The 57,671-nt window shown below is 63.3% G+C and carries 45 protein-coding genes and 6 pseudogenes (1 of these 51 running past the window's edge); 41 read left to right on the top strand and 10 right to left on the bottom strand.

The window, feature by feature from the left end:
- Positions 1-26: 26 nt before the first annotated feature.
- The gene (locus ACVDG8_RS17245; protein WP_447255742.1) at positions 27-866 is read right to left on the bottom strand and encodes an amidohydrolase family protein; all 840 of its coding nucleotides are present in this window, start codon (positions 864-866) and stop codon (positions 27-29) included.
- Between the two features lie 64 nt (positions 867-930).
- Entirely contained in the window at positions 931-1,719 is a 789-nt protein-coding gene (locus tag ACVDG8_RS17240; protein WP_447255741.1) for an IclR family transcriptional regulator, read from the bottom strand.
- Positions 1,720-1,888: 169 nt separating this feature from the next.
- Between ACVDG8_RS17240 and ACVDG8_RS17235 the strand changes: the two genes are divergently transcribed.
- The 10 genes from ACVDG8_RS17235 to ACVDG8_RS17190 all read left to right on the top strand — a co-directional run bounded on the left by ACVDG8_RS17235 (position 1,889) and on the right by ACVDG8_RS17190 (position 11,279).
- Complete coding sequence (locus ACVDG8_RS17235; protein WP_447255740.1) at positions 1,889-3,205, top strand: ABC transporter substrate-binding protein; 1,317 nt, start codon at positions 1,889-1,891, stop codon at positions 3,203-3,205.
- 153 nt (positions 3,206-3,358) lie between these two features.
- Entirely contained in the window at positions 3,359-4,255 is an 897-nt protein-coding gene (locus ACVDG8_RS17230; protein WP_447255739.1) for a carbohydrate ABC transporter permease, read from the top strand.
- Between the two features lie 2 nt (positions 4,256-4,257).
- Complete coding sequence (locus ACVDG8_RS17225) at positions 4,258-5,124, top strand: carbohydrate ABC transporter permease (protein WP_447255738.1); 867 nt, start codon at positions 4,258-4,260, stop codon at positions 5,122-5,124.
- A 4-nt stretch (positions 5,125-5,128) separates the two neighbouring features.
- On the top strand, positions 5,129-6,226 hold the full coding sequence (locus ACVDG8_RS17220; protein WP_447255737.1) for an ABC transporter ATP-binding protein: 1,098 nt from the start codon (positions 5,129-5,131) through the stop codon (positions 6,224-6,226).
- A 1-nt stretch (position 6,227) separates the two neighbouring features.
- Positions 6,228-7,349, top strand: a complete 1,122-nt coding sequence (locus ACVDG8_RS17215) for a mandelate racemase/muconate lactonizing enzyme family protein (RefSeq protein ID WP_447255736.1) — start codon at positions 6,228-6,230, stop codon at positions 7,347-7,349.
- Position 7,350: 1 nt separating this feature from the next.
- Positions 7,351-7,680: an L-rhamnose mutarotase gene (locus ACVDG8_RS17210; RefSeq protein ID WP_447255735.1), complete on the top strand. Its 330-nt coding sequence runs from the start codon at positions 7,351-7,353 to the stop codon at positions 7,678-7,680.
- The gene (locus ACVDG8_RS17205) at positions 7,673-8,746 is read left to right on the top strand and encodes a Gfo/Idh/MocA family protein (RefSeq protein ID WP_447255734.1); all 1,074 of its coding nucleotides are present in this window, start codon (positions 7,673-7,675) and stop codon (positions 8,744-8,746) included. The genes ACVDG8_RS17210 and ACVDG8_RS17205 overlap by 8 nt, the downstream gene beginning before the upstream one ends.
- Positions 8,747-8,755: 9 nt before the next feature.
- The gene (locus ACVDG8_RS17200) at positions 8,756-9,202 is read left to right on the top strand and encodes a MaoC/PaaZ C-terminal domain-containing protein (protein ID WP_447255733.1); all 447 of its coding nucleotides are present in this window, start codon (positions 8,756-8,758) and stop codon (positions 9,200-9,202) included.
- An 18-nt stretch (positions 9,203-9,220) separates the two neighbouring features.
- On the top strand, positions 9,221-9,952 hold the full coding sequence (locus tag ACVDG8_RS17195; protein ID WP_447255732.1) for an SDR family oxidoreductase: 732 nt from the start codon (positions 9,221-9,223) through the stop codon (positions 9,950-9,952).
- A 49-nt stretch (positions 9,953-10,001) separates the two neighbouring features.
- Entirely contained in the window at positions 10,002-11,279 is a 1,278-nt protein-coding gene (locus ACVDG8_RS17190) for an L-fuconate dehydratase (protein WP_447255731.1), read from the top strand.
- A gap of 21 nt (positions 11,280-11,300) precedes the next feature.
- On the opposite strand, the gene ACVDG8_RS17185 is transcribed toward ACVDG8_RS17190, so the two are convergent.
- Entirely contained in the window at positions 11,301-11,783 is a 483-nt protein-coding gene (locus ACVDG8_RS17185) for an invasion associated locus B family protein (RefSeq protein ID WP_447255730.1), read from the bottom strand.
- 365 nt (positions 11,784-12,148) lie between these two features.
- Here ACVDG8_RS17185 and ACVDG8_RS17180 point away from each other — a divergent pair, with 365 nt between their 5' ends.
- The 7 genes and pseudogenes from ACVDG8_RS17180 (at position 12,149) to ACVDG8_RS17150 (ending at position 24,770) form a co-directional block, all read left to right on the top strand.
- Entirely contained in the window at positions 12,149-19,180 is a 7,032-nt protein-coding gene (locus ACVDG8_RS17180; RefSeq protein ID WP_455707799.1) for an inverse autotransporter beta domain-containing protein, read from the top strand.
- Positions 19,105-20,073: a hypothetical protein gene (locus ACVDG8_RS17175; RefSeq protein ID WP_455707798.1), complete on the top strand. Its 969-nt coding sequence runs from the start codon at positions 19,105-19,107 to the stop codon at positions 20,071-20,073. The genes ACVDG8_RS17180 and ACVDG8_RS17175 overlap by 76 nt, the downstream gene beginning before the upstream one ends.
- A gap of 29 nt (positions 20,074-20,102) precedes the next feature.
- Positions 20,103-22,535, top strand: coding sequence for a beta strand repeat-containing protein (locus ACVDG8_RS17170; RefSeq protein WP_455707797.1), 2,433 nt, complete (start codon positions 20,103-20,105; stop codon positions 22,533-22,535).
- Between the two features lie 163 nt (positions 22,536-22,698).
- Positions 22,699-23,203, top strand: a pseudogene (locus ACVDG8_RS17165) (phage tail protein).
- A gap of 12 nt (positions 23,204-23,215) precedes the next feature.
- Positions 23,216-23,719, top strand: coding sequence for a phage tail protein (locus ACVDG8_RS17160; RefSeq protein ID WP_447255727.1), 504 nt, complete (start codon positions 23,216-23,218; stop codon positions 23,717-23,719).
- Between the two features lie 9 nt (positions 23,720-23,728).
- The gene (locus tag ACVDG8_RS17155; protein WP_447255726.1) at positions 23,729-24,250 is read left to right on the top strand and encodes a phage tail protein; all 522 of its coding nucleotides are present in this window, start codon (positions 23,729-23,731) and stop codon (positions 24,248-24,250) included.
- A 7-nt stretch (positions 24,251-24,257) separates the two neighbouring features.
- Complete coding sequence (locus tag ACVDG8_RS17150) at positions 24,258-24,770, top strand: GNAT family N-acetyltransferase (protein ID WP_447255725.1); 513 nt, start codon at positions 24,258-24,260, stop codon at positions 24,768-24,770.
- Positions 24,771-24,782: 12 nt separating this feature from the next.
- Here the strand turns inward: ACVDG8_RS17150 and ACVDG8_RS17145 are convergent, their stop codons facing one another.
- The gene (locus ACVDG8_RS17145; protein ID WP_447255724.1) at positions 24,783-25,361 is read right to left on the bottom strand and encodes a 2OG-Fe(II) oxygenase; all 579 of its coding nucleotides are present in this window, start codon (positions 25,359-25,361) and stop codon (positions 24,783-24,785) included.
- 10 nt (positions 25,362-25,371) lie between these two features.
- The gene (locus ACVDG8_RS17140) at positions 25,372-25,710 is read right to left on the bottom strand and encodes a DUF6916 family protein (protein ID WP_447255723.1); all 339 of its coding nucleotides are present in this window, start codon (positions 25,708-25,710) and stop codon (positions 25,372-25,374) included.
- A gap of 104 nt (positions 25,711-25,814) precedes the next feature.
- Between ACVDG8_RS17140 and ACVDG8_RS17135 the strand changes: the two genes are divergently transcribed.
- Positions 25,815-26,615 (top strand): SapC family protein, encoded by an 801-nt coding sequence (locus tag ACVDG8_RS17135; protein WP_447255722.1) that lies wholly within the window; start codon positions 25,815-25,817, stop codon positions 26,613-26,615.
- 63 nt (positions 26,616-26,678) lie between these two features.
- Positions 26,679-27,338: a DUF2161 domain-containing phosphodiesterase gene (locus ACVDG8_RS17130; RefSeq protein ID WP_447255721.1), complete on the top strand. Its 660-nt coding sequence runs from the start codon at positions 26,679-26,681 to the stop codon at positions 27,336-27,338.
- 22 nt (positions 27,339-27,360) lie between these two features.
- On the opposite strand, the gene dgoD is transcribed toward ACVDG8_RS17130, so the two are convergent.
- Both dgoD and ACVDG8_RS17120 read right to left on the bottom strand, forming a co-directional pair.
- Positions 27,361-28,509: a galactonate dehydratase gene (dgoD, locus tag ACVDG8_RS17125; protein WP_447255720.1), complete on the bottom strand. Its 1,149-nt coding sequence runs from the start codon at positions 28,507-28,509 to the stop codon at positions 27,361-27,363.
- A 7-nt stretch (positions 28,510-28,516) separates the two neighbouring features.
- Positions 28,517-29,206: a FadR/GntR family transcriptional regulator gene (locus tag ACVDG8_RS17120; protein WP_447257368.1), complete on the bottom strand. Its 690-nt coding sequence runs from the start codon at positions 29,204-29,206 to the stop codon at positions 28,517-28,519.
- 256 nt (positions 29,207-29,462) lie between these two features.
- On the opposite strand from ACVDG8_RS17120, the gene ACVDG8_RS17115 reads away from it, so the two are divergent.
- From ACVDG8_RS17115 to ACVDG8_RS17080, 8 genes and pseudogenes are all read left to right on the top strand, one after another.
- Positions 29,463-30,452, top strand: a complete 990-nt coding sequence (locus ACVDG8_RS17115; protein ID WP_447255719.1) for an arabinose ABC transporter substrate-binding protein — start codon at positions 29,463-29,465, stop codon at positions 30,450-30,452.
- A gap of 70 nt (positions 30,453-30,522) precedes the next feature.
- Complete coding sequence (araG, locus tag ACVDG8_RS17110; protein ID WP_447255718.1) at positions 30,523-32,034, top strand: L-arabinose ABC transporter ATP-binding protein AraG; 1,512 nt, start codon at positions 30,523-30,525, stop codon at positions 32,032-32,034.
- Positions 32,035-32,044: 10 nt separating this feature from the next.
- Positions 32,045-32,995: an L-arabinose ABC transporter permease AraH gene (araH, locus tag ACVDG8_RS17105; RefSeq protein ID WP_447255717.1), complete on the top strand. Its 951-nt coding sequence runs from the start codon at positions 32,045-32,047 to the stop codon at positions 32,993-32,995.
- Positions 32,996-33,009: 14 nt separating this feature from the next.
- Positions 33,010-33,891: an aldose 1-epimerase gene (locus ACVDG8_RS17100; RefSeq protein WP_447255716.1), complete on the top strand. Its 882-nt coding sequence runs from the start codon at positions 33,010-33,012 to the stop codon at positions 33,889-33,891.
- A 1-nt stretch (position 33,892) separates the two neighbouring features.
- Positions 33,893-34,672, top strand: a complete 780-nt coding sequence (locus ACVDG8_RS17095) for an SDR family oxidoreductase (RefSeq protein WP_447255715.1) — start codon at positions 33,893-33,895, stop codon at positions 34,670-34,672.
- Between the two features lie 16 nt (positions 34,673-34,688).
- The gene (gene araD / locus ACVDG8_RS17090) at positions 34,689-36,401 is read left to right on the top strand and encodes an L-arabinonate dehydratase (protein WP_447255714.1); all 1,713 of its coding nucleotides are present in this window, start codon (positions 34,689-34,691) and stop codon (positions 36,399-36,401) included.
- A gap of 11 nt (positions 36,402-36,412) precedes the next feature.
- Entirely contained in the window at positions 36,413-37,318 is a 906-nt protein-coding gene (locus ACVDG8_RS17085; RefSeq protein ID WP_447255713.1) for a dihydrodipicolinate synthase family protein, read from the top strand.
- 939 nt (positions 37,319-38,257) lie between these two features.
- A pseudogene (locus tag ACVDG8_RS17080) lies at positions 38,258-38,419 on the top strand (helix-turn-helix domain-containing protein); the annotation flags it as partial.
- A 66-nt stretch (positions 38,420-38,485) separates the two neighbouring features.
- On the opposite strand, the pseudogene ACVDG8_RS17075 reads toward ACVDG8_RS17080, so the two are convergent.
- Positions 38,486-39,432: pseudogene (locus ACVDG8_RS17075) on the bottom strand (GlxA family transcriptional regulator).
- A 102-nt stretch (positions 39,433-39,534) separates the two neighbouring features.
- Between ACVDG8_RS17075 and ACVDG8_RS17070 the strand changes: the two are divergent.
- The 11 genes and pseudogenes from ACVDG8_RS17070 to ACVDG8_RS17020 all read left to right on the top strand — a co-directional run bounded on the left by ACVDG8_RS17070 (position 39,535) and on the right by ACVDG8_RS17020 (position 50,869).
- Positions 39,535-40,229 (top strand): annotated as a pseudogene (locus ACVDG8_RS17070) (DJ-1/PfpI family protein).
- 145 nt (positions 40,230-40,374) lie between these two features.
- Positions 40,375-41,106 carry a FadR/GntR family transcriptional regulator gene (locus ACVDG8_RS17065; protein WP_447255710.1) on the top strand — a complete coding sequence of 244 codons (732 nt, stop codon included), beginning with the start codon at positions 40,375-40,377 and terminating at the stop codon, positions 41,104-41,106.
- A pseudogene (locus ACVDG8_RS17060) lies at positions 41,103-42,304 on the top strand (PLP-dependent transferase). Before ACVDG8_RS17065 ends, ACVDG8_RS17060 begins: the two are co-directional and overlap by 4 nt.
- A gap of 25 nt (positions 42,305-42,329) precedes the next feature.
- On the top strand, positions 42,330-43,607 hold the full coding sequence (locus ACVDG8_RS17055; RefSeq protein WP_447255708.1) for an ABC transporter substrate-binding protein: 1,278 nt from the start codon (positions 42,330-42,332) through the stop codon (positions 43,605-43,607).
- Between the two features lie 450 nt (positions 43,608-44,057).
- A complete protein-coding gene (locus ACVDG8_RS17050; RefSeq protein WP_447255707.1) occupies positions 44,058-44,981 on the top strand; it encodes a carbohydrate ABC transporter permease in 924 nt (307 codons plus the stop codon).
- Complete coding sequence (locus ACVDG8_RS17045; RefSeq protein ID WP_447255706.1) at positions 44,981-45,829, top strand: carbohydrate ABC transporter permease; 849 nt, start codon at positions 44,981-44,983, stop codon at positions 45,827-45,829. Before ACVDG8_RS17050 ends, ACVDG8_RS17045 begins: the two co-directional genes overlap by 1 nt.
- 3 nt (positions 45,830-45,832) lie before the next feature.
- A complete protein-coding gene (locus ACVDG8_RS17040; protein WP_447255705.1) occupies positions 45,833-46,900 on the top strand; it encodes an ABC transporter ATP-binding protein in 1,068 nt (355 codons plus the stop codon).
- Positions 46,901-46,969: 69 nt separating this feature from the next.
- Entirely contained in the window at positions 46,970-47,455 is a 486-nt protein-coding gene (locus ACVDG8_RS17035) for a hypothetical protein (protein ID WP_447255704.1), read from the top strand.
- Between the two features lie 158 nt (positions 47,456-47,613).
- Entirely contained in the window at positions 47,614-49,053 is a 1,440-nt protein-coding gene (locus ACVDG8_RS17030; protein WP_447255703.1) for an aldehyde dehydrogenase family protein, read from the top strand.
- Between the two features lie 140 nt (positions 49,054-49,193).
- The gene (locus tag ACVDG8_RS17025; RefSeq protein WP_447255702.1) at positions 49,194-49,775 is read left to right on the top strand and encodes a DUF1349 domain-containing protein; all 582 of its coding nucleotides are present in this window, start codon (positions 49,194-49,196) and stop codon (positions 49,773-49,775) included.
- Between the two features lie 83 nt (positions 49,776-49,858).
- Positions 49,859-50,869 carry a glycosyltransferase family 10 domain-containing protein gene (locus ACVDG8_RS17020; protein ID WP_447255701.1) on the top strand — a complete coding sequence of 337 codons (1,011 nt, stop codon included), beginning with the start codon at positions 49,859-49,861 and terminating at the stop codon, positions 50,867-50,869.
- Positions 50,870-50,873: 4 nt separating this feature from the next.
- Here the strand turns inward: ACVDG8_RS17020 and ACVDG8_RS17015 are convergent, their stop codons facing one another.
- Complete coding sequence (locus tag ACVDG8_RS17015) at positions 50,874-51,932, bottom strand: glycosyltransferase (RefSeq protein WP_455707796.1); 1,059 nt, start codon at positions 51,930-51,932, stop codon at positions 50,874-50,876.
- Between the two features lie 308 nt (positions 51,933-52,240).
- Complete coding sequence (locus tag ACVDG8_RS17010; RefSeq protein WP_447255699.1) at positions 52,241-53,014, bottom strand: helix-turn-helix transcriptional regulator; 774 nt, start codon at positions 53,012-53,014, stop codon at positions 52,241-52,243.
- A 164-nt stretch (positions 53,015-53,178) separates the two neighbouring features.
- Between ACVDG8_RS17010 and ACVDG8_RS17005 the strand changes: the two genes are divergently transcribed.
- From ACVDG8_RS17005 to ACVDG8_RS16995, 3 genes and pseudogenes are all read left to right on the top strand, one after another.
- A complete protein-coding gene (locus ACVDG8_RS17005) occupies positions 53,179-55,266 on the top strand; it encodes a hydantoinase/oxoprolinase family protein (RefSeq protein WP_455707845.1) in 2,088 nt (695 codons plus the stop codon).
- A gap of 14 nt (positions 55,267-55,280) precedes the next feature.
- Positions 55,281-57,484, top strand: a pseudogene (locus ACVDG8_RS17000) (hydantoinase B/oxoprolinase family protein).
- On the top strand, positions 57,481-57,671 hold the start of the coding sequence (locus tag ACVDG8_RS16995; RefSeq protein WP_447255696.1) for an acetone carboxylase subunit gamma. It continues 295 nt past the right edge of the window; only the first 191 of its 486 coding nucleotides appear in the window; the start codon lies at positions 57,481-57,483; its stop codon lies off the right edge, out of view. The pseudogene ACVDG8_RS17000 and the gene ACVDG8_RS16995 overlap by 4 nt, the downstream one beginning before the upstream one ends.

Genomic DNA, 57,671 nt, shown 5'->3' with positions numbered 1-57,671 from the left:
GTGGATCCGTTTCCACGCGACGCGCTTTAGCCAAGACGCCACAGCCGCCGCGCGTTGCCGGAAAGCAGGCGCGTCCGCTCCGAGTCGCTGGCCCCGGCCAGCAAGGCGTGCGTGGCGGCAACCCAGGTCGTCAGCCCGCCGCCCAGCGTGCAGACCGGCCAGTCGCTGCCCCAGATCACCCGATCCCAGCCGAAGGAGCGGATCGTGTGCTCGACATATGGCTTCAGCGTATCGACCGTCCACGTCGCCGGGTCGGCATAGGCGACGACGCCAGAGATCTTGGCGGTGACGTTCGGTCGCTTGGCGATGGCTTCCATATGCTCGCGCCACGGATGCTCGGCACTGGCCTTGATGTCGGGCACGCCGCAGTGGTCGAGGACGAACTGCACGTCGGGCGCGAGGTCGGCAAGCGCGATGGCCTTCGGGATCTGGTTCGGCAGCACGACCAGGTCGAAGGTCAGGCCGGTGCCGGCGAGCCGCTTGATGTTCCGGCGAAACTGCGCCCCTTCCGACAGATCGTCGGGAACGACATGCAGCACGCGCCGGAAGCCCTTGACGAACGGCTCGGCCTTGACCGTCTCCAGATAGGCTTCGAAGCCGGCTTCTTCCGGCTGGCAGGATGCGATCGCGCCCTTCAGCAGGCTGCCGGCCTGGCCGGCCAGCGACTTCACGTAAGCGGTCTCCGCGTCAATGTCGGCGGGGTCGACATCGACCTCCATATGCAGCACGGCCTCGATGCCGCAGCGCCGGGCATCGGTGGCGTATTCGGCATAGGAGAAATCGCGGTTCAATGCCGGCACGCCGGCCAGCCACGGATAGCGCAAGGCGGCCTGGTCGATGAGGTGAAGATGCGTGTCGATGATCATGGCGGCGTCTCCTCCGTGGCCGCAGCACTATCCCGCCGAAAAATCCATTATTCAAATAAGAAATTTAGGACGATTGCGGCACGTCGGACCCGGCCAACTGCGACAACCTGGCCGCCGCGCCCTGCAGATGCCGAATGGTCAATGTGATGTCCGGTGCTTTGGGCGCGTTGACCAGGGTGATGTAGGGAATGGTGAGCGCCGCGATGGCCCTCCCGTCGGGCCCCAGCACCGGCGTCGAGAGATTGTAGACACCGGCGGTCTGCAGTGATGCCATCATCTCGTAGCCGCGGTCGCGCACCTGGTCGAGGCGGGCGAAGAACTCCGGGGTCAGATTGAGCTGTTCCGTGCTCTGCAGGTGCTCGGCAATCATCATTTCGCGCTCTTCCGGCGAGCGGAAGGCGAGCAGCACATGGCCCGAACCGGTGTCGAACAGGCTGATATGCGATCCCACGCGAATCGAGATGCCCCAATAACGCGGCGCCTCCTGTTGCGCGATAACCACGGCGGCGCCGCGGTCGAACACGACCAACTGGTTCGCCTGCCACGACGTCTCGGACAGATCGCGCATGATCGGCGTCGCATAGGAAACCAGCCTGCGCACCGGCGCGTGCAGTTGCGCCAGCCCGAAAAGCTTGAGCGTCAGCGAGTAGCGGTCGCCGTCGATCTTGGTGACGTAGCCGCGCCGCACCAGGCGGTCGAGCATGCGGTAGAACTCGTTCGGGCTGCGGTCGAGCCGCTTGGCGATCTCGGCTTGCGTCAGTCCGCCATCGACGCTCGACAAGAGCTCGAGAATGTCCAGGCCCTTGTCCAGCGCCGGCGCGCGGTAGCGATCCCCGTCTTCGTCCTCAGCCACCAGCAACCCCTCCAGTGAATTTCGATCTGCATATATGCATGGACTAAGGCCCGCAGGAAGCACAATCGTCTTGACCCGGGAATGAAAATGCTATTTGCATATGAATGAAGCTTAAGCGATCGGCTGCGCATTCGGCCGGCCGTCGCCGTGAGCCTTGGGAGGAGAGAACATGACGAGACTGCTTCTAGGCATTTCCACTGGACTGGCTGGCCTGTTGCTGAGCGGCGCGGCGTTTTCCGCCGATCTGCCCGGCAAATTTCCGGGCGTGGCCGTCGACGTGAAGCTGATCGGCGGCCAGCAATATGAAAAGCTCTACGAGCGCATTCCCGAATGGGAGAAGGCGACCGGAGCCAAGGTCAACATCCTGACCAAGAAGAACGGCTTCGACATCGACAAGGAGCTCAAGTCCGACATCGCCTCGGGCAGCACCAACTGGTGCGTCGGCTGGAACCATTCGTCCTTCGCGCCGCAATATACCGGCCTCTACACCGACCTCAGCAAGCTGCTGCCCAAGGAAGAGATCGACGCCTTCGTGCCGTCGACGATCAAGTCGGCGACCATCGACGGCAAGTTGGAAATGCTGCCGCGCGCGCAGTTCGACGTCTCGGCGCTCTACTACCAGAAGAGCCTCTACGAGAACGCCGACAACAAGACCAAGTTCAAGGCGAAGTACGGCTACGATCTGGTGCCGCCGGACACCTGGAAGGAAGTCACCGACCAGGCCGAGTTCTTCGCCAACCCGCCCAATTTCTACGGCACGCAATTCGCCGGCAAGGAAGAGGCGATCAACGGCCGCTTCTACGAGATGGTGGTCGCCGAGGGCGGCGAGTATCTCGACAAGGACGGCAAGCCGGTCTTTAACTCCGAGGCCGGCATCCGGGCGCTCAACTGGTTCGTCAATCTCTACAAGGCCAAGGCCGTTCCGGCCGGAACCACCAATTACCTCTGGGACGACCTCGGCCAGGGCTTTGCCTCCGGCACCGTGGCGATCAACCTCGACTGGCCGGGCTGGGCTGGCTTCTTCAACGATCCGAAGTCCTCCAAGGTTGCCGGCAATGTCGGTGTGAAAGTCGCGCCGAAGGGCTCTTCGGGCAAGCGCACCGGCTGGTCCGGCTTCCATGGCTTCTCGGTGACCGAGAACTGCCCGAACAAGGAGGCCGCCGCCTCGCTCGTCTGGTGGCTGACCAACGAGGATAGCCAGAAGCTCGAGGCCGCCGCCGGCCCGCTGCCGACCCGCACCGCGGTCTGGGACTGGGATCTGAAGCAGGCCGAGAAGGATCCTTACAAGAAGGAAGTTCTCTCAGCCTTCCAGGAGGAGGCCAAGAATGCCTTCGCCGTGCCGCAGACGCCTGAGTGGATCGAAATCTCGAACGCCGTCTATCCTGAACTGCAGGCGGCGATCCTGGGCGACAAGACCTCCAAGCAGGCATTGGATGACGCCGCCGCCAAGGCGACGCAGATCCTTCAGGACGCCGGCAAGCTCTAGAGCCGTCTGCCAAGGCTGCCTCCCCCTGTTCGGTATGGGGGAGGCGGTTCGCGTCCCGCGAGGCGGGCGCTGGCCGATCCACGATAATGTTTCCGCTCTGCCCGGGCCTCGACGCTCAAGAGCGCCAATCGAACAACGCTTCACAGGATACCGATGAAGGGCTTCAAGCCATCCGCGCCATTCCTGCTGCTGCTTCCCGCCTTCATCGTGCTGGCGGCGGTTGTCGTCGTGCCGTTGCTGCTGTCGCTCTATTCGAGCTTCACGCCGTTCCGCCTGACACGGCCTGAGACATTTTATGTCTTCATCGGCCTCAGGAACTATGTCTCGATCCTGTCCAACACCGATTTCTGGTGGGCCTTCGGCCGCACCGTGCTGCTGCTGACCATCGCGCTCAATCTCGAAATGCTGCTTGGCCTCGGTCTCGCCATGCTGGTCGAGAAGGCGACGCGCGGCCAGCGCATCCTGCGCACGCTGATGATGTTCCCGATGATGTTCTCGCCGATCCTGGTCGGCTTCCAGTTCAAGTTCATGTTCAACGACAATATCGGCCTGGTGAACAACGCCCTGCAGTCGCTGGGCATCACGCAGGACGCCATACCGTGGCTGATCGAGGGTCACCTCGCCTTCATCGCCATCTCGATCGCCGAAATCTGGTCGTCGACGGCGATCTTCGCCATCCTGATCCTCGCCGGCCTGCTCGCCATGCCCAAGGAGCCGATCGAGGCGGCCCGCGTCGACGGCTGCACGCCGTGGCAGACATTCCGCTATGTGACGTGGCCGTTCGTCATGCCTTTCGCCTACATCGCCATGACCATCCGCTCGCTCGACGTGGCGCGCGCCTATGACATCGTCAAGATCATGACCGATGGCGGGCCGGCGGGTCGCACCGAACTGTTGTGGACGCTGGTGGCGCGCACCGCCTACAGCGACGGGCGCATGGGCGTGGCCAACGCCATGGCCTATGTCTCGATCCTGCTGTCGATCGCCTTCACCGTCTATTTCTTCAACAAGCTCGCCGCGGCGCGCACGCAGATCGGTGCGGAGTGGTGAAGATGGACGAGAATTCTTCCGCCCGCCTGAAGCGCCGGCTCACCGGCATCGTCTATCGCATCGGCCTGTTCCTGGCGATGCTGACGATATGCCTTCCGGGTTTGTGGATCGTCATCTCGTCGCTGCGGCCAACCGTCGAGATCATGGCCAAGCCGCCGGTATGGATACCGCAGGAGATTTCGTTCGACGCCTATGTCGCCATGTTCAGTGGCATCGGCAAGGGCGGCATCCCGGTCATCGAATATTTCCGCAACTCGCTCATCATCTCGGTGACCTCGACGGCGATTGCGGTCGTGATCGGCATGGCCGGCGGCTATGCCTTCGCCCGCTACCGCTTTCGCGGCAAATCCAGCGTCTTCCTCGGCCTGATGCTGACGCGCACGGTGCCCGGCATCGCGCTGTCGCTGCCGCTGTTCTTCCTCTATGTGCGGCTCGGCATCATCGACACGCATTTCGGGCTGATCCTTGCCTATGTCGCGCTCAACGTACCGTTCACGATCTGGCTGATCGATGGCTTCTTCCGCCAGGTGCCCAAGGATCTCGCCGAGGCCGCCCAGATCGATGGCTGCACGCGCTGGCAGGCTTTCTGGCAGGTCGAGTTCCCGCTCGCCGGACCCGGCATCGCGTCGGCGGCGATCTTCGCCTTCCTGACCTGCTGGAACGAGTTCGCGCTGGCCTCGCAACTGACCCGTTCGGTCAGCGCCAAGACGCTGCCGGTCGGCCTGCTCGACTACACCGCCGAATTCACCATCGACTGGCGTGGCATGTGCGCGCTTGCCGTGGTGATGATCATCCCGGCGCTCACCCTCACCTACATCGTCCAGAAACACCTTGTCGGCGGCCTGACCTCCGGCGCGGTGAAAGGCTGATCCCATGGCAACGGTTTCCCTCAAAAAGCTGACCAAGCGCTACGGCAATATCGGGATCGTGCACGGCATCGATCTCGACATCGCCGACCGCGAGTTCATCGCGCTGGTCGGCCCGTCGGGCTGCGGCAAGTCGACGACTTTGCGCATGATCGCCGGCCTGGAAGACATCAGCGGCGGCACGATCGATATCGGCGGGCGCCTGGTCAACGATTTGCCGCCGCGCTCGCGCAACATCTCGATGGTGTTCCAGTCCTACGCGCTCTACCCGCATATGACGGTGCGCGAAAATCTCGGCTTCTCGCTGAAAATCGCCGGAGTGGCCAAGGACGACATGGACCGGCGCGTCGCCGAAGCCTCCGCCATCCTTGGTCTCGATGAGCTGCTGGAACGCCGGCCCTCGCAGCTTTCCGGCGGCCAGCGCCAGCGCGTCGCCATGGGCCGCGCCATCGTGCGCGACCCCGATGTCTTCCTCTTCGACGAGCCGCTGTCGAACCTCGACGCCAAGCTCAGAACGCAGATGCGCACCGAGATCAAGAAGCTGCACGCCAAGGTCAAGTCGACGGTGATCTATGTCACGCACGACCAGGTCGAGGCGATGACGCTTGCCGACCGCATCGTCATCATGCGTTCAGGCTATATCGAACAGGTCGGCACGCCTGACGAGGTGTTCAGCCGCCCCGCGACCCGCTTCGTCGCCGGCTTCATCGGCTCGCCACCGATGAATTTGCACGAGGCGACCGTCAGCGACGGCAAGCTGGTCTTCAGCGGCGGCGACAGCCTGCCGCTGCCGCGTCAGTTCAAGTCGAATGCAGCGACCGGCGACAAGGTGGTGTTCGGCATCCGCCCCGACGACTTCTACCCCACCGGTCATGGCCTGAGCTCCGGCGGCGAATCCGAGGTCCACCGCGTCGAGCTGCCGGTCAGCATCACCGAGCCGCTGGGCAACGAAACGCTGGTCTTCGCCGAGTTCAACGGTGCCGACTGGGTGTCGCGCATGCTCAACCCGAAGCCGCTGAAAACCGGCGACAGGATCGGAATGAGCTTCGATCTGAGCCGCGCGCATCTGTTTTCCGCCGAAACCGGCAAGACGTTGAGGAACTGACATGGCAAAGATCGAAAAAATCGAGCTGCGCATGGTCGACCTCGTGCCGAAGGTGAAGCGCACCGACGCTATCCAGAGCTTCGTCAGCCAGGAAACGCCGATCGTCACCATCACCGATGCCGATGGCACGACCGGGACCGGCTACAGCTACACGATCGGCACCGGCGGCTCCTCGGTCATGCGGCTTCTGGCCGACCATCTCGCGCCGCGCCTGATCGGCCGCGACGCCGACCAGATCGAGGCGATCTGGCATGAGCTTGAATTCGCCACCCACGCCACCACTATCGGCGCCATCACCGCGATCGCGCTGGCCGCCATCGATACCGCTCTGTGGGATCTGCGCGCCAGGAAGCAGAATCTGCCGCTGTGGAAGCTCGCCGGCGGCGCCAAGGACCGCTGCCCGCTCTACACCACCGAGGGCGGCTGGCTGCATATCGAGACGCAGGCGCTGGTCGACGACGCGGTTGCCGCGAAAGCCAAGGGTTTTACCGGCTCGAAGGTCAAGATCGGCAAGCCGCACGGCTCCGAGGATTTTTCGCGACTGTCGGCGGTGCGCAAGGCGGTCGGCGACGGCTACGAGATCATGACCGACTGCAACCAGGGCTTTTCCATCGACGAGGCGATCCGCCGCGCCGAGCGGCTGCGCGAGCTTGACCTTGCCTGGATCGAGGAGCCGCTGCCGGCCGACGACATCGACGGCCATGTACGCCTGTCGAATTCGACGACGACGCCGATCGCCGTCGGCGAGTCGCTCTATTCGATCCGGCATTTCCGCGAGTATATGCAGAAGGGCGGCTGCAACATCATCCAGGTCGATGTCGGCCGCATCGGCGGCATCACACCCTGGCTGAAAGTGGCCCATGCGGCGGAGGCTTTCGACATGCCGGTCTGCCCGCATTTCCTCATGGAACTGCATGTCAGCCTGGCCTGCGCCATCCAGAACGGCAAATATGTCGAATATATTCCCCAACTCGACGAATTGACGGGTAAGAAGATGCGCATCGAGGACGGCCATGCCCTGGCGCCCAGCGATCCTGGCATCGGCATCGACTGGGACTGGGACGCCGTGAAGGCCAGAAGCATCGCCGAGTTCACCACGGTGATCGCGAAACAGGGAGGCTAGGATGCAGCGCATGGGTATGGTGCTGGGCTTGAAGCCCGAGAAGGTCGAGGACTATGTCCGCCTCCATGCCGACGTCTGGCCGGACGTTCTCACCATGATCTCGGCCTGCAACATCAAGAATTATTCGATCTACCTGAAGCGGCCGGAAAACCTCTTGTTCTCCTATTTCGAATATCACGGCAGCGACTACGCCGCCGACATGGCCAAGATGGCTGCCGACCCCAGGACGCAGGAATGGTGGGCGGTGTGCATGCCTTGCCAGGAGCCCCTGGCGACGCGCAAGGAAGGCGAATGGTGGGCGTCGATGGACGAAGTCTTCCACCATGACTGAGGCTTTCGATCCCGCATCGCTGGCGCAGTCCTGGCCGAAGCCGGCGAAGCCGCGCCCGATCGTCACCTTCGGCGCCGGTTCGATCGTCGGCGACGCGCATTTTCCAGCCTACCGCAAGGCCGGTTTCCCGATTTCGGGCCTCTATGATCCCGATCAAGCCAAGGCACAGGCCTTGGCCGACAAATGGGGCGTGACGGCGTTCCGTTCGGTGGACGAAGCCGCTTCCGTCAAGGACGCGATTTTCGACCTGGCGACGCCGCCCGGACGTCATGCCGATGTGCTGAAGGCGCTGCCGGATGGCGCCGTGGCATTGATCCAGAAGCCGATGGGCAACTATCTCGGCGAGGCAACGGAAATCCTCGAAATCTGCCGCGCCAAGCAACTCAGGGCCGCGGTCAATTTCCAGCTCCGCTTCGCGCCGATGATGCTGGCGCTGAAGGATGCGATCGCCTGCGGATGGCTGGGCGAGGTCGTCGACTTCGACGCGTTGCTTGCGCTCGACACGCCGTGGCAGCTCTGGGAGTTCCTGCTCAAGGCCCCGCGCGTCGAGATCGCCATGCATTCGATCCATTATCTCGACCTGATCCGGCAGCTTCTCGGCAACCCGCTTGGCGTCCACGCCAAGACGCTCGGCCATCCCAATCATAAGGTCGCGCAGACCCGCACCAGCGCCATCCTCGACTATGGCGATACGGTGCGCTGCGGGCTTTCCATCAACCACGACCACAAATTCGGCCGCCGCTACCAGGCTTGCGAGTTCCGCATCTGCGGCACCGAGGGCGCCGCTTACGTCAAGCTCGGCCTCAACCTCGACTATCCGCGCGGCGAGGCCGACGTGCTGGAGATCTATCCCAAGGGCGGCTCCGACTGGGTTGGCGTGCCGCTCGTCGGCGAGTGGTTCCCCGACGCCTTTGTCGGCCGCATGGCCAATGTCCAGCGCTTTGCCGCCGGCGAAGACGCCGAGTTGGTCAGCTCCGTCGAGGACGCCTGGAACACCATGGCGCTGGTCGAGGCCGCCTATAAATCCAGCGCCACGCCGGCGACGCCGCTGGCCGCAAAGCCGTAGAAGCGCGCCATGGAACAGATCACCTATTTCGAGGATTATGAGATCGGCTCGTCGCGGCTGACCAGCGGCCGCACCATCACCGAGACCGATTTCGTCGTCCATGCCGGCCACACCGGCGATTTCTTCCCGCACCATATGGACGTCGAGTTCATGAAGACGACGCCGTTCGGCCAGCGCATCGCGCATGGCACGCTGGTGTTTTCGGTCGGCGTCGGCCTGACGGCGAGTGTCGTCAACCCGGTCGCCTTCTCCTACGGCTATGACCGGCTGCGCTTCATCAAGCCGGTTTTCATCGGCGATACGATCCGCACGCGCACCACGATTGCCGCGAAGGAGGATGACCCGAAGCGCCCTGCTTCAGGCCGCGTCATCGAACGGCTCGAGGTCATCAACCAGCGCGACGAGGTGGTGCTGGCGGCGGATCACATCTACATCGTCGAGCGACGGCCCAACTGAAAGACGGAGACCAAGAACATGGTGGATATCACAGGCAAGGTCGTGGTCGTCACGGCGGCCGCGCAAGGCATCGGTCGGGCAAGCGCGCTGGCCTTCGCCAAGGCCGGCGCCATCGTCCACGCCACCGACATCAACGCGGCGGCCCTGGCCGAACTGGCCAAGACGCCTGGCATTACGGCGCGAAAACTCGATGTGCTGAACGACGATGCGGTGAAGGCCGCTTTCGCCGAGATCGGCCGCGTCGACGCGCTCTTCAACTGCGCCGGCTTCGTCCATGCCGGCTCGATCCTGGAGATGAAGGACGAAGATCTCGACTTCGCCATCAATCTCAACGTGCGTGCCATGATCCGCACCATCCGCGCCGTGCTGCCCGGCATGCTGGAGCGTGGCGACGGTTCGATCATCAATATGTCTTCGGTCGCCGGCGCGCCCAAGGGCGTGCCGAACCGTTTTGCTTATGGCGTCACCAAGGCCGCCGTCATCGGCCTGACCAAGTCGATCGCCGCCGACTACGTCGCTAGAGGCATCCGCTGCAACGCCATCTGCCCGGGCACGGTGGAAAGCCCGTCGCTGGAAGGCCGCATGCGTGCGCAAGGCGATTATGAGACCGCTCGCGCGGCCTTCATCGCCCGCCAGCCTATGGGCAGGCTGGGCACGGCCGAGGAGATCGCCGATCTCGCGGTTTATTTAGCCGGCGCAACATATACGACCGGTCAGGCCTACAACATCGACGGCGGCTGGTCGATCTGACGGCTTTCGGCGGGTAGCGTAGACCCGCAAATTCAAGACGAGGCAGAGAATGACCAGGATCACCGACCTCAGGACCTTCGACTTGCGCTTTCCGACGTCGCAAAGCCTCGACGGCTCGGATGCGATGAATCCGGATCCGGATTATTCGGCCGCCTATGTCATCCTCGACACCGATGTCCCGTCGCTCAAGGGCCACGGCCTCACCTTCACCATCGGTCGCGGCAACGAGATCTGCTGCGCGGCGATCGAGGCGCTGCGCCATCTGGTCGTCGGGCTCGACCTCGACTGGGTCAAGCAGGATCCCGGTCGCTTCTGGCATCACGTCACCGGCGACAGCCAGTTGCGCTGGATCGGGCCGGACAAGGGCGCCATGCACCTTGCCGTCGGGGCGGTCGTCAACGCGGTCTGGGACCTGTGGGCAAAGGAAGCCGGCAAACCAGTCTGGCGGCTGGTCGCCAAAATGAGCCCTGAGGAGATCGTGCGTATCGTCGACTTCCGCTATCTCACCGACGCGATCACGCCGGCCGAGGCGCTGGAAATCCTGAAGCAGGCCGAGGCCGGCAAGGCCGAGCGCATCGCCACGCTCGAGCGCGAAGGCTATGCCTGCTACACCACCTCGGCTGGCTGGCTCGGTTATCCCGACGACAAGCTCAGGCGCCTCTGCCAGGAAGCGGTCGACCAAGGGTTTGACCATATCAAGCTGAAAGTCGGCCGCGACCGCGCCGACGACATCCGCCGTCTGAGGATCGCCCGCGAAGTGATCGGCCCGGATCGCTATCTGATGATCGACGCCAACCAGGTCTGGGAAGTCGACCAGGCGATCGACTGGCTGGGCGATCTGGCTTTCGCCAAGCCGTTCTTCATCGAGGAGCCGACCAGCCCCGACGATGTCGCCGGTCATGCCAAGATCCGCAAGGCCGTGGCGCCGATCAAGGTCGCGACCGGCGAAATGTGCCAGAACCGCATCATGTTCAAGCAGTTCATCGCCGGCGGCGCCATCGATGTCGTGCAGATCGATTCCTGCCGCATGGGCGGGCTGAACGAGGTGCTGGCGGTGCTTCTGATCGCCGCGAAATTCGGCCTGCCGGTCTGGCCGCATGCCGGCGGCGTCGGCCTGTGCGAATACGTCCAGCATCTCTCAATGATCGACTATGTCGCGATCTCAGGCAGCAAGGACGGCCGCGTGATCGAATATGTCGACCATTTGCACGAGCATTTCCTCGAGCCCTGCGTAATAAGCGATGCCGCCTACATGCCGCCGGCCGCGCCGGGTTTCTCGATCGAGATGAAGCCGCGGTCGATCGAGGATTACCGGCACCAAAGCTGAAGCTTTGCCTGGACCTCGTCGCTATTTGGTCGCTTCGAGCTTATCGATCGCGGCGCCGAAGCCTTTCAGCGAAACGGGGATCGTCACCGGTTTGCGGGTGACCGATTCCATGCCGACGTTCAGCGTCGCCCCGATCCGCATCGCCTTGACCAGCTCAGGCGCCAGCGGCACCGCGGCATAGGCGCCGTTCTGGTCGCTGGTCTGGATGGCGACGATGGCTTTCTTGCCGCTGTCGACCTGGTAAGAGGCGCCTGAAGGCAAGAACAGGCCATGCGGCAGCGCAAGCAGCATGGCAAAGCCCGTGGCGCCCTGCTGGCGACGCACCGTGACGGTCAGCACCCGCTGGCCGGTCTTGGCTTCGGTGAGATTCTGTGAAACCTGGCATTGCAGGTCGGTGCCGGACGATCCCGAGGAACAATTTACAACCCAGGGGTTGGCGTCGGCGGGCTTTGTCTCGGCGGGCTTGGAGTCTTCGGCCACAGCCGCGCTGATCACAAATAGCATCGTTGCGCCAATTATCGACGCCAAAAAGGCCAATTTTGTCGATATATTATAATTCACTAATGTACTCTCCCGATATTCTTGCTGAACTTCCGACATCTATAGCCGGCTGAATGGAGTCCCAATAAGGCCAAGACAAATTGGTGTTGCATTGTCGCAACAGCTATTCGATTTCTGTTAGAATACGCTATCGCAACCATGAATTGTCTTGCAACGCAATAATATTGGCCTAGCCAATCAAGTACCACAGCTCCAGCCGGGATGGGGAGATGCGTTCGCGCACAGGGCTGACTGACACTCGAAGGAAGATCGCGGGACGGGCGGTCGGGCGAAGCGGAAAGTCTTCCGCTGCTTGGCGCGCTGGCGCGTTGCTCGGAACGTCCGCATTGTCGAGCGTGGCGCTTGCGTTGTCGGGCCTTGCCGCGCACGCCGACGATACCGGCCTGTGGCAGCCGCAGGTCCGCGCCATCATCGGCGCCAACAGCAACAGCGGGTTCTCGGCGCTCGAAGGCTTCCTGCCGATCAAGCAGAATCTGGAATCGGTCCTCTTCCTGGACGTTCGCTCGAAATATGATTTCGATGACGGGTTCGGCCAGGATGTCGGTCTGGGCATCCGCCGCATCGTCAATCCGGATCTGATGATCGGCGGCTACGCCTATCTCAACATCCAGAACCGCGACAGCCATCAGTTCGTCTCCACCACGCTCGGCCTCGAGGCGATCACCTCGAAATACGATGCGCATGTCAATGTCTATCTGCCGATCAGCGGCGACCGCGGTTCGGCTGGGCAGGAGTCAAGCCTGTCGCTGGCCGGCAACCAGCTGCTCGAAGAGATCTCGGCAATCGACCATCGCACCTATGCCGCCTGGGGCATCGAGGGCGAGGTCGGCATCCAGGCGCCGATCGACCTGCCGGAAAACCAGTCGCTGCGCTTTGATGTCGGCGCCTATCATTTCGCCGATCCCGACAATGACGATCACAGCGTCACCGGCGCCAAGGCAGGCATCGAATACACATTCGGCGATGTCGTCGGCAAAGGCACGTCGCTGACCTTTACCGGCGAGGTGCGCAACGACAATCGCGACGACACCCAGTTCGCCGGCAGCGTCCGGCTGACGGTGCCGTTCAACGTGCCCGGCAGCAGCTCCGCCGACAATGAGGCGGACCCCGTCTCGACTGTCAGCCCGGGCCTGCGCAAAAGGCTCAACGAGCGCGTGCGCGGCGATATCGGCGTCAGGCTGCAGGACCAGGACAAGGTCACCGGCACGACGACGCGCGTCGCCATCAACGCCGCCACCAACGCCGCCTTCGGCAAGTTCTTCTTTGCCGATGGCCACAACGACGCCGGCGCCGGCACGCTCGCCGACCCGACGACGCTGGACCTTGCCGTCGCCGGCGCCGGCGCGAACGGCGTCGTCGTCGCGCTTGGCGGCAGCGGCAACATCACCACCGCCGGCGTCACCCTTGCCAACGGCCAGACCGTCATCGGCGGTGGCGGCAGTGTGCAGGCCAGGCTCGTCGACGGCAGCGTCGGCACCTACAATTTCGGCGGCAGCAACGGCACCATCCAGGGCACGAATTCCGCCAACAACGTCATCTCGCTCGCCAACAACAACACGCTGAACGGCATCACCATAAGCGGCGGCGCCGACGGTATCTTCGGCAACAACGTCACCGGCGCAAAGCTCACCGATGTCACCATCACCGGTGCCGGCGGCAATGGCGCGGAGTTCAAGGGCAACTCGACAAACGTCAGCGCCTCCAATTTCACCGCGACGGGCAGCGGTCTCGACGGCCTGCATATCGAGGACAACGGCACCTACAATTTCACCGGCACGACGACGCTCAACGGCAATGCCGATGACGGCCTCGATATCACCGGGCAGGGCACCTACACCTTCGCCACCGTCAATGCCCAGAACAACACCGATCGCGGCATAACGGTGCAGGGCACCTCGAGCGGCGGCAGCTTCACCACCACCGGCGGCACGATTTCGGGCAATGGCGGCACCGCCGTGTTCATCGACCCGATCACCGCCCATGTCGTGCTCGATTCCATCACGCAAGATGGCGGCGTGTCGGGCGTCGTCCTCGACCACGTATCGGGCAGCTTCACCGTCACCGGCGCGACCAATATCTCGAACACGACCGGCCCGGCCATCGAGATCACCAGCTCGCCGGCAACGATCCGCTTCGGCGACATCAACATCACGAGTCCCGGCGGCGACGGCATGTCGTTCACCGGCGTCAACGCCGCCGTGATCGCCGGCAACATCGTGATTTCCGGCCTTGGCATCGGTCAGGCGGGTCTCGATTTCTCGGGCAGCCAGACCAATTTCACCGCGCAGTCGCTCAACATCACCGGCCCCAGCATCGGTGCAGCAGGATCGATCGGCATCGACCTTGCCGACACGACCGGCGATGCCTCGATCATCATCACCAATGGCGGCAACATCTCCGGTGTGGACACTGGCGTCCGCCTCGGCATTTCCGGTTCGCTGGCGGATTCGGCCAATGCCGAATTCACCTTCGGCGGCGGTTCGATCGCCGGCACCACCGCTTCGCTCGACGCGCGCGGGCTCAACCAGACGCTCGGCCACTATGCGTTCGGCTTGACCACGTTCAGCGGCCCGCAACTGTTCGACCAGCAGAATGTGATCTTCGTCGGCGCTGTCGGGTCGTCGGGTGACGGCTCTTCCACATCGAGCCTGCTTGCGATCAATCAGGCCGATCTTGACACCGACAGCGACGCGATCTTCGTGCTGGTCAACCAAGGCTCGCCGATCGACGCCGTGGGCGGTTTCTCGCTGAGCGCCGGCCAGACGCTGGCCTCCTTCGGCAATGGCCGTACTTTCTCGCTCGGCGGCGTGCCGGTCAACGTCACCGGCGACAACATCCAGCACGACCAGGTCATTTCGGATCCGGGCGGCGGCGCGGCGACGCTGACCAATTCCGGCGCCGGCGATGTCGTGACGCTGGGCAATGGCAACTCGCTGCTCGATTTCAATATTTCCGGCGGCTCCGGCTCGGCGATCTACGGCCTGGGCATCAACGGGCTGACCGTCCAGGGCGTGACGGCCAGCAATGTCGGGTCCGGCCTCTACCTCAATGGCGCGACCGGCACGGTCTCGGTCGACGACCTGACCGTCCAAACAGCATCTCAAACCGGCATCGCGCTGGTCGATTCGAGCGCTACCGTCAATTTCACCGGAAACACGACGATCACCGGCGCCGCCAGTGTCGGGCTGTTCGCGAACAATTTCGACGGCATCGCCAGCTTCGACGATCTCGACATCACCGGCGGCGGCTACGGTGTCTCCATCCGGGGTGGTTCGACTGGAACGCTGACCTTCGGCGCCGGCAGCTCCATTACCAACACCGGCAACGCGGCGTTCGATGTCGTCAACAATTCGCCCCACGTCACCTACAACGGCACCATCAATCAGGCCACTGCTGCAAGTGCGGTGAATATTTCCAACATGACCGGCGGCACCGCTACCTTCGGCGGCAAGATCACCGCCAGCACGGGTGCGGCCAATGCGATCAACCTGACCGGCAATGCCGGCGGCGCGATCAATTTCACCGGCGGTCTCGACCTCACCACAAGTTCCGGCACCGGCTTCAACGCCACGGGTGGCGGCACGATCAATGTCGCGGCCGCGGGCACCGAGTCGATTGCCACCGGCACCGGCCGGGCGATCAATCTCGACGGCGTCACCATTGGCACCGGCGGCGTGGCGTTCGACAGCATCACCACCGGCGTCACGACGGCCACGGCGCTGAACTTCAACGCCGTCTCGGGCGGTCCGTTCTCGGGTGGCAATGTCAGTGTCGGCGGTAGCGCCATCGGCGGTCTCGCGATCGCCAATTCGTCGGCGACCTTCACTGTCAGCAGTCTGGCGACGTCCAATGTCGCGGGCGCCGACGTTAGCCTGACCAACAACACCGGCTCGATCTCGATCCTCGGCGGCACCATCACCAATTCCGGTACAGGCGATGGCGTCGTCGTCTCCGGCGGCAGCGCGACGATCGGTGTGGCGGCCAACATCTCCAGCTCGGCAACGCTGCCAGGCACGGCGGTCAAGGTCGACGGCACCACCGGTGGCTCGGTGACCTTCAGCGGCAGCGTCACCTCCACGGGTACAGGCAATCTCTTCGTGGTCGGCTCGGTGCTGCCCCCGACCGGTGGCACGATCAGCTTCACCGGCCCGTCGCTGTCGGCGACAGGCGGCGGCGGTGTGTTTGCTGTCGGCCTTGCCGGCACGGCGACGTTGAACGTTGCCGCCCCGCTGTCGATCACCGGCGCCACGAGCACCGGCCTGGCCATCGCCAATGTCGCCAGCACCGCATCGGTGACCTTCGGGGCGGTTACGGTGACGGGCGCCGGCGCCGACGGCATCGGCATCGCCAACGATGCCGGTTCCGTCACCTTTGGCACGACCAACATCACGCTGGGCGCCACGGCCGGAGCGGCCGGCATCAACTTCGCGCTCGCCAATGCCGATGTCAGCTTCGGCACGACGACCGTCAGCAATGTCGGCGCCAACCAGACCGGCATCGACTTCAGCGGTTCCGCCACCGCGGCCGATTTCGGCGTCACGACGATCACCGGCACCGGCGACCTGACCTCGCGCGGCATCGACCTGTCGTCGACCACTGGCAACAAGACCATCACCTTCCTGCGCGGCTCCAGCATTTCCAATGTCGGTGTCGGCGTCGAGCTGGCGTCCGATGGCACGACTGCGACCTCGGCCAACGCCAACTTCACCTTCGGCGACGGCAATGCGGGCGATGGGCTGCAATCTTCCATCAGCGCGGCCGCCGGCGGCTACACTGTCAACACGATCGGGCTCGATCCGACCCTCGGCAATTATGATTTCGACGATGTCGCCTTCACAGGTCCCGCCCATCTGGCGAGCGCGGTCGGCGGCGTCATCATGGTTTCGCAGAACGGTGGCGTCATCGCCGCCGGCACCGATGGCCTCAGTGCCGCGGTGACCACCATTTCGGTCGCTGACGCCGATGCCATGACCGGTATCAACACCTTCGCCTTCGTCGGCACCGTCGATCTCAGCGGCACACCGTTCACGCTCGATTCGGGGCAGTCGATCACCGGTTTCGGCAACGGCACGTCCATCCTCACCTCCGGCACGGTCCAGCCGATCAACGTCCAAGGCAATCTCGGCGCCACCGGCGGCAACGTCACCGGCGACGAGGGCGTGGTTAAGAGCACGGGCAGCGATACCCTGCAGTTGCTCGGCGACAACCAGGTGCGCAACACCGCCTTCGACTTCAGCGGCGGCAGCGGCTCGGTCTTCCTCATCGACCAGAGCGCAGCCGGGTTCAGCAATGCCGGCGGCATCACCATCGAGGGCGTCACGGTCAGCAATGTCGCCGTGGGCCAGACGGCCTTCAAGGTCGCTGGCCTCGACACCAATGTGTCGATCACCAACAACAACATCAACGTCGCCGGCACGCTGCTCGACGCCAATGGCGGCAGCGGCAACATCACGGTCACGCGCGGCACCTTGCCCAACGGCGGGCCGGCCGGCACGCTGACCGGCGGCGGCATCTCGATCGCCAACCGCACCGGCGGCACGGTCAACTTCACCGACAAGGTGACGGTCAACGCCAACGGTGTCTCGCTCACCAACAACACCGGCGCCACGGTCACCTTTGCCGATCTGGACATTTCCACCAACGGCGTGACGGCATTCAGCGCCACCGGCGGCGGCACGGTCAATGTCACGACCGGCACGATCGACGCCACGTCGGCACAGGCGGTGGCCCTCGACGGCATCACGGCCGGCATCAATTTCGCATCGACCAGCGCGACATTCGCGACCGGCAACGGCATCGACCTGCAGAATCTGAGCGGCACGGCTGCCTTCGGCACCGGCACGCTGACCAACACCGGTTCGGGCACGTCGTTCAACGTCGGCTCGGCGACTGCCGCCAGCGGCGGCAACGCCGGTATCTCCTATGGCGGCGCCATCGCCAGCAATGGCTCGGGTGCTGCCGTGTCGATCCAGGGGCTCACCGGCGGCTCGGTGTCGCTGTCCGGCAATTTGACCGACAGCAACGCGGCGGCCGGCGGCAACATCGTCATTGCCGGCAACGATTCGGCCACGATCACCTTCTCGGGCGCTACCAAGCAGATCAGCTCGGGCGCGACCGACGGCGTCAATATAGGCTTCCCCGGCGGCTTCCCGGTCGGCACGCCGAGCGCCAACACGAATTCCACGATCAACTTCACCGGTGGCGGCCTCGATATAACGACGACGTCGGGCGCGGGCTTCGAAGTTATCGGAGATACCAATTTCCCTGCGGGTATTCCCTCGACCGTCACCGTCAGCGGCGCCGGCAACACCATCACCACCGGCACGGGCACCGCGCTCGATCTCGACGGCGCGACGGTCGGCGCCGGCGGCATCACCTTCGATTCGATTTCGAGCAATGGCGCCGCGACCGGAGTGTCGCTCAACAATGTCAGCGGCGGCGCCATAGACCTCGGCGCGGTCAACCTGCAGAACATCACTTCGCGCGGCGTTGACATTTCCGGCACGCTCGGGTCGGCGCTGAGCTTCGACAGCCTGAACATCGGGCTCAATGCCGCCAACGCGGTCGGTCTCGATCTCAATGGCGCCGCTCTCGGCACGAGCAACATCACGGCCGGCGATTTCGATGTCGACGGCGGCAGCTTCGCCGGCACGATCGGCATCGACATGGCGGGCACCACGGGCACCGGCACCATCCAGCTCGGCGACACCGTCAACAACAACCCGGCCGACCAGACCTCGACGATCGCCAATGTCGGCTATGGCGTCCAGTTCTCCAGCGCCACCAACGCCAAGCTGGTGTTCGGCGACGGCGTCGGCCCGGCCGAATCGTCGATCGCGACCACCGGCGGCCAGGTCATCCACACCACCGATACCTTGCCGACCAATGGCGACTACAATTTCAACGACGTCAATTTCACCGGCGACACATCGAACCTGTCGTCGATCAGCGTCTACTATGTCACCGAAGGCGGCACCGGCGACGGCAGCCTAGCCAATCCGGGCAGTTACGCGGGCGCACAGGCCTCGACGGCCAACGTCGTCGTGCTGATCGACAAGAACGTCAACGGCACCCAGGAAACGATCGATCTCGGCGCGACGTCGTTCCAGCTCGATGACGGGCAGGTATTGCTCGCCTTCAAGAGCGGTGACGCGGCGGTCGATGTCTCGCAGCTCGGCGTCGACACCAGCAGCGGCGCTTCGGCGGCATTCCACTTCACCACGGTGCAGAATTCGCCGATCATCGCGGCGCCGGGCGGTATCGATTGCTGCGGCCGATCCTGCAGAGCAACAATGCCACATCGGTCATCAACCTGGCGACAAGCGGCACCGGCACGATAACCGGCGGCATGGCGAATCTGATCGTCCGCAATCTCGGCACCGGCACCGGTGTCGCCGTCAATGCGACAGCCGCCTCCAGCTTCTTCCTCAGGAACAACGACATCGCGGCCGGCGGCGCCGCGCTCAGCCTCGGCACAACCGGCGGTACCGCCGACATGCTGCAACTCAGTATCGACGGCAACGCTTTCCAGCGCACGAGCGCCGGGGTTGCCGTCTCGTTTGGCGGCCAGAGCCTGTCCGCGACCACGAATTCCATCCTGGTCAATTCGTTTGCCGGCAACACCGTTACCGGTGGCGCCGGTGGCGGCATCCTATTCAGCAACGTTCATTTCAGCGGCGCCGCGGGCGGCTCGCTCACGGTGGGCAACACGGGCGCGCGCGTCCTGGGCGACGGCTTGAGCTTCATCAATCCGACCGGCACCTTGAACTTCACCACACTCAACGTCGCCAACGATTCCGGCACGGGCGTCCTGGTCAACACAAAGGGCGCCGGCACGACCTTCACGCTGACCAACACCGGCGGTTCGGTCGACACCACGGCGGGCACGGCGTTCAATCTCGATCCGCTGACCGTCAACATGACGCTTACCACCGTAAACGCTGGCGGCGGCGCGAGCGGCATCATCTTCGACGGCGTTGCGGGGACTTTCACCGTTACCGGCGCGACCGCCATCGGCAATACGTCGGGCTTCGGCATCGATGCCATCAACACCAACACCGGCACCTTCCAGTTCAACACGGTGACGGTGAACAATGTCACCGTCCCCAACACGGGCGGCGGCATCCGTCTCCAGACCGGCACGCTCAACGTCACCGGCCTCGCCAACATCGACACGACGAGCGGCGTCGGTCTTCGCAGAGCGGCGGCACGACCAGCTTCGCCAACGGCCTGACCATCGACACCACCGTCGGCACCGGCATCGTGGGAACCGGCGGCACGATGGGCATCACCGCCACCGCTGCCGCCCAGACGGTCAATTCGACCGGCGGCCAGGCGATCAACCTCGCCAACGTCGCCGCCACCATCGCGCTCGACCAGACCAACTCCGGCGGCGGCACCAACAATGTCAGCCTGACCAATGTCAGCGGCACGGTCGTCCTCGGTCCGGGCGCGCTGAGCGGCGCGACGGGTGCGTCGTTCAATGTCGTCGGCGGCAGCGTCAACCTGACCTATGCCGGCAATATCAACCAGGCGAACAATGCTGCCCTGGTCAGCGTCTCGGGCGGCCACACCGGAACGCTGACCTTGAACACCGGCACGCTGTCGGCGACCAACGGCACCGGCCTGCAATTCGACAACGCCGACGGCACCTACAATTTCAACGGCACGACGACGCTGAACGGCGGCGATGCCGGGATCGACATCGTCAATGGCTCCAGCGGCACGTTCAGCTTCAATGCCAACACGTCGATCACCAACCCGACCGGGATTGGGTTAAATGTGAATGGCGGCAACGGCAACATCACCTACGCCGGCAGCATTTCGAAGACCAATACGAACAATATCGTCTCGATCCAGAACCGCACCGGCGGGACGACGACCCTGTCGGGCGCTCTCAGCGCCACGGGCGGTCTCGCAAACGGCATTCTGGTCGGCGCCAACACCGGCGGGTCGATCACGTTCTCGGGCACCAGCAAGACGCTGAGCACGGGAGCCAACACCGCCGTCAATTTGACCACCAACACCGGCGCGACGATCGATTTCACCAATGGCGGGCTGGTCATCAACACCACCAGCGGGACCGGCTTCAATGCCACCGGCGGCGGCACGGTGACGGCGCAGGGCACCGGCAACACGATCACGTCGACGACCGGCACCGCGCTCAACATCGTCAACACGTCGATCGGCTCGGGCAACGTGACGTTCCAGAGTATTTCGTCGAACGGTGCTACCAACGGCATCGTGCTCAACAACACCGGCCTAGCTGCCGGCAACGGCGGCTTGACGGTGACCGGAACCGGCACGACGGCAGGGTCCGGCGGCACCATCCAGAACGCGGTGCAGGGCGCGCTGTTCACCTCGACGAAGAACCTGTCGCTGTCGAACATGAACTTCACCAATGCCAACAGCGGCAATGGCACGTTGAACAATATCGACGGGCCGACGTTCAACAGCGCCGCCCAGGCCGCCATCAACATGAGCAGTGTGTCGACGGCGACGTTCACAAACCTCAACTTGAACGGTGGCGCCCAGGTCGGCATCAACGGTCAGAACGTATCGAACCTCAGCATCGCGAACACCACGATTACCGGCTTTGGCGACGCCGTCTTCGAAGGCGATGTGCGGTTCTACAATCTCACCGGAACGTCCTCGATTACGAATTCCACTTTCACCTTCGCCGCGGGCGCCGGTGGCGACAATCTGGTCGACATACGCAATGATAGCGGCACGACGCTGACGCTGACCGTCTCCGGCAGCACATTCAGCAACACAAGGAATTCCGCAAACGGAGCCCAGGGCCTCAGCTTCGAGGCCTTCGGCAACGCCAATGCTACGCTCAACGTGTGGAACAGCACGTTCTCGAACCTGAAGACCTCCGGCGTCGAGGGCTTCGCGCGCGATACCTCGACGCTGAACGTCAACATCACCGATGGAGGCGTCGCCGGCAACGGCAACACCTTCGATCCAGGCGGGACGACGACCCAGACGGGCCGGGCTATCGGGCTCAATGCCCAGGATACCGCGCAGCTCAATTTCAACATCAACCGTAACAAGAAAATCTACGGCCATGGTGGCCCGGTTATCAACATATTCAGTATTGATAACGCAACCATTATGGGACGCATCGACAATAACGCTGACATCCAAAACAACGCCACTGGATCGAATTTCGCCGGCAGCCCAATCAATATCAGTACGGAGGACAATTCCACGGGTGTTGTGGAAGTGATCGGGAATGCGATCATAAATAATGGCCAGGATGCTGCGATCTCGGCTGGCGTTACCGGTGACGGAATATCCAAGTTTAGCGCATCTCTCGATATCACCATTCAAAATAACAACATTACGATGGCTGGTTACAATACCGGAGTCGATACTTTCAATAACGGTATCTTGCTGTCGCCCGGTGCGTTGCCCGCAGATTTGACTACTCTTGTCGCGAATCTCCAGAACAACACAATTTCCGGCATCACGGCCGCGAACGGCGACGCGGCCCTTGTCAACGAAAATACCGGGGGCGCCGGTTCACATCTGTATCTCGAAGGCTTCACGGTCGACACCGCGACGACATGGGCTAATCGCGGCAACACGCCGACGACGCCCGTGCTCGATGCCAACGCGCCCGGTTCTTCTGCGATCCCGGTTGGCCACAATGGCGGTCACACAAAGACGCCGACGAACCCCAATCAGTAGTAGAATCAATTTTAGGCAATGTGTAGTTGTGGGCGATGCGCGCTATCTCTCAAGACGTTGGGGTTGAATAACTTCTTGCACTAAGACGACTCGAAATCGCTGGACACTTCCCTTGGGGAAGGATACTTTCTATTCAAAGTAAAATTGCTGGTGGGGACGCGAGATGGCCGAGCCTTTTCTCTCGGAAATCAGGATCATGTCTTTCGGTTTTCCACCGAAAGGATGGGCTCTATGCGACGGGCAGCTCCTGCCCATCAACCAGAATCAAGCGCTGTTTTCGCTGCTCGGCACCACTTACGGTGGCGACGGTCGCGTGAATTTCGCTCTCCCCGACATGCGCGGCCGTACGCCGAACCATACAGGCGGCATGGGCCATTTCCTCGGTGAGCGTGGCGGCGAACAGGCGCATACGCTTACAATAGCTGAGATGCCCACCCACACATCAGGCGAATGCCTCAATCAATGCGGGGTCGGTCCAGCTTCCGGGTGGAAATCTGCTGGGCAACTCCGCGCCAAACCTGCTCTACGGCCCGACGCAAAATCTCACCAATTTGCGACCGGACACCGTAAGCAATGTCGGTGGTAGCCAGGCGCATCTCAACATGCAGCCTTTTCTGACATTGAGCTTTTGCATTGCCCTGCAGGGCATTTTCCCCTCGCAAAACTGACGGAGACACACCGTGGCACAGCCCTATGTTGGTGAGATCCGTATGTTTGCCGGCAATTTCCCGCCGGCCGGGTGGATGTTCTGTGACGGACAGCTTCTACCGATCTCCGAGTACGATACCTTGTTCAACCTGATCGGGACCACCTATGGCGGCGACGGGCAATCGACATTTGCTCTGCCTGATCTGCGTGGCCGTCTCCCTATTCATCAGGGCAATGGCTTTACTCTGGCCGAGACCGGAGGCGTCGAAGAAGTCACTCTCAACGTGAACCAAATGCCAATGCACAGCCACCTTTTCATCGCGTCGAGCGACGTGGCGAATTCACCGAATCCAGGCAACAGCCTCATCGGCAGGTCGCCCCAGGTCAACACGTTCATCAACGCCGTTCCTTCGATCGCGATGGCCCCGCAATTCATCAACGCCGTTGGCGGAAGTCAGCCGCACACCAATTTCCAGCCCTATCTGTGCGTGGATTTCATCATCTCGCTATTCGGGATTTTCCCGTCACCGACTTAAGAGGACGTCATGGATCCGTTCGTCGCCGAAATCCGGATTTTCCCGTTCAATTTTGCGCCCAAGGGGTGGGCGTTTTGTGACGGGCAAATCCTCCCGCTTTCGCAGAACACCGCTCTTTTTTCACTGCTGGGCACGACTTATGGCGGTGATGGGAAGTCGAATTTTGCCCTGCCTGATATGCAGGGCAATGCGCCCATGCATCCCGGCCAGGGCCCTGGCCTCTCGCTGCACGATCTCGGTGAAACCGGCGGTTCCGAGACCGTCACCCTGCTGGAGAGTGAAATACCGTCGCATCCCCATACGGTGGAAAGCGTGCCGGGCAATTTCTCCGCCAACACGAACGTTCCTACAAATACCGCGTTCGGGAAATCGGCCCAAGGAAATGCCTATACGCCCGCGGCCAGCATGGTGCCGCTGTCGAGTCAGGCCATCGCTCCGGCCGGCGGCAGCCAGCCGCACAACAACATGATGCCCTATATCACCTTGAGCTTCTGCATTGCGTTGCAAGGCGTATTCCCGCCCCGCCCCTGATGTGTCGATGAATTATGTGGGCAAAGCGGCCAGCTGGGCGCGAGCCGCTGATTTAGGACTGAAGTTTCGTCCGATCGCGAATGCCGATCTGCCGTTTCTGGCGCGGGTCTATGTGTCGACCCGTGCCGAGGAACTGTCGCTGACCTCGTGGAGCGAGGCGCAGAAGGCGGCGTTCCTCGATATGCAGTTCCAGGCCCAGCACGCGCATTACCAGAAATACTACCCCAATGCTGATTGGCTGGTGATCACGCAGGCCGGCAGCGACATCGGCCGACTCTATATCGAGCGCTGGCCAGGCGAGCACCGCATAATCGACATTACCTTCCTGCCGGCCTATCGCGGCAAGGGGTTCGGCAAGGCGCTGCTCAGCGACCTCATCGACGAGGCGGGTGCGGTCGGCAAGGCGGTCTCGATCCATGTCGAGAAGCACAATCCGGCCATGCAGCTTTATCTGCGACTGGGCTTCACGGTTGCCGAAGACAAAGGTGTCTACGACCTGATGGTGCGCCCGCTCTCGTGAACCCCGCAACTCTCACGGACCGCGATACCACGAGACGATCGTGAACCGCTCGTTGCGCGTGACCGGAGTGACTTCGTGGGTCGTTTCCGAACGAAAGGCGATAACGGAGCCCGGCAATGCCGGCATGGTGATGCGCAGGTCCGGGCCGCTGTAAGGCCCATGCAGGACCAGCGAGCCGCCAGCGTAGCTTTCGGGGGAAGGGTCGTCGGACTGAGCGTTGAGAAAGATCACCGCCGAGACCTTCCTGAAACGCGATTCGTCATGGATGAGTGGCGTGTTGCCGTCCTGGTGCGGTACGAAGAAATCGCCCTCGCGGTAGTGGAGAAACTGGGGCTCCTCGCACGCGCCGAGCGCGACGCCGAAATGCTGTTCCAGAACCGGCTTCTGCCGCGCCAGCAAACGCTCTATTCGCGCCTTGGTGGCAGGCGAAACCTCCGCGCGCGTGGTCCGGCGTACCTCAGGCCATGCCGGCTTGTGGTCGGAACGGCCAAGCAGGCCCGCGTCCTGGCCGACGGCCGCGCGAATTTCCGCACGGAGCGCGCGGCATGCCGCTTTGTCCAGCACCTCGGGGATTGGAAGATAGTCGACCATCGAGCCGAACTCAGTTGAAGACGGCTTCGTAGATATAGCTCGACTGGTCGCTGGAGATGGGCACGATGAAGATGTCATGCGTAATGTCGCTGCCGACAAAGCGATAGATCGCTTGCGGCAAAAGCATCTCGCGCGGTCCCTTGAACAGCAGCGAGAAGCCGCCGCCGTCACGTGGACTGTTGGCGATAGGCTTCACCGCGCTCAGCTCCAGCGCCACCATCTTGCCATTGGCCTCGACGATGAAGGTCTGCCCGACCGCCTTGTCGAAATCCGTAGCCGACACCATTTCGCCCGCCTTCAACCACTTGTCACGGCCGCCGATATCCTCGGCCGACATCATGCTGTTCATAGCGTGCCGGCAAGCCGTTGCGCCAGCCCCCGCGCTAGCCTAAACCCGGTGTCGGCCTTTGTTATTTGGTGGCTTGCGCAATCCCCGCTGAAAGGATGCTGAACATGGCTGAAGCCAAGAGCGAGGATGCGCCGGCGGCGGGCGCCGCCAGCAACGCGATGCCGCTGTTCTATGGCAAGCCTGAAGCGCTCAATCCGATCCGGCATGGCTCGCTTGGCCTGACCGCGCGGGCCGATTTCGGCTTCGCGCGCACGGCGCATGCCATTCCGGTCATGGCGTCGGAAATGCCGGCTGCCATGCGCTCCTATCCGATCGTCTTCATCGGCCCGACCAAGGCGCCGGTGATCATCACCGGCCTGCGGCTGAACGAAAACCTGTTCGTCGATGCCGACGGCCGCTGGACCGAGCCGCATTACATCCCGGCCTATGTCCGCCGCTATCCCTTCATCCTTGCCGACGAAACGGCGACATCGGGCCGGCTGACGCTTTGCGTCGACCGCGGCAGCGACCGCGTCGTCGACCAGATTGCAGCACCTTTCCGCGACGATGGCGGCAAGATCGCGCTGTTCTTCGAAGGCACCGAGCCGAGCGAGGCGACCAAGCAGGCGCTCGCTTTCTGCAGCCAGTTCCAGAACGATTTCAACGCCACCCGTGCCATGGTCGAAAAGATCGACGCGCACGGCCTGTTCGCGCCGCGCCAGAGCAAGGTGACGCTGGAAGGCGGCGAGATCCTCAATCTCACCGATTTCCAGGTCATCGACGAACAGGCGCTGAACAAGCTCGGCGACGAGGCATTCCTCGATTTGAGGAAATCCGGCGCGCTGGCGCTGATCTATTGCCACCTGGCCTCGTCCAACAGCTGGTCCTCGCTGGTCTTTCAGGCATCGCTTCGCAAGCGGTCGTAGCTTCGCGGAGCGAGGTTCCATCCGTGCTGGGCTCGATAGCTGCGAATCGGCTATGCGTTGCCCATGCAGGAGACATCCCTCTACGAACCGGTGAAGCGGTTCCTCGAGACCATGGATTTCACCATCAAGGGTGAGATCGGCGGTTGCGACGTGGTTGGCCTGCGCGACGGCGAGCCGCCGGTGGTGGTGATCTGCGAGTTGAAGCTGCAGTTCAACCTCGAGCTTGTCCTGCAGGCTGTCGACCGCGCCGCGGCCTGCGACGAGGTCTGGCTGGCCGCCCTGATGTCGGCGCGCGGCAAGGGCCGCGAGCATGATCGCCGTTTTCGCGCGCTCTGCCGCCGGCTTGGCTTCGGCCTGCTCGGTGTCGGCAAAAAAGGCGAAGTCGAGCTGTTGCTCAGCCCGGCCGCCGCGCCGCCGCGCCGCGATCCACGACGGCGCTCCCGCCTGGTCGAGGAGCATCACCGCCGCAAAGGCGATCCATCGATCGGCGGCAGCACGCGTAAGAAGCCGATCATGACCGCCTACCGGCAGGAGGCGCTGGCCTGCGCCGTCGCCATGGTGGATGGCCCGAAGCGGCCGCGCGACCTCAAGGTCGTCGCGCCGCGCGCGGCAAGCATCCTGCAGCACAATTACTATGGCTGGTTCGCCAGGGCCGAGCGCGGCATCTATGCGCTGACCGAGGCCGGCATCGCCGCCATCGAACCCCGGCCGGCAGCGCTGTAGCCGGGACGGATAATCCGCCGCCTTACCACTCGGCGAAGGAGCCGTCCTTGTGGCGCCAGATCGGGTTGCGCCAGCGGTGGCCTTCCTTGGCGCGCTCCTTGACGTAGTCCTCGTCGATCTCGACGCCGAGGCCGGGACCATCGGGAATGGCGACATAGCCGTCTTCATAGCGGAAGACGTCCTTGTTGGCGGCATAATCGAGCAGGTCGTTGGCGGCGTTGTAGTGGATGCCCAGGCTCTGCTCCTGGATAAAGCAATTGTAGCTGACGGCGTCGAGCTGCAGGCAGGCGGCGAGCGCGATCGGGCCGAGCGGACAATGCGGCGCTACCGCAATGTCATAGGCTTCGGCCATCGCCGCGATCTTGCGGCACTCGGTGATGCCGCCGGCATGCGACAGGTCCGGCTGGATGATGTCGACCGCGCCTTGCTCGAACACCGACTTGAAGTCCCAGCGGCTGTAGAGCCGTTCGCCGAGCGCGATCGGCGTCGAGCCGAGCGCCGCGATCTCCTTCAGCGCGTCGCGGTTTTCGCTCAGCACCGGTTCTTCGATGAACATCAGCCGGTAGGGCTCCAGCTCCTTGACCAGCATGCGCGCCATCGGCCGGTGCACGCGGCCGTGGAAATCGACGGCGATGCCGACGGTGGGACCGACCGCCTCGCGCACCATGGCGACACGCTCGACCGCGGCATCGATCTTGTCGTGGCTGTCGACGATCTGCAGTTCCTCCGTGCCGTTCATCTTCAGCGCCTGGAAGCCGCGCGCCACGACTTCCCTGGCGCCGGCCGCGACTTCCGCCGGCCGGTCGCCGCCGATCCAGGAATAGACCTTGATGGTGTCGCGCAATTTGCCGCCGAGCAGTTCGTGCACGGGCACGCCGAGCGCCTTGCCCTTGATGTCCCACAACGCCTGGTCGATGCCGGCAATGGCGCTCATCAGGATCGGGCCGCCACGATAGAAACCGCCGCGATGCATCACCGTCCAATGGTCCTCGATCAGGCGCGGATCCTTGCCGATGAGATAGTCGGACAACTCCTTGACCGCCGCCTCGACCGTCAGCGCCCGGCCTTCGACGACAGGCTCGCCCCAGCCGGTGACGCCGGCATCGGTCTCGATCTTGAGGAACAGCCAGCGTGGCGGGACGACGTAGGTGGTAAGCGCGGTGATTTTCATGCCGGTCTCAGTTGTTCTTGAGTTTCTTGGCGCTGACGAGATCGCGCGCCGCCAGATCGAGGATATTGTTCGCCGCGCCGCCCGCGGCGTCGGCGTCGCGCATGCGCAACGCTTCGACCACCTCACGGTGCGCCGCAACGGCTTCCATGCGCCGGTCGAGCGATATCACCGCCGTTGCCTCCAGCGAGAATTTGAGCCCGGTGTCGATCAGATTGCCGATCTGCCGGAAGATCGGGTTGTGGCTTGCCGCATAAAGGATCTGGTGGAAGGCTATGTCGCTGCGTGAGAAGGCGGCGAGGTCCTCGCCGGCACCGGCCATGCCGCGCCATGCCGCTTCGAGATCGGCGATCTCCTGCAACGTCGCTCGGGCCGCTGCGAGTTCGGCGACAAGCGGTTCGATCGCTCGGCGCGTTTCGAGAATGGCGTCGAACAGCTTGTCGTCCAGCGCATGCGGCGCATGCCAGGCCAACACTTGCGGGTCGATGATGTTCCAGTCGTCCTCGTTGCAGACGATGGTGCCGACGCGTGGCCGCGACAGCACCAGGCCCTTGGCGGCCAGCACCTTCAGGGCCTCGCGGATGACGGTGCGGCTGACGCCATATTCGACGCCGAGTTCGTTCTCGGTCGGCAAGGAGGAGCCGGCCGGATAGCGTCCCGAAAAGATGTCCGAGGCAAGCGCCTTGGTCACATCGGGCATGACGCGCGGGCGGCGAGTGGCCGCGTCGCCTTGTCCCTTCTTAGACGTCTCGGTCACCTCAGCCCTCCTCCAAGGCGGCGAACCTGCTGGTTCGCGCAACCGGCCCGGCCATACCGGATGCGATTGATTTGCGCCAGCGATCCCTGGTCAGAGCATGTAGCTTAATTATCATACCAGATCAATTGACGAGTATGATAAAAACAATTAGAGACTCCTGCTGCCGGGCTGAGCGCCCGGCTATCGCTGGGAGGTAATCATGCGACTTTTGAAGACCGCGCTCGTCGCGGGCGCGCTTGCCGTGCTGTCCGTCACGACCATCGCCGCTTATGCTCAGGACACCAAGATCGGCTTTATCGTCAAACAGCCCGAGGAACCGTGGTTCCAGGACGAATGGAAGTTCGCCGACCAGGCAGCCAAGGAAAAGGGTTTTACCCTGGTCAAGATCGGCGCCGAGGACGGCGAGAAACTGATGTCGGCCATCGACAATCTCGGCGCCCAGGGCGCGCAGGGCTTCATCGTCTGCACGCCAGACGTGAAGCTCGGCCCCGGCATCGTCGCCAAGGCCGCCGCCAACAATCTCAAGCTGATGACCGTCGACGACCGCCTGGTCGGCGCCGACGGCAAGGCGCTGGAAGACGTGCCGCATATGGGCATCTCGGCGACCAAGATCGGCGAGGCCGTCGGCCAGGCCATCGTCGATGAAATGAAGGCGCGCGGCTGGAAGGCCGACGAGGTCGGCGCCATCCGAGTCTCCTACGACCAGCTGCCGACCGCCGTCGACCGTGTCGAAGGCGCCATCTCGGTGCTCAAGGCCAACGGCTTCAAGGCCGAGAACATCTTCGATGCGCCGCAAGCCAAGACCGACACCGAAGCAGCGCTGAATGCCGCGACAGTTGTGCTCAACGCCCATGCCGACATCAAGAAGTGGGTGTCCTTCGGCCTCAATGACGAAGCCGTGCTCGGCGCCGTGCGCGCCTCCGAAAGCGTCGGCATTCCGGCAGACAACGTGATCGGCGTCGGCATCGGTGGCGCGGATTCGGCGATCAACGAGTTCAAGAAGCCGACCGCGACCGGCTTTGTCGGCACGGTGATCATCTCGCCAAAGCGTCACGGCTACGAGACGGCGCTCAACATGTACGACTGGGTCGCCAACAACAAGGAACCGGCCAAGCTGACGCTGACTTCGGGTGCGCTCGCCAAGCGCGACGATTACCAAAAAGTCCGCCAGGGCCTCGGCATCGAATAATCCTCCCTGTACAAACAGGCGGCGGCTCATCCCGCCGCCTTTTTGTCGTGACACAGAAGGATCGACGCCCGTGTCGTTTCTCGACTTCTCGCGCATCGCCAAGACCTATCCGGGCGTCAAGGCGCTGTCGGACGTCTCCTTCGGCGTCGACAAGGGCGCCGTGCACGGGCTGATGGGTGAGAACGGCGCCGGCAAATCCACGCTGATCAAGATCCTGTCGGGCGACCAGCACGCCGACGCCGGCGAAATAAGCATCGACGGCAAGGTCCAGGCGTATTCATCGACCAGGGATGCCTTCGACAATGGCGTCATCGTCATCCACCAGGAACTGCAACTCGTCCCCGAACTGACCGTTGCCGAAAACCTCAGCCTTGGCCGTTTTCCAGCCCGCGCCGGCATCATCGCTGGCCGCCAGATGCTCGAAGACGTTGGCGCCAAGCTGAAATCCGCAGGCATCGACATCGACATGCGCCGCAAGGTCAAGACACTCTCGATCGGCGAGCGCCAGATGGTCGAGATCGCCAAGGCGGTGATGCTCGACGCGCGTGTCATCGCGCTGGACGAGCCGACCTCGTCGCTGTCTTCGCGCGAAAGCGAAATCCTGTTTGCCCTGATCGACCGCCTGCGCGGCGAGGGCAAGGTCATCATCTACGTCTCGCACCGGCTGGACGAGGTGTTCCGGCTCTGCGACAGCCTGACGGTGCTGCGCGACGGCAAGCTCGCGGCGCACCACGCATCATTGAAAGGTGTCACCCGCGACCAGGTCGTCGCCGAAATGGTCGGCCGCGAAATCTCCGACATCTGGGGTTTTCGCCCGCGCAAGACGGGCGATGTCCGCCTCAAGGTCGAGGCGCTTTCCGGGGCAAAGCTGAAGACGCCGGCCAGCTTCGAGGCCAGCGCCGGCGAGATCGTCGGCTTCTTCGGTCTGATCGGCGCGGGGCGTTCCGAGCTGATGCGGCTGGTCTTCGGCGCCGACCCGCGCTCCGGCGGCATCATCAGCGTCGACGGAAAAGTCGTTCATGCCACCGATCCGCATGAAGCGATCCGCGCCGGCATCGTGCTGTGTTCGGAAGACCGCAAGCATGACGGCATCATCCAGGGCCGCTCGATCGAGGAGAACATCAACATCTCGTCGCGGCGCCATCGCACGCGCTTCGGGGTGCTGAACCGCGCCAGCGAGATCGCCACTGCCGAAACCTTCATCAAGAAGCTCAAGGTGCGCACGCCGTCGCGCAAGCAGGACATCATCAACCTCTCCGGCGGCAACCAGCAGAAGGTCATCCTTGGTCGCTGGCTGTCGGAGCAGGGCGTGCGCGTCCTCATCGTCGACGAGCCGACGCGCGGCATCGATGTCGGCGCCAAGTCGGAAATCTACGAACTGCTCTACCAGCTTGCCGAGGACGGCATGGCGATCGTCGTCGTCTCATCCGAACTGCCGGAAGTGATGGGCATTTGCGACCGCATCCTGGTTATGTGCGGCGGGCGCATCGGCGCTGAGCTCGCGCGCGACCAGTTCGCGGAGAAGGCGATCCTGGCCGCCGCCCTTCCCGATCAGAAAACACCCGACGCGATCGCATCCTGAGGATTTTGGCATGACCGACCAATTGAAGAGGCTTTTGCTCGGCGAACAGGGCCTCGTCGTCATCTTCGTCGTCGCCTTCGCTGTAGTGTCGCTGCTGGTGCCGAACTTCCTCACCGACCGCAATATGCTCGGCCTGCTGCAGTCGGTGGTAACCGTCGGCATCGTCGCCTGCACCATGATGTTCTGCCTCGCGGCGCGCGACTTCGATCTGTCGGTCGGCTCGATCGTCGCCTTCGCCGGCATGGTCGCGGTGATGGCGTCGAATTATACCGGTTCGATCCTGCTCGGGCTTCTGGCGGCGATCGCCTGCGGCGCCTTTGTCGGCTTCATCAACGGCGTCGTCATCGCCAAATTCCGCATCAACGCGCTGATCACGACGCTGGCGACCATGCAGATCGTGCGCGGCATGGCGCTGATCGCGTCCGACGGACGTGCGGTGGGAATCAACAGTCCGGATTTCTATCAGCTGGCGCTGTCGAAGCTGCTCGGCATTCCGACGCCAGTCTGGGTTTTGGCCGTGCTGTTTTGCATCTTCGGCTTCGTCCTTAACCGCACCGTCTTCGGCAAGAACACGCTGGCCATCGGCGGCAATCCGGAAGCCTCGCGCCTCGCCGGCGTCAATGTCGACCGGACGCGCATCTGGATTTTCGCGCTGCAGGGCGTCGTCTGCGGCATCGCCGGCATTCTGCTGGCCTCGCGCATCACGTCGGGCCAGCCCAACGCGGCGGTCGGGCTGGAGCTCTCGGTCATCTCGGCCTGCGTGCTCGGCGGCGTGTCGCTCGCCGGCGGCCGCGCTACGATGTCGGGCGTCATCGTCGGCGTGCTGATCATGGGCATCGCCGAGAACGCCATGAACCTGCTCAACATCCCGGCCTTCTACCAGTACATCGTGCGCGGCGTGATCCTTCTGCTTGCCGTGCTGCTCGACAATCTGCGTTCGTCGGCATTGGGGCGGCGCTGAGCCGGGGAAGCGACATGCCGTCCTCGATCCGCATCGAAAACGATCGGTTGAGCGTCAGGATCAGCCCGCTTGGCGGCGCAATCGTCGAGGCGCTTACGGCTGATGGCGTGCCGTTCCTGCGCCCTTACAGAGGTAAGGCCGAATTCGACGTCGGCGATTGCGCCTGTTTCCCGCTGGTGCCGATAGGCAACCGCGTCGAAGCTAACGCTTTCTCCTTCTGCGGCCGCGCGTTCCAGTTTGCTCGCAACAGCGCCGATCCCTTGTACATTCATGGTGACGGTTGGCTCGGTGTCTGGACGGTGGAGCAACGCCGCGCCGATCGGGCCGAACTGAGCTTCGACAAGCCCGCAGGCGAGGGCGCGCCTTTTGCCTACCGTGCGCGGCAATCGTTCCGTCTTGCCGGAGCGCGGCTGGACCTCGCGCTCTCCGTCACCAACATCGACGAGACGGCTCTGCCGTTCGGGCTCGGCTTTCATCCGTTCTTTCCGCGCACGCCGCTGACGACGCTTCTTGCACCGGCGAGCGACTGGTGGAGCGAACGCGGCGGACACCTGCCCGGCGAGCGGATCGCTGTTGCCGGCGATGTCGACTTCGCCACGCCGCGCCGGCTGCCGGACCGCTGGCTGAACAATGCCTTCGAAGGCTGGAGCGGTGCCGCGCGCATTGTCTGGCCCGAACATCGGCTCGGTCTCGATATCGAGGCGACCCGGGAGCTTGGCCGTTACATGCTCTATGCGCCGGACGATGATCGCAGCTTTTTCTGCTTCGAGCCGATGAGCCACACCCCAAACGCGTTAAGGCATGTCGATACCGACCCGATGGGATTGAAGATATTGTCGCCGGGCGAAAGCCTTGGTGCCGGATTTGCGATGACAGTCTTCGACTGGAGTGAATGATATGACTGAGCGCCTTTCAGGCAAACGGATATTTCTTACCGGTGCCGCGCAAGGCATAGGACTTGCCATCGCCGAGGCCTGCCTTGCCGAAGGGGCAAAGCTGTTCCTGGTCGACCGCGACGGCGCCCTGCTGGACAAGACGGTCACCGGCCTTGCCGCGCCGCGCGGATCTGTCGGGCATGTCGCCGCCGATATCAGCGATAGCGTCGCGATTGTTGCGGCAGTCAGACAAGCAGGCGATGAGATCGGACCCGTCAACGCGCTGATCAACAATGCCGGGATGAATGTGTTCTCGACACCGCTCGAGGCGACCGAGGAGGAGTGGAACCGCAATTTCGATGTCAACGTCAAGGGCGCCTGGAACTGCAGCAAGGCGGTATTGCCGGGCATGATCGCCAATGGCGGCGGCGCCATCCTCAACATCGCCTCGACGCACAGCTTCACCATCATCCCGCACACCTTCCCCTATCCGGTCGCCAAGCACGCACTGCTCGGCCTGACCAAATCGCTTGCGCTCGAATATGCGGGGCAGGGTGTGCGCGTGAATGCGTTGGCGCCCGGTTATGTCGAGACGCAGAAGGCCATCGACTACTGGAACAGTTTCCCTGATCCGGCGGTGGCGCGCGCCAACACCATGGCGCTGCACCCCGGTGGCCGCATCGCATCGGTGCGCGAGATCGCGCTTGCGGCGCTGTTCATGATTTCCGACGAGTGCCCGTTCATGAACGCGGCGACCCTCGTCGTCGATGGCGGCCTTAGCCAGCTGCAACATCCCGCTTGAGCGTCAGGGAACAGCCATGACCAAGAGACGATCGCAGTACTGGTTCGGCGGGCAGGGCAAGGATGCCTTCATCCACCGCAGCTGGATGAAGAACAACGGCCTGCCCGATGATGCCTTCGACGGCCGCCCGGTGATCGGCATCTGCAACACCTTCTCCGAATTCACGCCCTGCCATGTGCATTTTCGCGGCCTGATCGAGCACATCAAGGCCGGCGTGCTTGAGGCCGGCGGCCTGCCGTTGGAATTCCCGGTGTTCTCCTGCGGCGAATCCAATCTGCGGCCGACGGCGATGCTGTTTCGCAACCTCGCCTCAATGGATGTCGAGGAAGCGATCCGCGGCAATCCGATGGATGGCGTCGTGCTGATGGCCGGCTGCGATAAGACCACGCCCTCGCTGGTCATGGGTGCTGCCTCCTGCGACCTGCCTTCGATCGTCATTTCCGGCGGGCCGATGCTCAACGGCCGCTTCCAGGGTCGCGAGATCGGCTCCGGCACCGACGTCTGGAAATTCTCGGAGGACGTGCGCGCCGGCATGATGAGCGAACAGGATTTCGCCAATGCCGAAGGCGCCATGTCGCGCTCGCCCGGCCACTGTATGACGATGGGGACGGCCTCGACCATGGCCTCGATGGTCGAGGCGCTCGGCCTGGCGCTGCCTGGCAATGCCGCCTATCCGGCGGTCGACGCGCGCCGCAACCGCATCGCCCGCATGACGGGGCGGCGCATCGTCGAGATGGTCAATGAGAATCTCTGCCCATCCGCGATCCTCACGAAGCAGGCCTTCGCCAACGCGATCCGGGTCAATGGCGCCATCGGCGGCTCCACCAATGCCGTCGTGCATCTGCTGGCCATCGCCGGCCGTGTCGGCACAGAGCTGACACTGGACGATTGGGACAGTTACGGTCGCGATGTGCCGACCATCCTCGACCTGATGCCGTCGGGCCGCTTCCTGATGGAGGATTTCTGCTATGCCGGCGGCATTCCGGCGGTCATGAAGGAGATCGCAGATATGCTCGATCTCGATGCTTTGACCGTCACGGGCAAGAGCGTAGGCAAGAACATTGCCGACGCCCAGAACTACAATCCCGAGGTGATCCGCCCGCGTGACAAGTCGCTCACGTCGCGCGGCGGCATCGCGGTGCTGCGCGGCAATCTGGCGCCCGACGGCGCCATCATCAAGCCGTCGGCGGCGTCTCCCGCCCTGATGAAGCATCGCGGCCGTGCCGTCGTGTTCGAGGATATCGACGACTACAAGGCGCGTGTTGACGATCCCGCGCTCGACATCGACGAGACGTCGATCATGGTGCTGAAGAATTGCGGCCCGAAGGGCTATCCCGGCATGGCCGAGGTCGGCAACATGGCGCTGCCGCAGAAGCTCCTGAAGCAGGGCATCCGAGATATGATCCGCATTTCCGACGCCCGCATGTCCGGCACCGCCTTCGGTACGGTCGTGCTGCATGCGGCACCAGAAGCGGCTGTCGGCGGCCCGTTAGCTCTGGTCAGGAGCGGCGACGTCATTGAGCTCGATGTCGAGGCGCGAAAGCTGCATCTCGACGTGTCGGAGCAGGAACTGGCGCGGCGGCGTCAATCCTGGCAGCCGCCCGTGCCGGCAATGCGCGGCGGCTACCTGGGTCTCTATATCGACCATGTGCTGCAGGCGGATCGTGGCGCCGACCTTGATTTCCTCGTCGGCAACCGTGGTCACGCCATTCCGCGCGAGAGCCATTGAGGTCGAGCAGGATGCCGAAATTTCGACCTGATGATATCCATGGCATTCACGCCATTCTCTACGCGCTCTTCGACGAGAACGAACGGCTGGACCGCGCGGCGATGCGCCGGCAGGTCGAGATCTGCCTGGCCACGGGCGTGCATGGCATGGCGGCGCTCGGACTGGCGACGGAAGTCGCCAAGCTGACCGAGGCCGAGCGTCGAACGATCATGGACTGGACGGCCGAGGATACCGCCGGCAAAGTGCCACTCGCCTTCACCATCTTCGGCGCGTCGGTGGCCGAGCAGGCCGCGCAGGTCCGCCACGCCGAAAGCGTCGGCGCCGACTGGGTGATCCTGCAGCCGCCGCTCGGCGGCTCCTATGGCGCGGCGGAATATATCCGCTTCTTCGGCCGTGTCGCCGAGGCGACCGAATTGCCGGTGGCGATCCAGAACGCGCCGGCCTTTTTCGGGCGCGGCCTGACATCCGATGAAATCCGCGAACTCGTCACGCTGTATCCCAACATAAGGCTGATCAAGGGCGAGGGGCCGGTCACCGACATTGCCGGCTTGATCGAGCGCACCGAGGGCCGGATTCCCGTTCTCAACGGGCGCGGCGGGCTGGAGTTGATCGACAACTTTCGTATCGGCTGCCGGGGCATGATCCTGGCGCCGGACTGTATCGACCATGCCGTGCGCGCCTTTGAAGCATTCCGCGCCGGCAAAGAAGCCGCGGCCGAGGCCGAGTATGCAAAAATGCTGCCCGCGGCCGTCTTCGTCATGCAAGGCATCGAGAACCTGATCTGCTACGGCAAGCGGCTGTTTGGAGCCCGCGCCGGCATCCCGATACACGATCGGGCGCCGGCAATGCGGCCGACCGAGGTTGGCCTTGCGATGGTCGAGCGCTTCGCTTTCCGTTTGGGTAAATTGTCGGGATAGTCCGGCTCAGGGAGAATGCGGGAAAGTGTCATGGAATCCTCGCTCGGTTGGAAGACCGGCGATGATTTGCCGTGAGAGGTGCCGAAAAGCGTCCTCGATCGTGATCGAGGTCGTTCTCAGTCGCGATCTGGGCCACTATCACTGCGTCTGATTGTCCCTTGAGAGCGCCGTGATCTTCGTTCCGCTTCCTTTTGTCGTCGCGCTGCTGCTGCTGATCTTGCTTGTCCGGATGCTGCGCGCCGAGCGGCCGAGCCGGCCGTTCCTTGCCCTGGTCGGCCTTTGCGCGCTGCAGTCGGTGCTTCTCGGTCTGCGCTGGGGCTACGACATGACGCAGGTGCGATATGTGCTGCCGGTGGTTGCGAGCTCCCTGCCGCCGATCGTTCTGGCCGGGTTTCGCAGTCTGATCCATCGCGGCGCAGCGCAGGCAAGCAGCATACGTTGGCTGCATGCGGCCCCGCCTGTCCTGATGCTTGGGTTGGTGATGTTTGCCCCGGGCTTGATCGATGCTGCCCTGATCGTGATCTTTGTCGGCTATGCATTGGCCCTGCTCGATCTCGGCCGCGCCGGTCCCGATGCGCTGGACGAGGCGCGCATCGACGGCGCGGTCGCCGCGCATCGCGCACTCGTCATCGCCGCCTTGTCGCTTTGTCTCTCGGCCTTCTTCGACTTCGCGGTGTTCATGGACTTCGCATGGAGCAAGGGCGATAACGCGGCCTTCCTCGTCGGCAACGCAAACTTTCTCGGCCTGCTGCTGATCGGCCTCACGGCCATCGTCGCTGCTCGCGCGCAGCCTCAATCCGCCGCCGCCGAGGAGGCCGAAAAATCATCCACGACGGCACAGGATCGCGAGGTCCTCGAAAGGGTCCGCAAGCTGCTGGTCGAGCAGAAGCTGGCGCGTGACGAGAACCTGACCTTGTCGCGGCTGGCGCGCCGCGTGGGGTGCCGGCCCGCCAGATATCGGGCGCGGTCAATCGTCTGGCCGGCAAGAACGTCTCGCAGTTCATCAACGACTTCCGCATTGCCGAAGCCTGCCGGCTGCTCGGCGAGACCGACATGTCGGTAACCGCGGCAATGCTTGAATCCGGCTTCCAGACGAAATCGAACTTCAATCGCGAGTTCCGCCGCGTCACCGCGCATAACCCGGCTGCCTGGCGCGAGCAGTCGCGATCAGAAACGCTCGCGGTAGTCGCGCGGGTTGGTGCCGAGGACGCGTAAAAGCCGCGCCGCATCGTCTCTTCCGAGCCGAACCCGCAGCGGCGTGCCGTCCGGTTGACGGGCTGGCCGCGCTCCAGCATCCGCCGCGCCGCCTCGATGCGGATTTCCTCGATCGCGCGGGCAGGTGTCCGACCCGTGGCCTCGAGATAGCGGCGCGAGAAACTGCGCGGGCTCATATTGGCGTGGTCGGCCAATTGCGCCAGCGACAGGTCGCCGGCCAGATTGTCGAGGATCCAGCCGTGCAGCCGGTCGAAGCGCCCGTCGCCTTGCTGCAGCTTCAGGGTTTGGCTGAATTGCGCCTGGCCGCCGGGACGTTTCATGAAGACCACCAACTCGCGCGCCACGCTGAGCGCCATATGCCGGCCAAGGTCGGCTTCGACGAGAGACAAAGCGAGATCGATGCCAGCCGTTACGCCAGCTGATGTCCAGATATTGCCGTCACGGATGAAGATCGGATCGGGTTCGAGGCGGACCGCCGGAAAGCGTCGTGCGAACTCCGCGCAGCGTCCCCAATGGGTAACCGCGCGACGGCCGTCGAGCAGTCCTGCAGTTGCCAGCAGCATGGCGCCGCTGCAGACAGAGGCGGTGCGCGTGGCATCACGCGAGCGCTCGGTCAGCCAATCGACCAACTCGCGATCCTCACAGGCGGCGTTGACGCCCCACCCGCCGGGCACGACCAGTGTGTCGATCTCCGACCCGTGCGCCGGCAGCGCCGCAGCCTCCAGCACGAGACCGGCCGATGTCCTGATCCGCGGCGAGGCGGCGACGACCAGGACTTCGTAAGGCGCTGGTTCGCCGGCCTGCATCCTGAAGTCGTTGGCGCTGGCGAAAACCTGAAGCGGTCCGCTGACGTCGAGCAATTGAACGTCGGGATAAGCAAGCACTTCGACACGGCGCATTTGGTTTGGCCTGAAACGAGGGATGAATGGCAATCCTGCCAAACCATGATGCCGTAGATTGCCCGGAGTCAACCTGTCCCGAGTCAACCCACGGAGATTTCCATGGCCCTTCGTTTCGGCATTCTCGTATTTCCCAATGTTCAACAGCTCGACCTAACCGGCCCCTACGAAGTCGTGGCATCGGCCAAGGGCGCCGAGGTGGATCTGATCTGGAAGGATCGCAATCCGGTGATGTCGTCGACGCGTCTCTCCCTCACGCCGACGGCGACCTTCGACGATTGCCCGCCTCTCGACGTGCTGTGCATTCCAGGCGGAGGCGGCGTCAACGTGCTGCTGGAGGACCAGGCAGTGCTCGATTTCGTTTGGCAACGCGCGGCGCAGGTTCGCTATATCACCTCGGTGTGCAGCGGCGCGCTGGTGCTCGGCGCGGCCGGGCTGCTGCGGGGCAAGCGGGCGACCACGCACTGGTACGCGCATGATTTCCTTGAAGAGTTCGGGGCGATCCCGGTCGATGCGCGTATCGTGGAAGACGGCAAGCTGATCACCGCAGGCGGAGTGACCTCGGGGATCGATTTCGGTCTGGCGCTGGTCGCGAGGCTTCTCGGACAGGCAGAAGCCGAGATCGTGCAGCTCTCGCTCGAATATGCTCCGGCTCCCCCTTCCAATCGGGCACGCCGGCCGAGGCCTCGCCGGCGATCCTGGCGCAGGCAAAGGAGCGGCTCGCGGCTTCGCGGCGGGTTCGCGAGGAAATGTTCGCGCGCTGGCGCGGTGCCGGCGCGGCAGCCAAGATCGCATAGGCGCCGGCGCATCCAAGGCTGAGGCGTCAGGGCCGAATGGCGGATATCCGCGCCGTTCGGCCTTGTCGCGTTTCGGCTGTTGACACATCCGTTTGCATGTGCAGAAATTGGTTGGACCATTGAACCATTTTTGGACAGCTTCGGCGTGACCGATCTCTTGCCGCCCATCCAGACGACAGCCCGCGACGACGCGGTGCTGAAGGCGTTGGTGGGGTTCGTGCGGCAGGAGGCGCTGGGGCCGGGCGGCAAGCTGCCGACCGAGCGCATCCTGGCCGAACGCCTCAAGGTCAGCCGCAACACGGTGCGCGAGGCATTGACGCGCTGGGAGGGGCTGGGTCTCGTCGAAAGGCGGCAAGGCTCGGGCACTTATCTCAAGGCCGCCGTTTCCGCTGACATGCTGCATATGCCGCTGACCTTGGCCGGCGGCAACGACTTCACCGGGCTGATGCGCACGCTGGAGATCCGCCGTGCGCTGGAAGCCGAGGCGGCCGCTCTTTGCGCCGTCCGCGCCGGCAAGGCCGAGATCGCCGAGATCGAGCGCAAGCTCGACATCATGGAAGAGGCGTTTCGCACCCGCGCCGGCATGTCGTCCGAAGAGGACTGGGAGTTCCACCAGGCGGTCTACCGCGCCTCCGGCAATCCGTTGTTCGAGCAGATCATCGCCGCCATGCACGAGCTCTTCCATCGCTTCTGGGAGCATCCGCTCGGCGTGCGCGATTTCGGCCATGCCAGCTTCCCCTATCACCGCACCATCTTCGAGCGCATCGCCGCGCATGACCCCGATGGCGCCCGTGCCGAGGCGCTGAAGCTCATGGCCACCGTCGAGGACGATTTGAAGCGCGGCGCCGCCAACCTCAAACTTTCGGATCGCAGATGAACGAACAGCCAAACACCTTCGACCCGGCTTCCCTGGCGAGCGACTATCTCGCCGAGGCGGCGACCCTGCTTGCGCATGACGATCCGTTTCCCGGTAACGCCGTGGTGCCGCCGATCTACCAGACATCGCTCTTCACCTTCGCCAGCTATGCCGACATGGCCGACACCTTTGCCGGCCGCAGGAAGCAGCCGACCTATTCGCGCGGCGACAATCCGACGGTGATGGAGTTCGAGGCGCGTGTCGCGGCCTTGAGGGTGCTGAAGCCGCGCGCGGCTTCTCGAGCGGCATGGCTGCGATCAGCGCCACGCTGCTGGCCTTTGTCGGTGCGGGCGAGCGCATCGTTGCCGTGCGCAATTGCTATGGAGACGCTTACCGGCTGTTCGAGCGGCTGTTCCCGCGCCTCAACATCAAAGTAGACTATGTCGACGGCGGCGATCCGGACGCGGTTGCTGCCGCACTTCCCGGCGCCAAGCTGCTTTATCTTGAAAGCCCGACCTCGATGATGTTCGAGCTGCAGGACCTGGCGCATCTGACGCGGCTGGCCAAGGAGCATGGCATCGTCACCACCATCGACAATTCCTGGGCAACGCCGGTGTTCCAGAAGCCGATCTTGCATGGCGTCGATCTGGTGCTGCATTCGGCCTCGAAATATCTGGGCGGCCACAGCGACACCGTCGCCGGCGTGGTGGCGGGTTCGGCAGCGCATATCAGGCACATCAACGAGCAGACCTATTCCCAGCTTGGCGCCAAGCTCTCACCCTTCGAGGGCTGGCTTTTGCTGCGCGGCCTGCGCACGCTGCCGCTCAGATTGCCGCATCACATGAAGAGCGGGCTGACTATCGCCGACCGGCTGAAGGCGCATGGCAAGGTCGAGCGGGTCAACCACCCCACCTATTCCAACCATCCCGGCAAGAAGACCTTAGCCGGCTATGGCGGACTGTTCTCCTTCGAGGTGACGGAGGATGTCGACATTCCCGCTTTCGTCGACGCGCTGAAACTGTTCCGCATCGGCGTCAGCTGGGGCGGCCATGAAAGCCTGGTCGTGCCGGCAAAGGCCTCGCTCGAGCAGACGCCGGGCATCAATTCGATGGCACGCTTCGGCGTCAGCCCCCGAACCATCCGCTTCAATGTCGGATTGGAGAGCGTCGAGGACCTTTGGGCCGACATTGCCCAAGCCTTCGACAAAGCAAAAAAATAACACGTCCAAAATGGGAGTTTTGAACATGAAGAGACTGAGCATCATGCTTGCCACCGTGGCCGGTCTGGCGATTTCCGCCAGCGGCGCGCTGGCCGACACCACCATCAAGCTGGTCGAGGTCATCACCAGCCCGCCGCGCACCGAATTCCTGAAGAAGCAGATCGCCGAATTCGAGGGCGCCAACCCGGGCATCAAGGTGGAAGTGATCTCGCTGCCCTGGGGCCAGGCGTTCGAGAAATTCCTGACCATGGTGCAGGCCGGCGACACGCCCGATGTCGTCGAGATGCCTGAGCGCTGGATGGGCCTTTACGCCAACAACGCCCAGCTCGAGGATCTCGGGCCCTACATGGCCAAGTGGGACGACGCCAAGACGCTTGGCGACCGCGCCAAGCAATTCGGCTCGACCGTCAACAACACCCAGTTCATGATCCCCTACGGCTATTATGTGAACGCGCTGTTCTGGAACAAGAAGCTGTTCAAGCAAGCCGGCCTCGACGGCCCGCCGGCCACGCTCGATGACTTCGTCGCCGACTCCAAGAAGATCTCCGCCATTCCGGGCAAATACGGCTACTGCCTGCGCGGCGGCCCCGGCGCTTTCAACGGCATGCACATGTTCATGAACATCGCCGACGGCAAGGGCGGCTACTTCACCGATGACGGTGTCTCGACCATCAACGATGAAGGGTCGATCAAGGGCCTGCAGATGCTGGCCGACATGTACAAGAACGGCCTGGCGCCCAAGGACTCCGTGAGCTGGGGCTTCAACGAGACGGTGACCGGCTTCTATTCCGGCACCTGCGCCATGCTCAACCAGGATCCGGACGCGCTGCTCGGCATCGCCGACAAGATGAGCGCCGACGACTTCGCCGTGGCGCCGTTGCCTGTCGGCCCAAGCGGCAAGTCCTACCCGACGCTCGGCTATGCCGGCTGGGCGATGTTTGCCAACTCCCAGCACAAGGACGACGCCTGGAAGCTGATGGCGACGCTCTTGTCGCCGAAGGACAATCTGGAATGGGCCAAGGAGGTCGGCGTCGTCCCGATCCACAAGGGCGCCGACCAGGATCCCCATTTCAAGACGGAGCAGTTCAAGGGCTGGTTCATCGAGCTCAGCGACACTTCCAAATATGAAATGGTGACGCCGCCGACGCATCTGGAGAACCTCGGCAACTTCGTCGACCAGGTGGCGATCAAGAACTTCCAGGAAGTGCTGCTTGGCCAGAAGCAGGCCAAGGACGTCGCTGACGAATGGGCCAAGTTCCTGACCAAGGAACAGCAGGACTGGCTGGCCAAGAACAAGAAGTAGCACAGGCCTTCCCCTTCTCCCCGTTCACGGGGAGAAGGTGGCCCGATAGGGCCGGATGAGGGGCAGCGTCTGCTTCAGATAGGTTAGCGCTGCCCCTCATCTGCCTGCCCATCCTCCGCAGCAGCTGTCCTGCAGCTACGGAGGGTGAACCGGCGCCTTCTCCCCGTGAACGGCAGGGCGATAGCATATGAGTTTTTACGAAGAGGACCCCCACCCCTAACCCCTCCCCACAAGGGGGAGGGAGACTTGGTAGGCGCTGATCTCCCCAAATCGCCTAGGTTCGATGCCAAAAAGGGTTGCATGCGGCAGCGTTCCCTCCCCCTTGTGGGGAGGGTTAGGGTGGGGGTCCTCTTCGTAAAAACTCATATGCGATCGCCCTGCCTCAAGGGGGCAGAGGCGGGCGCCGTCTCGACGCCGCCGGCACCCATTAATCACCCATGAGCCGCCCGTATGACCTACGCCGTTTCCGAGATCCGATCCGCCGGCCGGCCGCGCAAGAAGCGGCTGAGCAAAGCCACGATCGAGCCTTGGCTCTATCTTTCGCCGGCTATCGTTCTCTTGGCCCTGGTGCTGCTGGTGCCGCTGATCATCGGCATCAGCTATTCCTTCCGCAAATTCTCCGCCTTCAAGTCGCAATATGTCGGCCTCGCCCAGTACCAGGCGATGTTCTCCGACCAGGTGCTCGGCCAGGCGCTGGTCAACACGCTGTGGTGGACCGTCGCCAGCCTGTTCTTCCAGTTCTTCCTTGGTCTCGGCCTCGCGCTTTTGCTCGACAAGCCTTTCTACGGCCGCAAGGTCGTGCAGGCTGTGGTGTTCCTGCCCTGGGCTGTGCCCTCCTTCCTCTCCGGTCTCACCTGGGCGTGGCTGTTCAACCCGATCATCGGACCGCTGCCGCACTGGCTCTTTGCGTTAGGCCTGAAAGCCGAGCCGACCAATGTTCTGTCCGATCCGGCCACCGCCATGTGGGGGCCGATCGTCGCCAACATCTGGTTCGGCATTCCCTTTTTCGCCATCACGCTGCTGGCGGCGCTGAAGTCGATCCCGTCGGAACTCTATGAAGCGGCGGCCATCGACGGCGCCTCGCCCTGGCAGCGCTTCACCAAGGTGACGATGCCGTTCCTGGCGCCGACCATCGTCATCACCGTGATGCTGCGCACCATCTGGATCGCCACCTTCGCCGATCTGATCTTCGTCATGACCGAGGGCGGCCCGGCCGGTTCGACCAGCACGGTGCCGGTCTACATCTATGTCAGTGCCTTCAAGTCGCTGGACAAAGGCTATGCCTCGGCCGTCGCGGTGCTGCTTCTGGTGCTGCTGATTGCCTATGCGATCGCGCTGATTGCCATTCGCCGCTTGCTGGTGAGGCACGTCTGATGATCGCCGGACGCTCCACTTCCTCGCGCATCATCGGCGGTTTCGGCCTCTACGCGGCGATCGCCGCCTATGTGGTCTTCGCCCTGTTTCCGATCTTCTGGACGCTGAAGATCTCGGTGACACCCGAGCGCCTGCTCTATTCCGAAGGCATCACCTTCTGGCCGTCGCAGACGACGTTCAAGAACTTCGTCACGGTGCTCGAAGCTTCCGACTTCCCGCGCTATTTCCTGAACAGCGTCATCGTCTCGGTGTCGACGGCCGCGCTGGTGACGGTCATCGCGACGCTCGCAGGCTACGCCATGTCGCGCTTCACTTTCCGTGGCAAGGCGACTTTGGCCATCCTGCTCTTGCTGACGCAGACCTTCCCGCTGGTCATGGTCATTCCGCCGATCTACCGCATCATGGGCGATCTCGGTCTCACCAACAGCCTGATCGGCCTGATCGTCATCTACACCGCCTTCAACACCGCCTTTGCCACCTTCCTGATGCAGTCCTTCTTCGACGGCATCCCGAAGGACCTGGAGGAGGCGGCAATGATCGATGGCTGCACGCGCGCCCAGGCGATGCGCCGGGTGATCGTGCCGCTCACCTTGCCCGGCATGGGCGCCACGCTGGGCTTCGTCTTCACCGCCGCCTGGAGCGAGCTTCTGTTCGCGCTGATGCTGATCTCCAGCGACGAGCAGAAGACCTTCGCCGTCGGCCTGCTCACCTATATCGGCAAATTCGCCGTCGACTGGGGGCAGATGATGGCGGCGTCGATCCTGGCGCTGATCCCGGTCTGCATCTTCTTCGCCTTCCTGCAACGCTATCTCGTCACCGGCCTCACCGCCGGCGCGGTCAAAGGATAATCGATGGCTTCCGTCACGCTGCAAAACGTCGAGAAGGACTATGGCGCGCTGCGCATCCTGCACGGCGTCGATCTCGAAATCGCCGACGGCGAATTCGTCGTCCTGGTCGGCCCGTCCGGCTGTGGCAAGTCCACGCTTTTGCGCATGATCGCCGGCCTGGAGGACGTCACCGGCGGCGAGATCCACATCGGCGAACGTCTGGTCAATGACGTGGCGCCCAAGGACCGCGACATCGCCATGGTGTTCCAGTCCTACGCGCTCTACCCGCATATGGACGTCTCCTCGAACATGGGCTTCAGCCTGCTGCTCAAGAAGGCCGAGAAGACGACGATCGAGGGCAGGGTGGGCGCTGCCGCCAAGCGGCTCGGCCTCGACAGCTATCTCGGCCGCCTGCCGCGCCAATTGTCCGGCGGCCAGCGCCAGCGCGTCGCCATGGGCCGCGCCATCGTGCGCGACCCGAAAGTCTTCCTGTTCGACGAGCCGCTGAGCAATCTCGACGCCAAATTGCGCGTCCATATGCGCGCCGAGATCAAGGCGCTGCACCAGCAGCTCAAGACGACGTCGGTCTATGTCACCCACGACCAGGTCGAGGCGATGACCATGGCCGACCGCATCGTCGTCATGCATGACGGCTATGTCCAGCAGGTCGGTCCTCCGCTGGACCTTTACGACCGGCCGGCCAACACTTTTGTCGCCGGCTTCATCGGTTCGCCCGGCATGAATTTCTTGCCGGCCAAAGTTGCCAAGGGCGGCAAGGTCGACGCCGTGCTCGCTGACGGCCAGAAACTAAGACTGCCGGATGGCCTGCCGTTGCAGGACGGCGATGCGCTGACCATCGGCCTGCGGCCCGAACACATCAAGCTCACCGACGACGGTGTGCTGAAGGCCGAAGTCGGGGTGGTCGAACCGCTCGGCCTGTCGACGCAGTTCTATGTCCAACTGGCCAACCAGCAGATCTGCGTTTTCGTCATGGGCCGCAGCGACGTAAAGCCGGGCGACACGATCCGCCTTGCCGCTGAGCCGGCGGCGCTGCACCTTTTCGATCCGAAAAGCGGCGATCGTATTGGTTAGGTCTTCGGTGCGACAATCGAGACGGTAGGCTAAAATCGTCCCTGTTGATTCGTCTCGACAGGAAGCAGCATGAGCAAGGCCCTGGGCACATTCGCATTGGTCACCGTGTTCAGCGCCTTGCTGATGGCTTTGTCGCTGGCCGTAGCAAGGCACGGCTATCCCTATGGCGCCTTTGGCGTGAAGCGCCTCGACGGCATCGCCGACGCCGGCTCCTTCCTGGCCATCGCCGCTATCTATTTCTTCGGCGCCATGCTGATGATGATCCTGCCGATCCGCGCCGCCGGCGTCGTCCTGACCCATGCCGCCGATGCGATCTTCTGGACGACGATCGTGCTCTTCGCGACCATTGTCGGCTCGCTTCTCGCCCGATTGGCCTTCGGTCAGAACAGCGTGCTCTTGGCGCTTCTCAACTGGCGCTTCCTGTTTGTCGCGGCGATCGTTGGCGCGCATCTCACCATGAACGATCTGCGCCGCAACCTCCTGCTCAGAAGCCTGTTTTTCGTCGTCTTCGCCGCGGTCACGCTGGCCTGCCTGTTCTGGTCGTTCTCCGCCTGAAAATAGGTTCGGCGCAGCGGCTCTCGGAATGGACTTTCACGATTGAAGGCCTAGGTTTACTGAAGGCTCGGCTGGACCTCCGCGCGCCCAGCCACTATATCATTTGTCTGACAATTGATCGGCGCTTACCGCCGTGACAATCCCTCGAAGGAAATAACATGACTTTGCTCCGCAAGAACTTGATCGATGGCGAGTGGCTGGGCGAGGCCGGCTCGCGCAACATCAATCCATCGGACACCAACGATGTGGTCGGCGAATACGCATCGGCGGGTCCTGAGCAAGCAAAGCAGGCCATTGCGGCCGCCAAGGCGGCCTTTCCAGCCTGGTCGCGCTCCGGTCCGCTGGCTCGTCATGTGGTGCTGAAGAAGGCCGCCGACGAGATCACGGCGCGCAAGGACGAGATCGGCCGCGCACTGGCCCGCGAAGAGGGCAAGACGCTGGCCGAAGGCGTTGGCGAAACGATCCGGGCCGCCCAGATTTTCGATTTCTTCGCCGGCGAGACACTGCGTCTCTCAGGCGAGCTGGTGCCGAGCGTGCGGCCGGGCGTCGGCGTCGAGTTGACGCGCGAAGGCGTCGGCGTCGTCGGCATCATCACGCCATGGAATTTCCCGATCGCCATTCCCGCCTGGAAGATCGCGCCGGCGCTCGCCTACGGCAACACCATCGTCTTCAAGCCGGCCGAACTGGTTCCCGAAAGCGCCTGGACCATCGTCGATATCCTGCACCGCGCCGGCCTGCCCAAGGGCGTGCTCAACCTGGTCATGGGCAAGGGCTCGGTGGTTGGCCAGGCCATGCTCGACAGCCCCGACGTCAACGCCATCTCTTTCACCGGCTCGGTCGGCACGGGCAAGCGCGTCGCCGCGGCGAGTGTCGAGCATATGCGCAAGTTCCAGCTCGAGATGGGCGGCAAGAATCCGTTCGTCGTGCTCGACGACGCCGATCTTGCGGTCGCTGTCGATTGCGCCATCAACGGCGCGTATTTCTCCACCGGACAGCGCTGCACGGCTTCCTCGCGGCTGATCGTCACCGAAGGTATCCACGACCGCTTTGTCGAGGCCATGAAGGAGCGCTTGGACAAGCTCGTCATCGGCGATGCGCTCGACGCCAAGACGCAGATCGGTCCGGTCGTCGACCAGACCCAGCTCAAGCAGGATGAGGATTATATCGCCATCGGCCGCCAGGAAGGCGCCGAGCTTGCCTTCGGCGGCGAGCGGCTGGAGCGTGGAACACCGGGCTTCTATCTGCAGCCGGCGCTGTTTGTCGGTTCCACCAATGCGATGCGCATTTCGCGCGAGGAGATCTTTGGCCCGGTCGCCAACGTCATCCGCGTCAAGGATTATGACGAGGCGTTGACCGTCGCCAACGACACGCCGTTCGGCCTGACCTCCGGCATCTGCACCACGAGCCTCAAGCACGCCACGCATTTCAAGCGCAATTCGGAAGCCGGCATGGTCATGGTCAACCTGCCGACCGCGGGCGTTGACTTCCATGTCGCCTTCGGCGGCCGCAAGGGCTCCAGCTACGGCTCGCGCGAACAGGGCCGCTACGCCATGGAATTCTACACCACGGTGAAGACCGCCTATACATTCGCCGGCTAAAGCAATTCCAGGAAAAGTGTGAGCGGTTAAGTTCGGCGACTTCGCCATAACCCTCCGTCCGGAATTGCGTCAAAACAAAGAGTTGAAGCGTTTCGCCGTTTCCGAGAAACGGTGAAACGCTCTAATCGGAAGACCGAGCGATGACGTCGAGCATGGCCGACATGACCTGGCTCAATCCGCCGCCGCACCACGTGGTCAGCGACGGCACGCTTCAGGTCCGTACCGGCAAGGACACCGATTTCTGGCGCGAAACCTTCTATGGCTTCTGGCGGGACGACGGCCACTTCCTCTATCGGCCGGTCGAGGGTGACTTCAGCGCCGAAGTCACCGTCAAGGGCCATTATGAGATGCTCTACGATCAGGCCGGGCTGATGCTGCGCCTGAGCGAAACGCATTGGATCAAGGCCGGCATCGAATACACCGATGGGCTGGCCTACTTCTCGGTCGTCGTCACGAACGACACATCGGACTGGTCGCTGGTCAGCATTCCGACGAGCCCCAACGGCACCCGTATCCGCTTGACCCGCCACGCCGAGGCGATTCGCATCCAATATCTCGATGCCGCGGATGGTCACTGGAAACCGGTGCGACTCGCCTATTTCCCGATCTCGAAATCCGTCGATGTCGGCATGATGTGCTGTTCGCCGCAGCGCGAGGGTTTTGACGTGACGTTTACCGATTTCACCGTCGGCCCGCCTATATCGAGAGAATTGCACGACTGACGGTATACATTAGAAACCGATGATGCTTCCCCGATCCCGCGGAAGAGCGTATGAGAGGGCATCGACTTGGCCCTGGGGGACCGATGCCGTCAGACGTTCCGCTCATCCTTTTCTACACGCGCGCCTTCAAAAAACCCATCGACGTCGCCGCCATACCGCAATGCCGCGTTCCCGTTGAGTGGACCACCGACCGCAGCCGCCTTGCCGAGGCCGATGCGGTCGTGTTCCACATCCCGAATGCTCGCGAGATCGGCGATGCCCGCAAATATCCTGGACAGCTCTGGGTCGCCTGGTCGATGGAGAGCTTCGAGAACTATTCCAAACAGGCCGATCCCCACTTCATGCGGCACTTCGATCTTACGATGACCTACGAATCCGGAGCGGACGTCTGGGAGCCTTATCTGCCCAAAGCCGAATGGTGGGAAGCGACACGCAGATCGGCGATTGTGCCCAAGACCGAAGCCGCGCTGGCTGTGACTTTCCAGTCCTCCAAGCTCGACAAAAGCGGGCGCGCCGCCTTAGTTGCGGAACTCTCCAAAAGCATCGGCGTCGATCGCTATGGAAGGTTCAATCGCCGCGCGAAGCTCCAGCCCAATCGGCACATCGAGGGTCCGGATCTTGGCCTGCAGACAAAGCTCGAAACCATCGGCCGCTATCACTTTTGCCTGGCGTTCGAGAACTCGATCGCTCCCGATTACGTCACCGAAAAGATGTTCGACCCGTTGGCGGCCGGCACGGTGCCGGTCTATCTCGGTGCTCCGAACGCCGCCGAATTCGTTCCCGAACATTCCTATATCGATGCGGCATCCTTCAGGACGCCGGCGGAGCTTGCAGCCTATCTTCGCCATCTCGCCGAAACGCCGCGAGACTATGAGGCTTACCTGGCCTGGCGTTCAAAGCCGCTGCCGGACCGCCTTGTTCGACGCCTGGAATTGATCGAAACTGCATCGAAATACCGTCTCGCGGAACTTGTGCATCGATTGGTTGCTGAGCGTGGTGGAGTGCCATCGGGCCGGCCCTCCCTGCCATTTGGCTGGATGGCATTTTTGAGGACACGGCGGGAGCGCTGGTGGATGGCTCGCGCCGGTCACTGATTGTCTAGCCTAGCCCCTGGCTCACAGCTTCGCGGATTGCCTGGGGGCCAAAGCGGCCCCATGCGGTTTCAAGCGCTCGGATGCGCATGCTGCCCATGCGGCCCAAGTCCGAACAGAGCTCGACCGCGAGATCGGCAAGGCCTTGCTCGGAACTGGAGAACAGCGCGTCTTCTCCATCGACGAGATCGAGCCCTTCAGCCGCGAGCGGTGTCGCCACGACCGGGACGCCTGAGAACATCGCCTCGAGTATCTTGATGCGTGTGCCGCCGCCCGTCGTAAGCGGAATGACGGTGAGATGCGCTGTCGCCAGCAGCGGTCGGACATCTTGCGGGTTCTCGACCAGCGTAACACCATCGAGTGCCGACAGCGCTCGCACGGCGGCATTCGGCGATCGACCGACAAGCACGAGCTTTGCCATCGGCAATGCCTGCCTGATGCGTGGCAGGATCAGGTGCGCAAGACGCTCTGCCGCATCGACGTTCGGCGGGTAGCTGAGGTGCCCGACAAAAACGATCGTCGGGAAGCCATTGGCAGCGTCGGGCATTGGCGGCAGCGCGTGTGGCTTTTCTTCGGCGCGCGGAATGCCGTTCGGTACGACGTCGATCGGTATTGAGTGCGTGATGATTGCCTTGAGCCGCTTGCGGTCAAGCTCCGAGCAGACCCATATCCGGTCGGCGATTCCGGCTGCTTTCCGCTCCAACGTCCTGAGATTTGGGGCGAACGGCCGCCGCCATTTCTCCTGCGGCGACTGGAGGATGAGGTCTGATTCGACATTGTGCATGTCGAGGATCAGTCGTTCGGCCAAAGACCGCAAATGACCCAGCAGCTTGAGCAGCGGCGTGCCCTCGACGACAATGGTATCGGGGCGAAAGTCCTGCATCAGCGTCTTCAGGCGGGCCAGGGCCGAGCGTGGAATCTTGGTCTCGCCATTGGCTCTTCGCCAGCCCAGGAGCGGCCCGCGCTTTTCACCAGCGATGGTTAGCGATGCAAGCCGGATATCCAGGTCGCCAGGCAGTGTGTCGATGGTTGGCGGCTTGATGGAAGCAACGCAGACTGGACCCAATGTGGCGGCCGCCGCGACATTGCCGTAGATCCTGAGATCCGTCCCGGAAGTTGGCGGGAAGGAGGCTCGTGGCAGACGAACAAAATACGTCTGGTGGATGTTTCGTTCTGCCGCAATGACGCGCGCGCATGATCGATGCGTTCTTCAATCTGCATGTGACGCATCGGCAAAATCCCGTACGGGGTCCGATCCCGGATTTGCATCTACCCACCGACGCTGCCGTCGCGCAATGGTCGACGCCAGCAATGCCTGCTCCAGCGGCTATGGGCGCCGGGACAGTGCCGCTTGATCGTCGCCGAACGTCCCCTCTATACGCGGTGCTGGAAGAACTGCAGGAACAATTCGCGCTCGGTGGTGATGTCGAGCTTTTCGTAGATGCGCCGGCGATGGTTCTTAACCGTGCCGACGGTGATGCCGAGCCGCTCGGCGATGTTGGCGGTCGGGTGCCCGGCAAGGATCAGCTGCACCAGCTCGCGCTCGCGCAAGGACAGCTCCGGCCACAGGCTTTGCGGGATGCTCGGCTTCTGCTGCGGCGAGGCGCCGGGACCGGTCGGCGCCGAGGTGCGCGAAAAATCGCTGCCGCGGGCTTTGATGTCCAACGCATGCAGCGCCTCGAACACCGGCAGCCGCTCGTCCAGCAAGGCGATCTCGCCGTCCTTGAAGGAAGAGGTCGAGCGGTCGAGGAAGATGCCGAGGCACCAGTCGCCGCCATCGGCGAGCAGGATGCCGACCTCGTCGCAGATTTCGGACTGCGCCAGGAAGCCGGCGATATACTGGCCGCGCTTGGCTTCTTCGTCCGCCAGCCCCTTGAGCGGGAGGATGCCGAGACGACGCTCGCGTCGCCACGAGGCATAGAACGGGTCGAAGACGTAGTAGTCGTCGAGGTAGCGCCGCACCATTTCGTCGGAAAAACGCCGGTGCTTGACGAATTCGGGCGTCTTGGTCGCCGAGTAGCGGGTGACCGTCACCAAGTCATGCGCAATGTCGGCCCCGATCAGGTCGATCAGGCAGTCGACATGCCGGTCGGTGCCGGTGGCCGCGATCGCCCTGGCCAGCGGCGCCCAGATATTGCCCATGCGCATGCCCTTTTCTCGGCGAACCGCGCCGCGCGGTCATTGTGTCTTTAGGCATATGGCGCGATCGGCGCGATCGAATCTAGCCTGCGGTCATTCTCGAAGAGGGAAGGCGACCCGTGGACCCGATCACTACCAACCCCATCGTTATCGGCATCGACGCCGGCGGCACCATGACCGACACCATCCTTGTCGATCAGGACGGCCACTTCAAGATCGGCAAATCGGCGACCACGCCGAAGGACGAGGCCGAAGGCTTCCTTGCTTCCGCCGAGGATGCGGCCGATGCCTGGGGCATCTCGCTGGAGACGCTGTTTTCCGGCGTCAACGTCGTGCTCTATTCCGGCACCGGCATGCTCAACACGCTGCTATCGCGCACCGGCCGCCGACTTGGCCTGATCACCACCAAGGGCCTCGAGGACATGATCCTGATGGGCCGCGGCTTGCAGGCCTGGGCCGACTATTCCTATGCCGACCGCCTGCATGCGGTGACCCACCAGCATCCCGACCCGCTGGTGCCACGCCGCCGCACCCATGGCGTGACCGAGCGCATCGACCAGTTCGGCGACATCATCCTGCCGCTCTACGAGCACGAGGTGCGCATCGCCGCCAGGAAGCTGATCGCCGACAAGGTCGAGGGCATCTGCATCATGACGATCTTCTCGCACGTCAATCCGACGCATGAGAAGCGCATCGCCGAGATCTGCCGTGAGGAGGTCGCCGCTGCCGGCGCCGATATCCGGGTCTACACCAGCCACGAGGTCCGCCCGGTCATCCGCGAGCAGTCGCGGCTGAATTCGGTGCTGATCGAGGCCTATGCCACCTCGCGCGGCCGCAAGCAGCTCAAGGGCATCGAGGACGTCGCTAAGAAATACGGCTTCAAATACGGCGTGCAGACGCTGTTGTCGTTCGGCGGCCTGACCTCGATCAACCATCCACGTCTGCATGAAACCATGATCTCGGGCCCGATCGGCGGCATCCTCGGTGCAGCCTATGTCGGCAAGCTGATCGGCAACGACTCGTTGATCTGCTCGGATATGGGCGGCACCTCCTTTGACATGGGCGTCATCACGCGTGGCCAGACGCGGATCGAGAACGAGCCGCTGATGGACCGGTTCAAGCTCAACGTGCCGACGCTGCATCTCGACACGATCGGCGCCGGCGCCGGCATGATCCTGAAGGTCGACCCGCTGACGAAAAAAGTCTCGCTCGGGCCGGAAAGCGCTGGCTCCGATCCCGGTCCGATCTGCTTCGCCAGGGGCGGCACCGAACCGACCATCGCCGATTGCGACGCAATCCTCGGTCGCCTCAACCCGCATTACTTCCTTGGCGGCAAGGTCGTGCTGCAGGTCGAGAGGGCCAGGGCCGCCTTCGAGGAAAAGTGCTCGCGCCTGCTCGGCGTGGGTGTCGAGGAGGCCGCCGAGGGCATGATCGACATGCTGGAGGCCGACGCCAACAACGCTCTGCGCCGCGTCATCTCCGGCCAGGGCATCCACCCGTCGGAATTCACGCTTCTGTCTTATGGTGGCTCGGGCCCATTGCATCTTGCCGGCTGCTCGCGCGGCATCGGCTTCAAGGACATCATCACCTTCCAGTTCGCCGCCGCCTTCTCGGCTTTTGGCTGCACCACCGCCGATTTCATGCGCCGCCATTCGGTGTCGACGCAGCATGACATCAGCGCACGCGCCGGCGATGACGAGCTGCTGGCTTTCGGCAGGAAGGTCACCAATGTCTGGGACGATCTCACCAAGGCGGCGGTCGATGAGATGATCGAGGACGGCCACGCGCGCGAGAAGATCAAGACCGTGCCGTTCCTGATGATGCGCTATACCGGCCAGCTCGAGGACGTCGAGGTGATGGCGCCGCTGTCCGCCATCCATTCGGCCGACGACATGCGCAAGATCATCGACGAATTCGAGGCGGTCTATGCCAAGGTCAACCATCGCGTGTCGCGCTATGGCGAAGCCGGCTTCTCGATCACCGAACTGGGCTTGATCGCCACCGCTGACAAGGTCAAGCCGGTGCTTTTGAAGCGCCCGCTCGGCAAGTCGGATCCGGCGGCCGCCCACAAGGGCGTGCGCGAGGCCTATATCGGCGGCCGCTGGCACAAGGCCAATCTCTACGAGATGGACCTTCTGCAGCCCGGCCACGAGGTCGTTGGCCCGGCCATCATCGAACATCCGGCGACAACGCTCGTCGTCCACCCGCAAGACCGTGTCCATGTCGATGAATGGACGCTGCTGCACTACACCCACGCTTGAGAAGGGCGACCGCCATGCTGGACAAACCCGCTTCCGCCCTGCGCATCCGCGAACGGCTGATCGAATCCGAACGGCTGATGGAAGAGACCGGCTGCTATGATGGCATCACCGAACTCCATCTGCGCAACCAGGACCCGCTGAAGTTCGAGACGCTGCACACCAAGCTGCGCGCCTACTGCGTCTCGGCCCGCGAAATGGCCCGCCGCATCTCGGCTTCGCCGGGCGTGCGCGAAGTCGGCGAGATGGTCGTCGCCATCTACACGCCGGAAGGCGATGCGATCGCCCTTTCCAACGGCATCATGGTGCATGTGCACACCATGAGCCGCTTCATCAAATGGATGATCAGGCAAGGCTACGAGGAAAATCCTTGCATCCGCGACGGCGACATCTTCGCCAACAACGACGCCTTCATCGGCACCGTGCAGGTGCCCGATGTGATGGACGTGGTGCCGATCTTCCATTCCGGCAAGCTGGTCGGCTGGGCGGGTGCGGTCTGCCACGAACTCGAGGCCGGCGGCATCACGCCCGGCGGCGACGTGGCGCTTGCCCAGGAGCGCTTCACGGAAGGGTTGTTCGTCTGCGCCGAAAAAGTCGGCGAGAATGACGAGATCCGCCGCGACTACGTCATCCGCTGCGAGCGCAATTTGCGCATGCCGATCTATTGGGTGCTCGACGAGAAGGCCAAGGTCGCCTCCTGCATCGACATGCGCGAAAGCGTCAAGCAGCTGATCGACGAGATCGGCCTCGACTATTGGATGCAGGTGTCGAAGGAGTTCATCGAGGAAGGCCGCCGCGCCCAGCTCGCCCGCACGCGTCAGTTGACTGTGCCCGGCATCTATCGCGGCCATACCTTCTACGGCCATGTCACCGCCGGCAAGCCTGGCTACCAGCCGCTCGGCGACCCCGACTGGCTCTACAACATCCCGATCGAGATGGAGATCAGATCGGACGGCAAGATCGTCATGGATTTCGAGGGCACGCAGCCCTGGGGCTACCATTCGATGAACTGCACGCCGGCCGGTATGGATGGCGGCATGTTCGTCACCCTGACCCAGCACATGAACTTCGAAGGTCTGGTCAATGACGGCGCCTGGATGGCGACCGAACTGAAGCTGCCGCACGGCACCTGGACCAACCCCGACAACGAGATGGTGGCGACCGCTACTTCGTGGGCACTCCTTTTGCCGGCTTACGGCGTGTTCCAGCGGCTGCTGTCGCGCGCCTTCATCGGGCGCGGCTTTGTCGAGGAAGCTTTCGTCGGCCAGGTCAACAGCCCGATGATCGAGATGGGCGGCACCAGCCAGTACGGCAAGCTGTTCGGCATGGCGCATTTCGAATGCGCCGCAGCCGGCTCCGGCGCGCTCGCCATCAAGGATGGGCTCGACACCGCCTATGTCGGCTGGAACCCTGAATCCGACATGGGCAATATCGAGATCTGGGAACAGAACATGCCGATGCTCTATATCGGCCGGTCCATCGTTCCCAATTCGGGCGGCGCCGGCAAATATCGCGGCGGTTGCTCTTTCGTCTCGACCTGGCTGGTCAGCAAGACCGACCATCTGAGACTGGTGACCTCGGAGCATTCCTCCCGCGTCTTCGACAATGGTGGCATGTGCGGCGGCTATCCGGCGCCGACCTGCCAGAAGCACCGGGCGGTGCGCGACAGCAACATCTTCGAGCTTGCCGCAAAGGAGCGCCGCTCGCCCATCACACCGGCACCAACCCGCATCGCTCGGAACTCGAAGTCCGGCTGCAGGGTGAGCATGTGACGATGGAAGGGCCTTACATCACCGCGCCGCACAAGACCGGCGACGTCTTCACTCACTCCTACAATGGCGGCGGCGGCTATGGCGACGTGCTGGAGCGCGATCCGCTCAAGACGGCCATGGATGTCGAGAACGGCTATCTCACCAAGGAAGCAGCCGAAGGTATCTTCGGCATCATGCTGGACGAGGATGCAGACGGTTATCCTGTCGCCAACATCGAGGCCACCAAGCGCCACCGCGCCGAGATGCGCGCCAAGCGCCTTGCGCAGGCCAAGCCGGTTTCGGAGTGGATCGCCACCGAGCGCAGCCGTGTCGAAAAGGCCGACTTCGCGCCCGAGGTGAAGAAAATGTATGCCAGCGCCATCAAGCTGTCGTCGCGTTTCACCAGGGATTTCAGCGATTTCTGGAACGTCGACGCCAAATCGATCTTCATGCCGGGAGCAAAGCCATGACCTCGTACAGCAAGGAAGTCATCGCCGATCTGGTCGCAGGCACGCTGCCCTGGCCGCAGACGCGCCGCGTCATGAGCGCCTACAAGGACGACGACCGCTTCTTCAAATATGTCGCGGTGCTGCAGGACCGCGTCGGCTGGAAGGACCCGATCCTGCTGCCGGTCTCGGATCACCTGTTCATCTGCCA

This window comes from Mesorhizobium sp. ORM8.1, from assembly GCF_053005525.2.
Note: the sequence above shows the minus strand (reverse complement) of the source record. Positions and strands in the feature narration are given on the sequence as shown.

Excerpts from the sequence above, each read along its gene's own strand:
- ACVDG8_RS17115 (WP_447255719.1), top strand. The coding sequence starts at position 29,463 with ATGCGACTTTTGAAGACCGCGCTCGTCGCGGGCGCGCTTGCCGTGCTG.
- ACVDG8_RS17085 (WP_447255713.1), top strand. The coding sequence starts at position 36,413 with ATGCCGAAATTTCGACCTGATGATATCCATGGCATTCACGCCATTCTC.
- ACVDG8_RS17140 (WP_447255723.1), bottom strand. The coding sequence starts at position 25,710 with ATGAACAGCATGATGTCGGCCGAGGATATCGGCGGCCGTGACAAGTGG.
- ACVDG8_RS17245 (WP_447255742.1), bottom strand. The coding sequence starts at position 866 with ATGATCATCGACACGCATCTTCACCTCATCGACCAGGCCGCCTTGCGC.
- ACVDG8_RS17200 (WP_447255733.1), top strand. The coding sequence starts at position 8,756 with ATGGAACAGATCACCTATTTCGAGGATTATGAGATCGGCTCGTCGCGG.
- ACVDG8_RS17150 (WP_447255725.1), top strand. The coding sequence starts at position 24,258 with ATGAATTATGTGGGCAAAGCGGCCAGCTGGGCGCGAGCCGCTGATTTA.
- ACVDG8_RS17220 (WP_447255737.1), top strand. The coding sequence starts at position 5,129 with ATGGCAACGGTTTCCCTCAAAAAGCTGACCAAGCGCTACGGCAATATC.
- ACVDG8_RS17045 (WP_447255706.1), top strand. The coding sequence starts at position 44,981 with ATGATCGCCGGACGCTCCACTTCCTCGCGCATCATCGGCGGTTTCGGC.
- ACVDG8_RS17225 (WP_447255738.1), top strand. The coding sequence starts at position 4,258 with ATGGACGAGAATTCTTCCGCCCGCCTGAAGCGCCGGCTCACCGGCATC.
- ACVDG8_RS17205 (WP_447255734.1), top strand. The coding sequence starts at position 7,673 with ATGACTGAGGCTTTCGATCCCGCATCGCTGGCGCAGTCCTGGCCGAAG.
- ACVDG8_RS17010 (WP_447255699.1), bottom strand. The coding sequence starts at position 53,014 with ATGCGCATGGGCAATATCTGGGCGCCGCTGGCCAGGGCGATCGCGGCC.
- dgoD (WP_447255720.1), bottom strand. The coding sequence starts at position 28,509 with ATGAAAATCACCGCGCTTACCACCTACGTCGTCCCGCCACGCTGGCTG.
- ACVDG8_RS17030 (WP_447255703.1), top strand. The coding sequence starts at position 47,614 with ATGACTTTGCTCCGCAAGAACTTGATCGATGGCGAGTGGCTGGGCGAG.
- ACVDG8_RS17120 (WP_447257368.1), bottom strand. The coding sequence starts at position 29,206 with ATGCCCGATGTGACCAAGGCGCTTGCCTCGGACATCTTTTCGGGACGC.
- ACVDG8_RS17155 (WP_447255726.1), top strand. The coding sequence starts at position 23,729 with ATGGATCCGTTCGTCGCCGAAATCCGGATTTTCCCGTTCAATTTTGCG.
- ACVDG8_RS17195 (WP_447255732.1), top strand. The coding sequence starts at position 9,221 with ATGGTGGATATCACAGGCAAGGTCGTGGTCGTCACGGCGGCCGCGCAA.
- araD (WP_447255714.1), top strand. The coding sequence starts at position 34,689 with ATGACCAAGAGACGATCGCAGTACTGGTTCGGCGGGCAGGGCAAGGAT.
- ACVDG8_RS17135 (WP_447255722.1), top strand. The coding sequence starts at position 25,815 with ATGGCTGAAGCCAAGAGCGAGGATGCGCCGGCGGCGGGCGCCGCCAGC.
- ACVDG8_RS17005 (WP_455707845.1), top strand. The coding sequence starts at position 53,179 with ATGACCGACACCATCCTTGTCGATCAGGACGGCCACTTCAAGATCGGC.
- ACVDG8_RS17235 (WP_447255740.1), top strand. The coding sequence starts at position 1,889 with ATGACGAGACTGCTTCTAGGCATTTCCACTGGACTGGCTGGCCTGTTG.
- ACVDG8_RS17130 (WP_447255721.1), top strand. The coding sequence starts at position 26,679 with ATGCAGGAGACATCCCTCTACGAACCGGTGAAGCGGTTCCTCGAGACC.
- ACVDG8_RS17095 (WP_447255715.1), top strand. The coding sequence starts at position 33,893 with ATGACTGAGCGCCTTTCAGGCAAACGGATATTTCTTACCGGTGCCGCG.
- ACVDG8_RS17020 (WP_447255701.1), top strand. The coding sequence starts at position 49,859 with ATGCCGTCAGACGTTCCGCTCATCCTTTTCTACACGCGCGCCTTCAAA.
- ACVDG8_RS17055 (WP_447255708.1), top strand. The coding sequence starts at position 42,330 with ATGAAGAGACTGAGCATCATGCTTGCCACCGTGGCCGGTCTGGCGATT.
- ACVDG8_RS17230 (WP_447255739.1), top strand. The coding sequence starts at position 3,359 with ATGAAGGGCTTCAAGCCATCCGCGCCATTCCTGCTGCTGCTTCCCGCC.
- ACVDG8_RS17145 (WP_447255724.1), bottom strand. The coding sequence starts at position 25,361 with ATGGTCGACTATCTTCCAATCCCCGAGGTGCTGGACAAAGCGGCATGC.
- ACVDG8_RS17190 (WP_447255731.1), top strand. The coding sequence starts at position 10,002 with ATGACCAGGATCACCGACCTCAGGACCTTCGACTTGCGCTTTCCGACG.
- araH (WP_447255717.1), top strand. The coding sequence starts at position 32,045 with ATGACCGACCAATTGAAGAGGCTTTTGCTCGGCGAACAGGGCCTCGTC.
- ACVDG8_RS17210 (WP_447255735.1), top strand. The coding sequence starts at position 7,351 with ATGCAGCGCATGGGTATGGTGCTGGGCTTGAAGCCCGAGAAGGTCGAG.
- ACVDG8_RS17185 (WP_447255730.1), bottom strand. The coding sequence starts at position 11,783 with ATGCTATTTGTGATCAGCGCGGCTGTGGCCGAAGACTCCAAGCCCGCC.
- ACVDG8_RS17035 (WP_447255704.1), top strand. The coding sequence starts at position 46,970 with ATGAGCAAGGCCCTGGGCACATTCGCATTGGTCACCGTGTTCAGCGCC.
- ACVDG8_RS17025 (WP_447255702.1), top strand. The coding sequence starts at position 49,194 with ATGACGTCGAGCATGGCCGACATGACCTGGCTCAATCCGCCGCCGCAC.
- ACVDG8_RS17215 (WP_447255736.1), top strand. The coding sequence starts at position 6,228 with ATGGCAAAGATCGAAAAAATCGAGCTGCGCATGGTCGACCTCGTGCCG.
- ACVDG8_RS17100 (WP_447255716.1), top strand. The coding sequence starts at position 33,010 with ATGCCGTCCTCGATCCGCATCGAAAACGATCGGTTGAGCGTCAGGATC.
- ACVDG8_RS17040 (WP_447255705.1), top strand. The coding sequence starts at position 45,833 with ATGGCTTCCGTCACGCTGCAAAACGTCGAGAAGGACTATGGCGCGCTG.
- ACVDG8_RS17050 (WP_447255707.1), top strand. The coding sequence starts at position 44,058 with ATGACCTACGCCGTTTCCGAGATCCGATCCGCCGGCCGGCCGCGCAAG.